At 60.9% G+C, this 57,671-nt stretch carries 46 protein-coding genes and 1 riboswitch; of the genes, 33 read left to right on the plus strand and 13 right to left on the minus strand.

Going from position 1 to position 57,671, the window contains the following annotated elements:
* Positions 1 to 260: 260 nt before the first annotated feature.
* Both ACYVGC_RS06485 and ACYVGC_RS06490 read right to left on the minus strand, forming a co-directional pair.
* The gene (locus ACYVGC_RS06485; protein ID WP_460582996.1) at positions 261 to 1,103 is read right to left on the minus strand and encodes an Fpg/Nei family DNA glycosylase; all 843 of its coding nucleotides are present in this window, start codon (positions 1,101 to 1,103) and stop codon (positions 261 to 263) included.
* A 115-nt stretch (positions 1,104 to 1,218) separates the two neighbouring features.
* Positions 1,219 to 2,223: a M48 family metalloprotease gene (locus tag ACYVGC_RS06490; RefSeq protein ID WP_460582997.1), complete on the minus strand. Its 1,005-nt coding sequence runs from the start codon at positions 2,221 to 2,223 to the stop codon at positions 1,219 to 1,221.
* Between the two features lie 163 nt (positions 2,224 to 2,386).
* Between ACYVGC_RS06490 and ACYVGC_RS06495 the strand changes: the two genes are divergently transcribed.
* Positions 2,387 to 3,211, plus strand: a complete 825-nt coding sequence (locus ACYVGC_RS06495; protein WP_460582998.1) for a polyphosphate kinase 2 family protein — start codon at positions 2,387 to 2,389, stop codon at positions 3,209 to 3,211.
* Positions 3,212 to 3,371: 160 nt separating this feature from the next.
* Here the strand turns inward: ACYVGC_RS06495 and ACYVGC_RS06500 are convergent, their stop codons facing one another.
* Complete coding sequence (locus ACYVGC_RS06500) at positions 3,372 to 3,620, minus strand: hypothetical protein (protein ID WP_460582999.1); 249 nt, start codon at positions 3,618 to 3,620, stop codon at positions 3,372 to 3,374.
* Between the two features lie 467 nt (positions 3,621 to 4,087).
* Between ACYVGC_RS06500 and kaiC the strand changes: the two genes are divergently transcribed.
* Both kaiC and ACYVGC_RS06510 read left to right on the plus strand, forming a co-directional pair.
* A complete protein-coding gene (gene kaiC, locus ACYVGC_RS06505) occupies positions 4,088 to 5,539 on the plus strand; it encodes a KaiC family protein (protein ID WP_460583000.1) in 1,452 nt (483 codons plus the stop codon).
* Positions 5,540 to 5,599: 60 nt separating this feature from the next.
* Entirely contained in the window at positions 5,600 to 5,887 is a 288-nt protein-coding gene (locus tag ACYVGC_RS06510) for a circadian clock KaiB family protein (protein WP_460583001.1), read from the plus strand.
* 6 nt (positions 5,888 to 5,893) lie between these two features.
* On the opposite strand, the gene ACYVGC_RS06515 is transcribed toward ACYVGC_RS06510, so the two are convergent.
* Positions 5,894 to 7,234, minus strand: a complete 1,341-nt coding sequence (locus ACYVGC_RS06515; RefSeq protein WP_460583002.1) for a DUF5103 domain-containing protein — start codon at positions 7,232 to 7,234, stop codon at positions 5,894 to 5,896.
* A gap of 135 nt (positions 7,235 to 7,369) precedes the next feature.
* On the opposite strand from ACYVGC_RS06515, the gene ACYVGC_RS06520 reads away from it, so the two are divergent.
* The 3 genes from ACYVGC_RS06520 to ACYVGC_RS06530 all read left to right on the plus strand — a co-directional run bounded on the left by ACYVGC_RS06520 (position 7,370) and on the right by ACYVGC_RS06530 (position 10,530).
* Positions 7,370 to 8,473: an acyltransferase family protein gene (locus ACYVGC_RS06520; RefSeq protein WP_460583003.1), complete on the plus strand. Its 1,104-nt coding sequence runs from the start codon at positions 7,370 to 7,372 to the stop codon at positions 8,471 to 8,473.
* Between the two features lie 246 nt (positions 8,474 to 8,719).
* Complete coding sequence (locus ACYVGC_RS06525) at positions 8,720 to 9,511, plus strand: M28 family metallopeptidase (protein ID WP_460583004.1); 792 nt, start codon at positions 8,720 to 8,722, stop codon at positions 9,509 to 9,511.
* A 116-nt stretch (positions 9,512 to 9,627) separates the two neighbouring features.
* The gene (locus ACYVGC_RS06530; RefSeq protein WP_460583005.1) at positions 9,628 to 10,530 is read left to right on the plus strand and encodes an alpha/beta hydrolase fold domain-containing protein; all 903 of its coding nucleotides are present in this window, start codon (positions 9,628 to 9,630) and stop codon (positions 10,528 to 10,530) included.
* Between the two features lie 95 nt (positions 10,531 to 10,625).
* On the opposite strand, the gene ACYVGC_RS06535 is transcribed toward ACYVGC_RS06530, so the two are convergent.
* Entirely contained in the window at positions 10,626 to 12,536 is a 1,911-nt protein-coding gene (locus tag ACYVGC_RS06535; RefSeq protein ID WP_460583006.1) for an ABC-F family ATP-binding cassette domain-containing protein, read from the minus strand.
* A gap of 359 nt (positions 12,537 to 12,895) precedes the next feature.
* On the opposite strand from ACYVGC_RS06535, the gene ACYVGC_RS06540 reads away from it, so the two are divergent.
* Positions 12,896 to 14,272 (plus strand): sigma-54-dependent transcriptional regulator, encoded by a 1,377-nt coding sequence (locus ACYVGC_RS06540; RefSeq protein ID WP_460583007.1) that lies wholly within the window; start codon positions 12,896 to 12,898, stop codon positions 14,270 to 14,272.
* Positions 14,273 to 14,329: 57 nt separating this feature from the next.
* Here the strand turns inward: ACYVGC_RS06540 and ACYVGC_RS06545 are convergent, their stop codons facing one another.
* Positions 14,330 to 14,641, minus strand: coding sequence for a hypothetical protein (locus ACYVGC_RS06545; RefSeq protein WP_460583008.1), 312 nt, complete (start codon positions 14,639 to 14,641; stop codon positions 14,330 to 14,332).
* Positions 14,642 to 14,958: 317 nt separating this feature from the next.
* On the opposite strand from ACYVGC_RS06545, the gene ACYVGC_RS06550 reads away from it, so the two are divergent.
* From ACYVGC_RS06550 to ACYVGC_RS06595, 10 genes are all read left to right on the plus strand, one after another.
* Positions 14,959 to 15,309 carry a DUF7674 family protein gene (locus ACYVGC_RS06550; protein ID WP_460583009.1) on the plus strand — a complete coding sequence of 117 codons (351 nt, stop codon included), beginning with the start codon at positions 14,959 to 14,961 and terminating at the stop codon, positions 15,307 to 15,309.
* A gap of 332 nt (positions 15,310 to 15,641) precedes the next feature.
* The gene (gene kdpF, locus ACYVGC_RS06555; RefSeq protein ID WP_460583411.1) at positions 15,642 to 15,719 is read left to right on the plus strand and encodes a K(+)-transporting ATPase subunit F; all 78 of its coding nucleotides are present in this window, start codon (positions 15,642 to 15,644) and stop codon (positions 15,717 to 15,719) included.
* A gap of 109 nt (positions 15,720 to 15,828) precedes the next feature.
* Positions 15,829 to 17,535 (plus strand): potassium-transporting ATPase subunit KdpA, encoded by a 1,707-nt coding sequence (gene kdpA / locus ACYVGC_RS06560; RefSeq protein WP_460583010.1) that lies wholly within the window; start codon positions 15,829 to 15,831, stop codon positions 17,533 to 17,535.
* 104 nt (positions 17,536 to 17,639) lie between these two features.
* Positions 17,640 to 19,688, plus strand: coding sequence for a potassium-transporting ATPase subunit KdpB (kdpB, locus tag ACYVGC_RS06565; RefSeq protein ID WP_460583011.1), 2,049 nt, complete (start codon positions 17,640 to 17,642; stop codon positions 19,686 to 19,688).
* Positions 19,689 to 19,778: 90 nt separating this feature from the next.
* Complete coding sequence (gene kdpC / locus ACYVGC_RS06570) at positions 19,779 to 20,342, plus strand: potassium-transporting ATPase subunit C (RefSeq protein ID WP_460583012.1); 564 nt, start codon at positions 19,779 to 19,781, stop codon at positions 20,340 to 20,342.
* Positions 20,343 to 20,394: 52 nt separating this feature from the next.
* Complete coding sequence (locus ACYVGC_RS06575; protein WP_460583013.1) at positions 20,395 to 21,534, plus strand: porin; 1,140 nt, start codon at positions 20,395 to 20,397, stop codon at positions 21,532 to 21,534.
* A gap of 15 nt (positions 21,535 to 21,549) precedes the next feature.
* Positions 21,550 to 23,526, plus strand: a complete 1,977-nt coding sequence (locus ACYVGC_RS06580) for a KUP/HAK/KT family potassium transporter (RefSeq protein ID WP_460583014.1) — start codon at positions 21,550 to 21,552, stop codon at positions 23,524 to 23,526.
* Between the two features lie 142 nt (positions 23,527 to 23,668).
* The gene (locus ACYVGC_RS06585; protein WP_460583015.1) at positions 23,669 to 24,838 is read left to right on the plus strand and encodes a sensor protein KdpD; all 1,170 of its coding nucleotides are present in this window, start codon (positions 23,669 to 23,671) and stop codon (positions 24,836 to 24,838) included.
* Between the two features lie 173 nt (positions 24,839 to 25,011).
* On the plus strand, positions 25,012 to 26,778 hold the full coding sequence (locus tag ACYVGC_RS06590; RefSeq protein WP_460583016.1) for a HAMP domain-containing sensor histidine kinase: 1,767 nt from the start codon (positions 25,012 to 25,014) through the stop codon (positions 26,776 to 26,778).
* Positions 26,779 to 27,068: 290 nt separating this feature from the next.
* Positions 27,069 to 29,507, plus strand: a complete 2,439-nt coding sequence (locus ACYVGC_RS06595) for a bifunctional YncE family protein/alkaline phosphatase family protein (protein WP_460583017.1) — start codon at positions 27,069 to 27,071, stop codon at positions 29,505 to 29,507.
* A 115-nt stretch (positions 29,508 to 29,622) separates the two neighbouring features.
* Here the strand turns inward: ACYVGC_RS06595 and ACYVGC_RS06600 are convergent, their stop codons facing one another.
* Positions 29,623 to 31,953: a hypothetical protein gene (locus tag ACYVGC_RS06600; RefSeq protein ID WP_460583018.1), complete on the minus strand. Its 2,331-nt coding sequence runs from the start codon at positions 31,951 to 31,953 to the stop codon at positions 29,623 to 29,625.
* Positions 31,954 to 32,088: 135 nt separating this feature from the next.
* Between ACYVGC_RS06600 and ACYVGC_RS06605 the strand changes: the two genes are divergently transcribed.
* Both ACYVGC_RS06605 and ACYVGC_RS06610 read left to right on the plus strand, forming a co-directional pair.
* Complete coding sequence (locus ACYVGC_RS06605) at positions 32,089 to 33,216, plus strand: hypothetical protein (protein ID WP_460583019.1); 1,128 nt, start codon at positions 32,089 to 32,091, stop codon at positions 33,214 to 33,216.
* A gap of 148 nt (positions 33,217 to 33,364) precedes the next feature.
* Positions 33,365 to 33,901, plus strand: a complete 537-nt coding sequence (locus ACYVGC_RS06610; protein ID WP_460583020.1) for a 2'-5' RNA ligase family protein — start codon at positions 33,365 to 33,367, stop codon at positions 33,899 to 33,901.
* 151 nt (positions 33,902 to 34,052) lie between these two features.
* Here ACYVGC_RS06610 and ACYVGC_RS06615 read toward each other — a convergent pair whose 3' ends face one another.
* Complete coding sequence (locus ACYVGC_RS06615) at positions 34,053 to 37,076, minus strand: putative LPS assembly protein LptD (RefSeq protein WP_460583021.1); 3,024 nt, start codon at positions 37,074 to 37,076, stop codon at positions 34,053 to 34,055.
* 110 nt (positions 37,077 to 37,186) lie between these two features.
* On the opposite strand from ACYVGC_RS06615, the gene ACYVGC_RS06620 reads away from it, so the two are divergent.
* The 6 genes from ACYVGC_RS06620 to ACYVGC_RS06645 all read left to right on the plus strand — a co-directional run bounded on the left by ACYVGC_RS06620 (position 37,187) and on the right by ACYVGC_RS06645 (position 44,345).
* Positions 37,187 to 38,062, plus strand: coding sequence for an N-acetylmuramoyl-L-alanine amidase family protein (locus ACYVGC_RS06620; RefSeq protein ID WP_460583022.1), 876 nt, complete (start codon positions 37,187 to 37,189; stop codon positions 38,060 to 38,062).
* A gap of 140 nt (positions 38,063 to 38,202) precedes the next feature.
* Complete coding sequence (locus ACYVGC_RS06625; protein WP_460583023.1) at positions 38,203 to 39,213, plus strand: MlaD family protein; 1,011 nt, start codon at positions 38,203 to 38,205, stop codon at positions 39,211 to 39,213.
* A gap of 164 nt (positions 39,214 to 39,377) precedes the next feature.
* A complete protein-coding gene (locus tag ACYVGC_RS06630) occupies positions 39,378 to 41,006 on the plus strand; it encodes an acyl-CoA carboxylase subunit beta (RefSeq protein ID WP_460583024.1) in 1,629 nt (542 codons plus the stop codon).
* 114 nt (positions 41,007 to 41,120) lie between these two features.
* The gene (locus ACYVGC_RS06635; RefSeq protein ID WP_460583025.1) at positions 41,121 to 42,374 is read left to right on the plus strand and encodes a hypothetical protein; all 1,254 of its coding nucleotides are present in this window, start codon (positions 41,121 to 41,123) and stop codon (positions 42,372 to 42,374) included.
* Positions 42,375 to 42,550: 176 nt separating this feature from the next.
* A complete protein-coding gene (locus ACYVGC_RS06640) occupies positions 42,551 to 43,114 on the plus strand; it encodes a hypothetical protein (protein WP_460583026.1) in 564 nt (187 codons plus the stop codon).
* 79 nt (positions 43,115 to 43,193) lie between these two features.
* On the plus strand, positions 43,194 to 44,345 hold the full coding sequence (locus tag ACYVGC_RS06645) for a hypothetical protein (RefSeq protein WP_460583027.1): 1,152 nt from the start codon (positions 43,194 to 43,196) through the stop codon (positions 44,343 to 44,345).
* A gap of 211 nt (positions 44,346 to 44,556) precedes the next feature.
* Here the strand turns inward: ACYVGC_RS06645 and ACYVGC_RS06650 are convergent, their stop codons facing one another.
* The 5 genes from ACYVGC_RS06650 to ACYVGC_RS06670 form a co-directional block, all read right to left on the minus strand.
* A complete protein-coding gene (locus tag ACYVGC_RS06650) occupies positions 44,557 to 45,621 on the minus strand; it encodes an ABC transporter ATP-binding protein (protein ID WP_460583028.1) in 1,065 nt (354 codons plus the stop codon).
* A complete protein-coding gene (locus tag ACYVGC_RS06655) occupies positions 45,618 to 46,697 on the minus strand; it encodes an iron chelate uptake ABC transporter family permease subunit (protein ID WP_460583029.1) in 1,080 nt (359 codons plus the stop codon). The genes ACYVGC_RS06650 and ACYVGC_RS06655 overlap by 4 nt, the downstream gene beginning before the upstream one ends.
* Positions 46,694 to 47,851 (minus strand): TroA family protein, encoded by a 1,158-nt coding sequence (locus ACYVGC_RS06660; RefSeq protein ID WP_460583030.1) that lies wholly within the window; start codon positions 47,849 to 47,851, stop codon positions 46,694 to 46,696. Before ACYVGC_RS06660 ends, ACYVGC_RS06655 begins: the two co-directional genes overlap by 4 nt.
* Before the next feature lie 116 nt (positions 47,852 to 47,967).
* Positions 47,968 to 48,166, minus strand: a riboswitch (cobalamin riboswitch).
* A 68-nt stretch (positions 48,167 to 48,234) separates the two neighbouring features.
* A complete protein-coding gene (locus tag ACYVGC_RS06665; RefSeq protein WP_460583031.1) occupies positions 48,235 to 48,972 on the minus strand; it encodes an SDR family NAD(P)-dependent oxidoreductase in 738 nt (245 codons plus the stop codon).
* A 112-nt stretch (positions 48,973 to 49,084) separates the two neighbouring features.
* A complete protein-coding gene (locus ACYVGC_RS06670) occupies positions 49,085 to 50,407 on the minus strand; it encodes a glycoside hydrolase family 1 protein (protein ID WP_460583032.1) in 1,323 nt (440 codons plus the stop codon).
* Between the two features lie 288 nt (positions 50,408 to 50,695).
* Here ACYVGC_RS06670 and ACYVGC_RS06675 point away from each other — a divergent pair, with 288 nt between their 5' ends.
* The 8 genes from ACYVGC_RS06675 to poxB all read left to right on the plus strand — a co-directional run bounded on the left by ACYVGC_RS06675 (position 50,696) and on the right by poxB (position 57,477).
* Complete coding sequence (locus tag ACYVGC_RS06675) at positions 50,696 to 51,559, plus strand: ABC transporter ATP-binding protein (RefSeq protein ID WP_460583033.1); 864 nt, start codon at positions 50,696 to 50,698, stop codon at positions 51,557 to 51,559.
* A complete protein-coding gene (locus tag ACYVGC_RS06680; protein WP_460583034.1) occupies positions 51,543 to 52,298 on the plus strand; it encodes a hypothetical protein in 756 nt (251 codons plus the stop codon). The genes ACYVGC_RS06675 and ACYVGC_RS06680 overlap by 17 nt, the downstream gene beginning before the upstream one ends.
* Positions 52,299 to 52,301: 3 nt before the next feature.
* Entirely contained in the window at positions 52,302 to 52,697 is a 396-nt protein-coding gene (locus ACYVGC_RS06685; RefSeq protein ID WP_460583035.1) for a GntR family transcriptional regulator, read from the plus strand.
* The gene (locus tag ACYVGC_RS06690) at positions 52,687 to 53,409 is read left to right on the plus strand and encodes a hypothetical protein (protein ID WP_460583036.1); all 723 of its coding nucleotides are present in this window, start codon (positions 52,687 to 52,689) and stop codon (positions 53,407 to 53,409) included. Before ACYVGC_RS06685 ends, ACYVGC_RS06690 begins: the two co-directional genes overlap by 11 nt.
* A 46-nt stretch (positions 53,410 to 53,455) precedes the next feature.
* Positions 53,456 to 54,124 (plus strand): hypothetical protein, encoded by a 669-nt coding sequence (locus ACYVGC_RS06695; protein ID WP_460583037.1) that lies wholly within the window; start codon positions 53,456 to 53,458, stop codon positions 54,122 to 54,124.
* The gene (locus ACYVGC_RS06700; protein WP_460583038.1) at positions 54,121 to 54,750 is read left to right on the plus strand and encodes a hypothetical protein; all 630 of its coding nucleotides are present in this window, start codon (positions 54,121 to 54,123) and stop codon (positions 54,748 to 54,750) included. Before ACYVGC_RS06695 ends, ACYVGC_RS06700 begins: the two co-directional genes overlap by 4 nt.
* 370 nt (positions 54,751 to 55,120) lie before the next feature.
* Positions 55,121 to 55,609, plus strand: a complete 489-nt coding sequence (locus ACYVGC_RS06705) for a DUF2490 domain-containing protein (protein ID WP_460583412.1) — start codon at positions 55,121 to 55,123, stop codon at positions 55,607 to 55,609.
* Between the two features lie 131 nt (positions 55,610 to 55,740).
* Positions 55,741 to 57,477, plus strand: a complete 1,737-nt coding sequence (poxB, locus tag ACYVGC_RS06710; RefSeq protein ID WP_460583039.1) for a ubiquinone-dependent pyruvate dehydrogenase — start codon at positions 55,741 to 55,743, stop codon at positions 57,475 to 57,477.
* The last annotated feature ends 194 nt before the right edge of the window (positions 57,478 to 57,671 follow it).

Below are 57,671 nucleotides of genomic sequence, written 5' to 3' on the forward strand. Positions count from 1 at the left end.
AAGCCTGGCTGCTCATTGCCAACATGACCATGTGCCTCAACCGCTTAGCGCCTGCTTAATTCCCTAACACCCTCTTAGACCGTCGCAGTCGGCTTATTAGCGGTGAGCAATTAGTTGGCTTGGCTAATGCCAATGAGATATTATCCGATTTAGGTACGCCTAATTTTTTAGCCAGAATGAAGAGGTGGTTTAGGTAGATACCTAATAGAATTAGGTATCCCTAAATCTACCATACTTTCACTCTGAACTTGTGCCCACACTCAAGTTTCGCGTGTTGTTACTGCGGGTGCAGGCTGGCATTTTGGGCAGATGTACGTAGCCCGGCCGCCCACGTAGAATTTTTCGATTTTTACCTTGGGGTGACGTGGGCAAAAGGTGTGCGCATCGCTGCCCGGCGTGGCCGAATCGTCCCACTCGCGGGCGTGGATGAGAAACGACTTGGGAAAGTGTCGGTAGTTGGCCTCGTGCTGAATAGCCGTGGTGAGTACCAACTGAATGGCGGCGTACAGGGCAGTGGTTTCTTTCTCAGAAATGGAATTGCCCAGTCGCTCGGGGTGGATTTTAGCCTGGAATAATACCTCGTCCACAATCCAGTTGCCGAGGCCGGCGGTGAGGCTTTGGTCAAGTAGCAGCGGCTTTACGAATACCCGGCGGCGACTAAGTTTCTGGTGCAGCTCGGCGGCGGTGATGAGCAGCGCGTCGGGGCCCAGCTTCTTGGCTTTTTGGTAGGCTTCGACGCTCTCGGCCAGCCGAATACGACCAAATTTGCGCGGGTCAATAAACGCTAGGTTCAGGCCCGAGTCGCCCAACTGCCAAGCCACGCGGGTGAAGCGCGGGGCGTCGGGCGCATCGCGGAAAGCGCCGATATCGCCGGTCATGCCGAAGTGCAGTACCAGCAGGTGGCCGTCGTCCAGCTTCACAAAACAGTTTTTGCCCAGCCGGCCGGTGCCGGTAATGATGCGACCCAGCAGGGCGGTGCGCAACTCGTCTTCGGGCACGGCCAGCACGTGCTTGTCGCGCACATCGAGGCCGGTAATCTGTTGTCCCACAGCCACTTCCTCAATAAAGCGGCGGTAGGTTTCTACCTCGGGTAATTCGGGCATTTTTTACAGTTATCAATTAGCAGTTAGCAGTCATCATATGGGTTAACGGCTTTCACCGGCTAAGGATACCAGCCTAAAAGGATGATAACTGCTAATTGTTGACTGATAACTGAAATCAGTCGTGCAGCTTGGCTACACGCTGGCCCTCCTGGTTGTACACGTCGCCGCGGGGCGTCACGAACAGGGAGTGCTGCTGACTGTCTTCGAGCACGAAGGGGAAGGCGGCGTTGCCGGTGCGGCGCAGGTGGCCCACCACCTGGGCGTCGCGCACGCGGTCATTTTCGTCCTCGTCGTTGCTGCTTTCGTCGGCCAAGCGCACCACGTTGAGGGTGCTAGTGAGGTAAAACGGCACCTCGGGGTTGTCGCGGAAAGTGAGCTGGCCCACCACGCGCACCGGCGCGTTGCTGTCGGCCCGCGTGAGCGCCACGGTGGTAGCTGAGCTGTTATCGGCGCTAGTTGGCTCTTGGTAAACAGGATAAACTGGCTGTGGCTGCTGCACCGGGCGCGGGGCTATGGCAATGGGCTGGGCCGAGGGCTGCGCGCGGCCGGTTTGGTTGCTGGCCATAATCTGGGCGGTGGCGCGGCTCCAGCCGCGGCCGATGGCAGCCAGACGCGGGGCGCGGCCGGGGTGGGTAGCCGAGCCCTCATTGGGCGACACGGTAGCCATGGCGGCCTGCGCCTGGGCCAGGCTGGCCCCCAGGCGGCGCAGCACGAAGCCCGAAAACTCGTCGGCCTCCAGCTCGTCTTCGGGCTGCGAGCCGCCAGCGCGCAGCGTGTGGCCGTTGAGGTGGTGGCCCATTTCGTGGGCCAGAATGCTAATGCCCGCCCAGTCGGTGTGGCCGGCGCGGTTCACGGCTGCCAGAAAGGCGGGGTTATAAAGCAGGTAGCGCCGGCCGCCATACACCACGGCGGCGGCGTTATCTACTTGGGTAGTAGCGCGCAGCTCGAAGCGCGGCTGCAAGCCTACGGCCTCGGTAATCTCGCGGATGATGCCCGCAGCCTGGCTGGCCGGCAGGTCGGTGGCGGGTGTTTGGGCCGCGGCGGGCTGCGCCAGTGGGCTGAGTAAAAATGCCGGCAGGGCCAGCACAGCGGCTAGCCGACGAAAAGAGCGGGGAAGCATAGGCATGGAAAAGCGGGGCAAGGACAAGTGTACTAGGCAATTTCAGCGCCAGAAAAAAGAGCCGGCGGGCGGCGGGCGGGGGCACACCTACACAACGCTAGCCAGCACCTTTTTCGTTTAACTAATCGGCGGCCGGCGTTGGCCGTTTTTTTACGATTTTCCTATGGCATCAGCCACTCCTCCCGCCACGCCGGCCGTGCGCGTGCGACCCAGCACTCCATTGCGTCTTGCCGACATCGACCCGGCTAGCAACAAGCCATTCGACCACAAAAAGAAGGTGGAAAAACGCCTTGAAGAGCTGCGCGAGCAACTCAGCGAGTACCAAGACCGGCTCTATGCTGAGCACCGCCAAAGCCTGCTGCTGGTGTTTCAGGCCATCGACACGGGTGGTAAGGATGGCACTATTCGCAACTTGCTCACGGGCGTGAACCCGGCCGGTATTGAGGTAACGGCTTTCAAAGTGCCTAGTAGCGAAGAGCTTAACCACGATTTCTTGTGGCGCATTCATCAGCACACGCCGGGGCGGGGCCACATTGGCGTGTTCAACCGCTCGCACTACGAGGATGTGCTCGTGACGCGCGTGCACGGCCTCATCGAGCCCTTCACCTGGCAGCAGCGCTACCAGGACATCAACCACTTCGAGCAGCTGCTCACGCACAGCGGCACGCGGGTGCTCAAGTTTTTTCTGCACATTTCGAAGGATGAGCAGGCCCGCCGGCTGCAAGCCCGCCTCGACAACGCGAAAAAACGTTGGAAATTCGAGCCCGGCGACCTTAAGGAGCGCCAGCACTGGGACGCCTACCAGATAGCCTACCAGGAGGCGCTGGCCGCTACCTCCACGCCCGAGTGCCCGTGGTACGTCATCCCGGCCAACGACAAGCGCGCCCGCGACCAAGCCATTGCCGAAATTGTAGTAGCCGCCCTGGCCGAAATGAACCCGCAGCCGCCCGCCGCAACGTTTGATGTGGCTGCGCAAATTATTGAGTAAGCACTTATTATTAATTTGTCATGCTGAGCTTGCGAAGCATCTTATCACGTTTGAACGGCTTGTTATAGGGTGATAAGATGCTTCGCAAGCTCAGCATGACAAATTAAAAAAGCCCCTTCTGTTAGTGCAGGAGGAGCTTTTTATCAAAAAAAACTGAGCGTTAATTCATCCACAGCGTGGCTACTGACTCGAAGCGGTGGGAGGCAAATGCGCCGTAGGGCCGCTCGGCATAAAAGCCCAGCACGTGTACGTGGGGCTGGCCGGTGCGCACGTGGGGCAGCACCTGCACCGGGTACACGCGGCCGGCCGTGGGCCAGTCGCCGATGTAGCCGGCGGGGCGGGCAGTATCGTCGATGCAGCGGGCAAACTGCTGCACGGGCAGGGGGGTTGGGAGCTGGGTCTTACGCATAGCCAAAGATACAAAAGAAAGCTTGAAAAACTAAAAATATTGGCAACTAAAACTAGGCGTAAAATAGGGCAATAGACGGGCTTTAAGCAACAACGAAGACTTCCCAGGCACTGGCATAAGCACGGCGGGCGGCACTACTAAAAAACAAGGCTAACAAGTGTTTGTTTAGGCCCCTATTTACGTTGCGACTGTACCTGTCGGATTGGGGGTAGCGCCCTGGCCTGGCCGCCCCGGTGGGTGCCATTGCGCGGGGGCAGGAGCTGGTTCTGAGCCACCGCCAGGGCAATGGCTTAGGCGACGCTGCGCGGCAACTAAGCGCTTACCTTGCAGGGAATAGGGCCAGCCGGCAGTTTCAACTAACTGCCCGATAGCTTTATTTTCTCCCCTATCTACACTGGAGCTAATTTTTTGCACCGGAGCCGCCCCGCCAAGTGGTGTGGACCCTGTCGCCCGCACCCTGCTTGCCCATGAGTATTAAAAAACTAGTTACCGGCATCACCGCTTTCGACCACATTTCGGCCGGTGGCCTGCCCTACGGCCGCACTACCCTAATTTCGGGCAGCTCGGGCTGCGGCAAAACGCTGTTTGGCGCGCAGTTTCTGGCCATGGGCATTCAGTTGTTTGGCCAGGCGGGGGTGTTTGTCACGTTTGAGGAGCAGGTGGAGGATATTCGCATCAACCTGCGCACCCTGAACTGGGATATTGATGCCTGGGAGCGCGACGGCAAATGGGTATTCGTAGATGCCTCCCAGAAGGACGACGACACGCTGACCGTGGGCGACTACGACCTCAGCGGCTTTCAGGTGCGGCTGGAGCGGGCCATTACCAAGTGCCAGGCCAAGCGCGTGGTGCTCGACTCGATTGGCAGCGTGTTCAGCCAGTTCCAGGAAATAAACTCCATCCGGCACGAGCTTTTTAAGGTGACGCTGGCGCTGGGCCGCCTCGATACTACCTCCATCATTACCACCGAGCGCACCGAGGAGTACGGCAAGGTGTCGCGGCTGGGCGTGGAGGAATTTCTAACTGACAATGTCATCATTCTGCGCAATGTGCTGAGCGAGGAAAAGCGGCGGCGCACCATCGAAATTCTTAAGTTTCGGGGCAGCGCCCACGAGAAGGGCGAAAATCTGTTCACCATTCACCCCGAACAGGCCATCGTCATCATCCCGCTCTCGGCCATGGACCTCAAATACCGCTCGTCGGGCGTGCGCGTGACCTCGGGCGTGGCCAAGCTGGATGAAATGTGCGGCGGCGGCTTCTACCGCGATTCCATCATCTTGGTCAGCGGCTCCATCGGGGCGGGCAAAACGCTGCTGGTGGCCAATTTTATCGACGGCATTCGCGAAAAAGACGAGCGCTGCCTGCTGCTGGCTTTTGAGGAAAGCCGCGAGCAATTATTTCGCAATGCTACCGGCTGGGGCCAGGACTTTGCCAAGCTCGAAGACGATGGCTACCTCAAGGTGGTTTGCCTCTACCCGGAGGTAGCGTCGCTGGAAGACCATCTACTTAATATCCAAGAGATTGTGCGGGAGTTTAAGCCCGACCGCATTGCCATCGACAGCCTGTCGGCGCTCTCGCGCACGAGCACCGACAAGGCGTTTCGCGAGTTTATTATCGCCCTCACGTCCTTCCTCAAGCACCAGGAAATCACGGGCATGTTCACCGTCACCACCACGCTGCTCTCGGGCGGCACCTCCGACACCGAGGGCAACATCTCGCCGCTCACCGACACTATTATTTTGCTGCGTTACGTCGAAATGTCGGGCGAAATGCACCGTAGCCTATCAGTCCTCAAAATGCGCGGCTCCAAGCACGATTCCTCCATCCGGGGCTTCACTATTGATGATAAAGGTATCAATATCGGCGAGCCGTTTACTGGGGTCAGCGGTATTTTAACTGGTATTCCAATTAGAGGATAATTGCTTGATTTACTGATAGTTAATAAACAAATAAATTAGCCTTAATTCTACTTATCCATCATGAGTAAATACGCGTTGCAGCTTTATATCAACGGCAAAAATCATATTTCGGTGGAGGCCGTCGATATACTGACTACTATTTGCCGGGAAAAATTAAACGGGGAATATTACCTGGAAATAATTGATATCCAAGAGCAGCCCGACCGCGCGGAGGAGGCGGGCATTATGGCCATTCCCACGCTAATCCGCAAATGGCCCCTGCCCGTGACGCGCCTGATTGGGGCGCTCACAGTGCGCTCGCGGGTGCTGGCCGGCCTGGGCTTGTCGAGCTTGGAGCCGGCGGCCTAGCACTTGCTAACGCTTATTCAGGTCGAGGGCCTGGTAGGCGATGAGCAGGTCGGTGCGGGTTCCCGGCGGGCGGTAGTACACCAGCAGGTCGTACTGGTTTTCGGTTTCCTGGTGGGTACCCTCAAAGTACACTTCGTCGGGGGCGGCGCCGGCCCGCTTAGGAGCCACGGCGTAGCTGTAGTTGTAGTAGCCCTGCTTGAGTAGCGCCCGGCCCGTATAGCGCTGTTGCAGGGAGTCATACGTCAGCCGAAACTCCTCCTTGAGCTGCCAGTCGCTGAGCGCACCCAGCACGTACACCGGGCCGGGCGCGGGCTTGTCGGCCTTCAGGTTGAAGGTGACCATGGCGTAGTCGCCGTTGTACGCACCGTTGCCAAACTCGCGGTTTTCGAACACGCGCTGGCCGTTGGCATCCACGTACTGGTTGTAGGCCAGGCCGTTGCGGGTGGTTTCGGGCAGCAGCTCTACCTGCACGGGTGCGGCCTGGCGCAGCAGGCGGGCCACGCCCAGGCCGTTGGCTTGCAGCGAGCGCATATCGAAGTAGCGGTACTCGCTGAGGCCGGCAAAGGCGTTTTCGTAGTTGATGTACTGGTATTCGAGCACGCGCTCGGCATCGCGCACGAAGGTGGGCGCCAGGTTGTAGTGGGCATTGTCCCAGCGGTAGTTTTGGCGCAGCACCACCTTCACCTCCGCGGCCGGATTTACCAGCTGCACGGCGCTGTAGTTGATGTTGAAATTGAGCTGCTGGTAAGCATAGCGGGCATCGATGCCACCGGCCAAAATGCCTTGCTGCAAGTTGGCAACTACCTGACTATCATAGACCAACATGCGGCGCGACACCAGCGGTACACCGGCCGCGTTTTGCACCACCAGCACGTAGTTGCCGCTGAGCTTCACGCGCGGCACTTGCAGCGCGTAGTGGTAATAGGGCGTTTTGGTATTGACCGAGATGCGGTAGTTGGTGAGCGTAAACTCGTTTATCTCGCTCAAAAACTGCATGTCCGTAATCTGCGAGGGCGTCCAGCCCAGGTCGCAGTGCACGAGCTTGGCCGTGAGACGCGGAGCCTGCTCGCCGAGCACGTCAAACTCCAGCGTTACGGACTGCTCCTGGCTCAGGGGCACAATGGGGGGCAGCAGCACGTCGTTGGCCTGCGCGGTGGGCACGTAGCACTGCACGCTGCGCACGCTGGGGTCATAGATGTAGTCCTGGTAGCGCAGGGTGCGGTCGGCGTAGTATTCGGCGGGCCGCTGCTGGCTCACGGGGGCGTTGGGGTTGGTGATGGGCGTGCCCAGCGGCACGCAGCCGGTGGCAAGTAGCAGCAGCGGGTAGGAGAGGAGGCGAAAGCGCATGGGGCGAAAGTTACGGCTTAGCCCGTCGGTGCGTATCCGCTTAGCCAGTACTTTCGCCCGGTGGCAAGCGCCTAGTAAGTGGAGGCTCACTGGTAGTTTACTAAAAGCCCGGCCAATAACCAGAAAATAAAGCTAATGCCCGATAAAAATATAACCCCCGAGTTTCTAAAGACTAAGAAGCATTTTGAAATCCTGGATAGCTTAAGAGGTTTGGCCGCGGTGCTGGTAGTTGTTTATCACTTTGCGGAAATTGCTATTACTGATGTAAGTAAAAATTTCATCTGGCACGGCTTTTTAGCAGTAGATTTCTTCTTTTGTTTGTCTGGTTTTGTAATGGCGTATGCGTATGATAATCGGATAGCTAGTATGGGGATAATGTCTTTCATTAAGCTGCGATTAATTCGCTTGCATCCGCTTATTATTATTGGCTCGGTCTTGGGGCTACTTACTTTTTTGATTGACCCTTACAGTAATCTCTATGCGGTGTATGGCTTTAGGCAAACAGCGTTGCTATTTATAACGTCGTCTTTTTTAATTCCTTACCCCATAATGCCCGAGCGGTTTTTTAATCTGTTCAGTTTAAACGCACCCGTTTGGTCATTGTTTTGGGAGTATGTTGCTAACATACTGTATGCGACCATTTTAATAAAAGCCACCAAAAAAGTGCTGGTGTTATTGATTTCAGTAGCGGTAGGGGGCATTTGGTATGTGGGCGTGCACGCTGGTAATGTGAGCGGCGGCTGGGCTGGAGCGAATTTTCTTGATGGCTTCGCTCGGGTTTCGTTTTCCTTTTTAGCGGGCATGTTGATTTACCGCTCCAACTGGATAATTAGCAATAAGCTGGGTTTGCCGGGCATGAGTGCTTTATTAATAGGGGCGTTCTTAATACCTTATAGCGCACAGTGGAATTGGCTGACGGAACCAATCCTGATAATCGTTTATCTGCCCCTGCTAGTTTCCTTAGGCGCGGGCGCAAGCTTAACGAACAAGTATCAAAAAATAAACAGGTTTTCCGGTAGTATCTCTTATCCGCTCTACATGGTTCATTACCCGTTTGTATGGGTATTTTTGACGTATGTGGCAACGCAAAAGCCCAGCGTAGCGCAGTTGAGCTGGGTAATTCCCGTTTCCATTCTTCTCCTCATAGGTTTTGCCTACCTGGTTTTCAGGTTTTTGGATTTTCCAGTGCGGCGCTATCTAATGAAGAGGTTAAAGACTAACATAATTAAGTTGCATTAAGCTTATTGTTAAGTAAAACGGATAAACTTAAGCGGTGAGAAGCGGAAATATGGCCCTGGCTTAGTCGGGGCCGCGCCGGATGCTACTTTCGCCGGGCCAGCCAACCCGTTCATCGGCGCCGCGAGGCGGCAACCCGGCGGGGCTCTGCGGCTAGCGTCGGGCAGGGGTAGCAACGCAGGGCCCCGCCGTTGCCCAGTCCTACTACTCACCCTATAATGAGCGCCGCAACCCGCCGCTCCGTTACCTATGAGCCTGCTACCCTTTATAAAACAGCTCGACCATCAGCCCAACGCCACGCGCCGAGCGCTGATTACGGAACAGCTCAATGAGCTAAACGTCAATTATATAGAGCAGCCGTATGCCACCGGCACCAACCTGGTGGTAAACCTGGGCCAGGTTGAGCACAAAATTGGGGTGGGCACGCACTTCGACCGGGTAACGGACTCGGGCGGGGCCAACGATAATGGCTCGGCCATCGCCGTGGCCCTCGATATTATTCGCCGGCACCAGGAAAGCGGCAGCGCGGCTGGCGTGCGGGTGTTCTTTTTCGACGAGGAAGAAACGGGCCTGAAGGGCTCGCAGGCCTACGTGGCGCAGTATGGCACCCAGGACCTGGCGGGCTTGCTCAACCTAGAGCTGGTGGGCATGGGCGATAAGCTGGCGCTGTGGCCCGTAGAGGCGGCGCGGCAGGGGCCGCTGCTCAGCGCGTTCGAGGCCACGGCGCGGCGGCAGCACGTGTGCGTCAGCCGGTTTGGCCAGCTCGTGACGAACACTGCCGACCACGTACCTTTTCGTAGCGCCGGGCTAGCCGATGCCTTTACCATCACCTGCATCACCGACCAGGATGTGGCAGTTGCGCAACGCTATTTTGCGGCGATGGCGAAGCAGGCTCCCCTGCCGGCCCTGTACGAAATATTGGTGCAGGCTCCCCTCTTTCAGCACTACCACCAGCCCACCGATACCTACGAAAAGCTGAGCGAAGCCGCCTTAGCCATGACCTCGGCCGCCGTGTGGGATACGATTCAGGCGATGCAATAAATGTCGCGCAGGCCGCGACGCGCCTAAGCAGACCAAGCCGCTGATTTATAAGTACCCATTACCGCTTAGTAGTTATCCTGATTATCACCAATAAACGGAACTCAAGCCTTCGCTGTATGAACCAAAAAACGCTTTTCTTAAGTCTGGTTATTTCGGTAGCCTGTAGCTCCTGCTCCGTTAAAATAGCTTCGCTGGTTGATAAAACTCCCGAGCAAATTCAAGCTGCTTATAAAGTAACGAAGGATGTAGCCTATGGGGCTGATAAGGAGCAGGTGATGGATATTTACCTGGCGGACAATACCAGGAAATTAAAGAATAAAAATTACACCATCGTTTTTCTGCACGGTGGTGGATATTACATCAGTGATAAGGCGCGGGAGGAACGCTACATTCAGCCTTATTTGAAAAAGGGGATGAATGTAATCAACTTGAATTACCGAATTAAACGCGGTATTCCTGTTGCCACGGAAGATTTAACCTACGCCCTGAATTTCCTGAAAGCGCACAACGACACGTACCACCTGAATTTAGACCGGATAATTCTGACGGGCTTTTCGGCCGGCGCGCACATTGCCAGTATGGTAGCAGTTACGGCCAACGACCCGACTTATCCCAACAAGCTGGACGCGGGAATCAAGATTGCCGGGGTTGTCAACTTCTCTGGCCCGGTTGATGGGCTAGACGTGGTAGAGAAGGTGTTTATGAGCAACGAGGTGCCCATTATGAAGGAAATCGGTTTTGCGCTTTTCCCGGCGACCACCGAGTATGCGCCCAAGGAGTTTATTCGAAAATATGAGCCAATAACGTATTTCGATAAAAACGACCCGCCATTTTTTATCTGGCACGGCGGCAAAGACGACCAGGTGCCGCCCGAAACCTTTGAGAAATTTGTGGGGCTGCTCAACGAAGACAAGCAAAAGAACGAAGTGCTTTTTTTGCCTGAAGGTCTTCACAGTCCTAACTCCAATGAGTTGAAAGACGCTTACGTGGAGATATTTAAGTTTCTGGACAAAAAATAGCGCACAATTAGAGGTTGTAGAAAAATTAATTCCACGCAAAAGCCCCGTTAGAAACGCACGGTTTCTAACGGGGCTTTTGCGTGGAATTAATTTTTCTACATCTCGGCTAGCATTTCCCAGCGGTCGTTCAACCGCACCAGCTCCTTTTTGACTTGCTCAAATTTCATGGTCGCGTCTTTGAGCTGCGCGGTATTCTGGTAGATTTTGGGGTCGGCCAGCTGCTTTTCGTACACAGCCAGTTCCTTCTCCGTTTTGTCGATGCTGGCCTCGACCTCGGCTAGCTCGCGCAGGGCCTTCTTCTGGTCGGGCGAAGCGGTTTTAGCGGGCATCGCTTCGGCTTTGGGCTCGGCTTTAGGGGCGGCCTTGGGGGCTTTAATAGCGGGGCCGCCGGCCAGCTTCTCGGCCTTGGCGCGGTCGTCCTGCCAGCGCTCGTACTCGTGGTAGGTGCCGGGGTATTCCTTGAGTTGGAAATCCTCGATAAACCAGATTTTGGTGGCCACGTTCTCCACGAAGTAGCGGTCGTGGCTAATCACGATAAACGTGCCCTCGTACTGCTCCAGGGCCTGAATGAGGATGTTGACCGACTGCATGTCCAAGTGGTTGGTCGGTTCGTCGAGCAGCAGGAAGTTGGCTTCCGAAATCAGGGTTTTGGCCAGGGCCACGCGGCTTTTTTCGCCGCCGCTCAGCACCTTGATTTTCTTGTACACGTCGTCGCCCGTGAACAGGAACGAGCCGAGCACGCCGCGCAGCTCCATCTCGTTGCGCTTGCTGCCGGCGTTGTTCATCTCCTGGATAATCTCGTTGTCCACGCTCAGGCTTTCGAGCTGGTGCTGCGCGTAGAACGCCATGATGACGTTGTGACCCAGCTGGTGGCGGCCGGCGGTAGGCTCCTCGGCTCCGGCCACGAGGCGCATGAGCGTCGATTTGCCCTTGCCGTTGGCCCCAATGAGCGCGATTTTATCGCCCCGCTCGATGTGCACGTTGGTGTCGCGGAAAATGAGCTTGTCGCCGTACTGCTTGCCCACGTGCTCCATGCGCAGGATGTGGCGGCCGGGCTGCTGGGTGAAGGTGAACTTGAAGTTGACCTTGGCGGCGTCGGGCGCTACGGCCTCGATGCGGTCCAGCTTATCGAGGGCCTTCACGCGGCTCTGGGCCTGCTTGGCCTTGCTGGCGCTGGCCTTGAAGCGCTCGATAAAGCGCTCGGCCTGCTTGATGGCCGCCTGCTGGTTGTCGTAGGCGCCCTGCTGAATTTCGGTGCGTAACACCTTCTCTTCCTGGTAGAACGAGTAGTTGCCGGCGTAGGGGTTGAGTTTGCCACCGCTCACTTCCACGGTCGTGTTGGTGGTGCCGTCGAGGAATTCGCGGTCGTGGCTCACGATGATAACCGCGCCTTCGTAGCCGGCCAGGTAGTTCTCAATCCACTTGATACTCGGCAGGTCCAAGTGGTTGGTGGGCTCGTCAAGCAGCAGCAGCGAAGGCTGTTGCAGCAGGATTTTGGCCAGCATCACGCGCATGCGCCAGCCACCCGAAAACGTCTTGAGCGGCTTCTGCAAGTCGTCGGTCGAGAAGCCCAGGCCTTCGAGAATTTCCTCGGCTTTCGACTGCATGGTGTAGCCGCCCAGCGCCTCAAACCGCTCCTGCAAGGTGGCCAGCTTATCGGCCAGCTCGTCGCGGTAGTCGGTTTCAAACTCCAGCAATACCGCGTCGATTTTCTTCTGCAGCTCCAGCGCCTCGGCAAAGGCCTGCATGGCCACTATCAGGATGGACTCGTGCGAATCATAGCTCAGCAAGTCCTGGTTCAAAAAGCCCAGGCTCACCTCTTTGCTCATCGAGATGGAGCCGCCGTCGGGGCGGTACTCGCCCACGAGCAGGCGCAGCAGCGTCGATTTGCCGGTGCCGTTGAGGCCCACCAGGCCAATTTTATCCTTGGGTTTGATGTGCAGGCTGGCCCGGTCGTAGAGGGTGCGGGAGCCAAAATGGAAGTCGAGGTCGGAAATTGAAATCATGGCGGGGCCGGCTGCGGCCACTGAAAGCGAAGGGAGGCGTGCGGAGGCGCGGCGCTAAATGCACCGCGGGCCAGACACTAATGGCCGGGCAAAGATACGGACGGGCCGGGGGTGGCCGAATACCCAATAGCAGGCGGCTGGGCTGATGTTCGATGGGAAAGTCAGCCAGACCTTATGCATAATAGCTTTCCCGCTGAGTTACGCGGAAGTAAAACGCTGAAGTTTGCTGAGCTTTATTGCCGAACTCAGCGAACCTCAGTGCTTTACCTCCGCGTAACTCAGCGGGAAAGCTATCTCGCGCAAGTGCCGGTGTAAGTCCTGTCAGCATGACAAACGTGAGCATCCCCCACCTTTGCCCCATGCAAGCCGCTACCAGCCCCGAAACCATCCTGCTCATCGACGACGAAAACCAGCTGCGCGGCATCACGGCGCGGCTATTAGAGTTGGAAGGCTACACCGTGCTGCAAGCCCCCGACGCCTACCGCGGCCTGGCGCTGCTGGCCGAGCACGCCGCGGATATTATCCTCATTCTCTGCGATGTAAAGCTGCCCGATGCCCACGGCGTAGAGCTGTTGCCGCGCTTCAAGCAAAAGGCTCCGCTGGCCGAAGTAGTGCTGCTGACCGCCTACGGCACAGTGCCCGACAGCGTGCGCGCCATGAAGGCCGGGGCTTTCGACTACCTCACCAAGGGCGACTCCGACGACCAGCTGGTGGTGGTGGTAGACCGCGCCGTGGCCAAGGCGCGCCTCCAGCGCCGGGTGGCCGAGCTGGAAAAGCAGGTGGGCCAACGCGCTACGTTTGAGACGATTATTGGTCACGCGCCGGCCCTGGAAGCGGCCAAGCACCTGGCCCGCCAGGTGGCGCCCACCGAGGCCACCGTGCTGCTCGAAGGCCCTACCGGCTCGGGCAAGGAGCTGTTTGCGCAGGCTATTCACGAGGCTAGCGCGCGGCGCGCCAAGCCCTTCGTGGCCGTCAATTGCAGCGCTTTTTCCAAAGATTTGCTGGAATCGGAGCTGTTTGGCTACAAAAAGGGTGCTTTTACCGGGGCGATGGCTGACAAAAAAGGTCTGATTGAGGAGGCCAGCGGCGGCACCCTTTTCCTGGATGAAATAGGGGAGTTGGAGCTGAGTTTGCAAGCCAAGCTACTGCGAGTGCTTGAAAGTCAAGAATTTATCAAGGTGGGTGATACCAAGCCCACCCGCGCCAACGTACGCGTGGTGGCTGCCACCAACCGCAGCCTGCGGCAGGAGGCCGAGCAGGGCCATTTCCGGCCCGATTTGTACTACCGCCTCTCGGTGTTTGTGGTGCCGGTGCCACCGCTCAGCGCCCGCCGCGCCGACGTGCCCGAACTGACGGCCAGCTTCTTGCGCTACTTTGCCGGCAAGCTGCGTCGTGGCGTGCTGGTGCCCACCGAGGCCGCCTTGCAGCTGCTGCAAGCCTACCCCTGGCCCGGCAATGTGCGCGAGTTGCGCAACGTGCTGGAGCGCGCCGCCATCCTCACGCCGGCCGGCCAGCCGCTCGACGTGGCCGGCCTGCCCTTAGAGGTGCAGCTGGCCGCCGCGCCCGGTGCCAGCGCCAGCCTGGCCCTCGAAGACGAGCGCAGCCTGCGTAACGCCGAGATGCACCACATCCGGCGCATCTTGCTGGAAGTGAGTGGCAACAAGGCCGAGGCGGCGCGGGTGCTGGGCATTGCGCACACCACACTCTACCGCAAAATTCAGGAGTACGGGCTGTAGGCGCGGGCCCTGGCCAGTCTGCCAGCGCAAGCCCGCCCAATGGCACCAGCTGGCCGCTTAGCGCTGCACCGCGTGCACGGGCAGGTCACCGTTGAACTCGCCGTGGGCGGCCCATAGGTCGTAGGCCGCCACCGATAGGCGCTCGGCCATGAAGGGGCGCATGGCATAGCCCCGGCACTCCAGGCAGTAGCGCAGAAAATCGGGTTCGGCCTGGCTGGTGGTGAAACCGCGGGCCAGCACGTCGGCCTGGCGGGCCTGGGGCAGCGCGCCCAGCCAGTCGTAGAAGTCGGTGGCCGTGAGGGGGAAGTCGCTGGTTTGGGCGTAGTACGCCTTGGCGGCGTGGGTGATTTCGGTGAGCAGGTCGGACATAGAGCAAAGGCCCCGGCTTAAGTAGGGGAGGGGCACGCACAACCTGCCCAAATGCGGGGCCAACCGCCCCAAAAGGCCGCTAGCGGGCCCGCCAGGCCGGTTGGCGGCGGGCGCGGGGCCTAGCACTTTGCACAATGCACTAGCGAAATGATAGCCCGCCAGGGGAGGCTATGTGGCTGCTGAAAAGCCAGCGTTTTACATAAGTAGCTAGCTAAAAAATAGTTGTGTAAGGCCGGGTAGGCCCACGGCCCCGCTGGCCCCGGCCTTGCAATGGTAGGGCAGGCCAGTTGCTGGCCACTGCTTAACCCCTTACCCAAATGACTTCCCTAGAAACGGCCGACTTGCTCACGGCCGAATTCCCCGAGCTTTCCGCCGATTTGCACGCGCCCCACATGCTGGGCAGCGTGTACCGCCAGCTCGACTGCTTTGCCGCCTTCACCCGCCGCGCTTTTGCCGCCGGGCGGCTGGAGGTGCTGCGCCACTGCTTTGCCGTGGCCGACAGCCTGCTGCGCCACGCCGACCGCTACCTCACCAACGCCCTCCACAACGTGTACCTGCACGGCCTGCACCTCGACGGCAGCACTGCCGATACGCACCTGGCCCGGCAGCTCATGCCCGCCCACTTGTACGCGGCCTACTGCCACCCTCACACCAATATGCTGCCCTAACTGCGCCTCACGCCGGGCTAGCGTTTTGCAAAGCACCCTAGCAAAACGCTAGCATCGGGCCCGCCCGGCGGCACCTTGCAAACGATGCTGTTGAAAATTATTTACTTGTAAAGCAGTTAGTTAGGTTAGTTGCGTGGTGGTTGCCCCCGCTTCGGGCCGTGGCTTGCCACCGCTGTTACCGCCGCTGCTGCTAGCGGCTTAGCCACTCTTTCCAACCAATGACACCGCTCCTGATGATTCCCCTGCTCACGGCCGCCGGCCTGGCCGGTTTCTGGCTCTTCCGCCGCTCGGTTGACTTTTTCGACCACATCTAACCCCCATTTTCTGCCATGATGCTCGCCCTATTGCTGCTATCGATAGCCACATTTGGCTACTTGTGCTACGTGCTGCTGAAGCCGGAAAAATTCTGAAAAACAGTTGGTAGTTGTGTGTCGGTAATTATCAGATTTTTAAGGTTTTATCTCTGAAAATTCAATTAATAACCCCTGCCTGCCAACGACCACCTGACAACTAGCAACCATGAACAAAGAACTACTCGGCATCCTGGTCATTTTTCTGACTACGGTGCTGCTGGCCGTGCCGCTGGGCCGCTACCTGGCCACCATTTATAGGGGCGATAAAAGCTGGTCCGATTTCCTGCTGCCCTTCGAGCGCCTGCTCTACCGCTTGGGCGGCGTGCGCCCCGAGCGCGAAATGAATTGGCAGCAGCACCTGCTGGCGCTGCTGGCCATCAACCTGGTGTGGTTTGGCTGGGCCATGTTCGTGCTCTGCACCCAGGGCAGCCTGCCCCTCAACCCCGACCACAACCCCAGCATGACGCCTGACCAGGCGTTTAACACGGCCATTTCCTTCCTGGTGAACTGCAACTTGCAGCACTACTCGGGCGAGTCGGGGGCCACGTACTTCTCGCAGGTATTCTGCCTGATGTTCCTGCAATTCGTGACGGCCGCTACCGGCATGGCTGCTTGCGTGGTGGTATTCAATGCGTTGCGCGAAGGCGCCGGCGACAAGCTCGGCAACTTCTATGTGTATTTTGTGCGCAGCATCACCCGCGTGTTGCTGCCGCTGTCGCTCATTGTAGCGCTAGTGGTAGCTTTTCAGGGCACGCCCATGACGTGGCAGGCCAAGGCCCCGGTAATTACCATGCAGGGCGACAGCACCTTCGTGAGCCGCGGCCCGGCCGCCGCCATGATTGGCATCAAGCAAATCGGCACCAACGGCGGCGGCTACTTCGGCGTGAACTCGGCCCACCCGCTCGAAAACCCGACTTACCTCACCAATGCCGTTGAAAACATTGCTATCATCCTCATTCCCATCGCGATGGCCCTGGCCTTCGGCTACTACCTGCGCCGGCCCAAGCTGGGCTGGATGGTGTTTGGGGTGATGACGGCCGGCTACTTGCTGCTGCAATTGCCCACTGTGTACCTCGAAATGCACGGCAACCCGGCTATCACCCACATGGGCGTCGACCAAAGCCTGGGCTCGCTCGAAGGCAAGGAAATGCGCCTCGGTGCGCCGGCCTCGGCGCTCTGGGCCATCACTACCACCGTCACCAGCAACGGCTCGGTCAACGCCATGCACGACTCGCTCACGCCCCTTTCGGGCATGAACGCGCTGCTCGGCATGATGACCAACGCCTTCTACGGCGGGGTAGGGGTGGGCTTCCTCAACTTCTTCATCTTCATCATTGTCGCCGTGTTTATCTCGGGGCTGATGGTGGGGCGCACGCCCGAGTTTTTGGGCAAGAAGATTGAGGCCCGCGAGATGAAAATTGCCATCCTCATTGCGCTCTTGCACCCGCTGCTCATTCTGGCGGGCACGGCCCTGGCGGCCCACCTCTACACCGGCAACCCCACCGAGTACGCCGGCTGGCTGGCCAACCCCGGCTACCACGGCTTCTCCGAAATGCTCTACGAGTACACCTCCTCGGCCGCCAACAACGGCTCGGGCTTTGAGGGCCTCGGCGACAACACGCCCTGGTGGAACATCAGTACCGGCGTGGTGCTGCTGCTCTCGCGCTACCTGCCTATCATCGGCCCGGTGGCCATTGCCGGCCTGCTGGCCCGCAAAAAATTCATTCCCGAAAGCGCCGGCACCCTGCGCACCGACACCGGCACCTTCGGCGTGATGGTCTTCTTCGTGATTTGGATTATCGCCGCGCTCGCCTTTTTCCCGGCCCTGGCCCTGGGCCCGCTGGCCGAGCACTTCACGCTGTACGCCAGGTAAGCTGTTAGCTAGCAGCTGTTAGCTGTTAGCGCTCTCGTCTGGCTTTCAATTTATTCTCTGTTAAGAGCTGGCAGCTAATAGCTGCTAGCTAACAGCTCAAGAAAATGGCAACCCAATCCCAATCCCTCTTTCAACCCGCGCTCGTGGCCGAGGCCACCAAGCAAGCCTTCGTGAAGCTTGACCCGCGCATCATGTTCCGCAACCCGGTGATGTTCACCGTGGAAATCGGCACCGTGGTGATGTTCCTGGTCACAGTCGGCTTGCTGCTCAAGCCCGATGCGGCGCAGGGCAGCTTCGGTTACAACTTCACGGTGTTTATCGTGCTGTTTCTCACCCTTTTATTTGCCAATTTTGCCGAGGCTATTGCCGAGGCGCGCGGCAAGGCCCAGGCCGATTCGCTGCGCAAAACCCGCCAGGATACGCCCGCCAAGGTGCGCCAGCCCGACGGCAGCATCACGAGCGTGAGCTCGGCGCAGCTGCAAAAAGGTCAGGTATTCATTGTGGAAGCCGGTGAAATCATCCCCACCGATGGCGAGATTATCGAGGGCCTGGCCACCATCGACGAGTCGGCCATCACCGGCGAGTCGGCCCCGGTTATCCGCGAGTCGGGCGGCGATAAGTCGTCGGTCACGGGCGGTACCAAGGTGCTCTCCGACCGCATCGTGGTGCTGGTGACCACCGCGCCCGGCGAGTCGTTTCTCGATAAGATGATTGCGCTGGTCGAAGGCGCGTCGCGCCAGAAAACGCCCAACGAAATCGCCCTTACGATTCTACTGGCCGGGTTTACGCTGGTGTTTGTTATTGTGTGCGTAACGTTGCAGCCGTTCGCGGCCTACTCGAACACGCCCATTGCGGTGGCCTCGTTCATTGCCCTGTTTGTGTGTTTGATTCCGACTACCATTGGCGGGCTGCTCTCGGCCATCGGCATTGCGGGCATGGACCGCGCCCTGCGGGCTAACGTTATCACCAAGAGCGGCAAAGCCGTGGAAACGGCCGGCGACATCGACGTGCTGCTGCTCGATAAAACGGGCACTATCACCATCGGCAACCGCCGGGCCACGCACTTCTGGCCCGCCCCCGGCGTGAGCGAGCGTGAGCTGGTAGAAGCCGCCACGCTCAGCTCCCTGCACGACGAAACCCCCGAGGGCAAGAGCATTGTGGAGTTGGCCCAGCAAGTACGCCGCACCGATGCCGCCGACCTAAAGCTGCGCGCTGAAGGCAGCGAGGCCATTAAGTTCACGGCCGAAACGCGCAGTTCGGGCGTGACCCTGGCCAACGGCCTACGCATCCGCAAGGGGGCGTCCGATGCCATCCGCATTCTGGCCAACGCCGCCAGCCAGGAGTTTCCCAACGAAACCACCCAGCAGGTGGCGGCCGTGGCCAACAACGGCGGTACCCCGCTGGTAGTGAGCGAGAACGACCGCATCCTGGGCGTGGTAGAACTCCAGGACATCATCAAGCCCGGCATTCAGGAGCGCTTCGAGCGGTTGCGCAAAATGGGCATCAAAACCGTGATGGTGACCGGCGATAACCCCCTCACCGCCAAGTTTATCGCCGAAAAAGCCGGCGTGGACGACTTCATCGCCGAGGCTAAGCCCGAGGACAAGATGCAGTACATCCGGGCCGAGCAGCAGGCTGGTAAGCTGGTGGCCATGATGGGCGACGGCACCAACGACGCCCCCGCCCTGGCCCAGGCCGACGTGGGAGTAGCCATGAACTCGGGCACCCAGGCCGCCAAGGAAGCCGGCAACATGGTAGACCTCGACAACGACCCCACCAAACTCATTGAGGTAGTGGAGATTGGCAAGCAGTTGCTCATGACGCGCGGCACGCTCACCACCTTCTCCATCGCCAACGACGTGGCCAAGTACTTCGCCATTGTGCCCGCCTTGTTCATGGTGGCCATCCCGGCCCTGGGCGCGCTCAACATCATGGGCCTGAAGTCGCCGCAGTCGGCCATTCTCTCGGCCGTTATTTTCAACGCCCTCATCATCCCGGCGCTGGTGCCGCTGGCCCTCAAGGGCGTGGCCTACACGCCGGTGGGTGCGTCGGCGCTGCTGCGCCGCAACCTGCTCATTTACGGGCTCGGTGGGGTAGTGGTGCCATTTATCGGCATCAAAGTCATTGACCTGATAGTGGGCGTGTTTATGTAAAACGGAGTGGCACTCCGTTTCCGTTCGCGCCGGTAGCGCCTTGTTAAACAACGACAAACGGAGTACCACTCCGCTTCACCTTTTGAAACCATGAAATCCCAATTCTTAACCGCCCTGCGCCTCACGCTCACCATGATGGTGCTGTGCTGCGGCATTTACCCCGCCATTGTGTGGGCCGCCGCCCAGCTGGCTCCTGGCCATGGCGAAGGCGTGCAAGTCACCCAAAACGGCCGCCTCGTGGGCTTCGCCAACGTGGGCCAGCGCTTTGATAAGCCCGAGTATTTCAACTCGCGGCCCTCGGCGGCCAGCTACCACGCCGACGGCTCCAGCGGCTCCAACAAGGGGCCGTCTAACCCCGATTATTTGAAGGAAGTGCAGGCCCGCCTCGATACTTTTTTGGTGAAAAACCCCGGCGTGCCGCGCGCCAACGTGCCGGCCGAGCTGCTCACGGCCAGCGGCTCGGGCCTCGACCCCGACCTCTCGCCCCAGGGCGCGCTGGTGCAGGTGGCGCGGGTGGCCAAAGCCCGCAACCTAGCCCCCGCCCAGGTGCAGGCGCTGGTGCAGCAGCACGTGGTGCCCAGCCTGCTTGGGCCCAGCAAAGTGAATGTGCTGGCCCTCAACCTGGCCCTCGACGGGCTGGGCAGTGCCCGCTAGGTTTCTTTAGTTTTTATTCGTTGGTAGCTTAGTTTAAGCTGCGTTTTTAGTCATGCAAAAATTGTTATTGGCCGGCTTGCTGGCTTTCCCCGCCGGGGCCGTACTGGCTCAGGTTACCCCTACCACCACCGACCCCGCGCTGGCCGTGCCCGCCCCGGCGGCCCCAGTAGCCCCCGCTCCGGCGTCCCCCGGTCCGCTCACCTACTACGCCTTCGTGGATGGTTACTACGGGTTTGATTTCAACCACGCCAGCACCAACGTGCGGCCGGGCTTTCTGTACTCGCACAACCGCCAAAACGAGTTTACCGTGAACCAGGGCCTGGTGGGTGTGCGCTACGACGATGGCCGCGTGCGCGGGGCCGTGGGCCTGCACGCCGGCTCCTACGTGAGTGCCAACTACGCGGCCGAGGACCAGGTGTTCAAGCACATCTACGAGGCCTACGCGGGCTTCCGACCCTTCAAAAAGGCCTGGCTCGACCTCGGTATTTTTGGCTCGCACATCGGGTTTGAGTCGGCCATCTCGAAGGACAACTGGACGCTGACCCGCTCGCTGATGGCCGAAAACTCGCCCTACTACGAGTCGGGCGCACGCTTCACCTACGAGGTAGACCCCAAGCTGACGCTAATGGCGCTGGTGCTCAACGGCTGGCAGAACATTCGGGAGAACAACCAGGCCAAGTCCCTGGGCACCCAGATTCAGTGGAAGCCCTCGGCTAAGCTCCTGATTAACAGCAGCACGTTCTACGGTAACGAGCAGCCCACCGACTCGGTCATTCGCCGCCGCTACTTCCATGATTTTTATATCACCTACGCCGCCACCGAGCGCCTGAGTCTGGCCGCCGTGTTTGACGTGGGCAAGCAGCAGAGCGCCCAGCGCCGCGGCTACGACACCTGGCACACGGGCTCAGCCTTCGTAAAATACAAGCTTAGCGACCTGTTTTCGACCACCCTGCGCGGCGAGTACTACAATGCCGACCGGGGCGTGATTATCAGCAGCATTATGCCCGCGGCTACCGATGCCCGCTTCTTGGCCGGCGGCACCTCGCTCAACCTCGACTACCTGCCCACCCCCAACGTGGCCTTTCGCGTAGAAGGGCGTTACCTGCGGGCCCAGGACGCTATTTTTCAGCACGACACCGGCAACTCGCGTAATTACGGCAACCTGACCACAAGCGTCGCGCTGTCGTTTTAAGCCCTCGCTTTTGCCATGACAGTACCCGGCGCTACCCCCGATTTGGCTTTGGCCGCCCCCGTTTCGTCGGCCCACAGCCGCATAACGGCGGCGGGGCTACTGGTAGCGCTGGGCATTGTGTATGGCGATATTGGCACCTCGCCGCTCTACACCGTGCGCGGCGTGTTTGTGACGCAGCCCGTGACCGAGCCGGTGGTGCTGGGTACCATCTCGTGCATCATCTGGACGCTCACGCTGCTCACCACCGTGAAGTACGTGCTCATCGCGCTGCGCGCCGACAACCACGGCGAGGGCGGCATACTGGCGCTGTATGCCCGGCTGCGGCGGCTGCCACTGCGCCGGCTCTACCTGCCGGCCCTGGTGGGGGCGGCGGCGCTGCTGGCCGATGGCCTCATTACGCCGCCCATCTCGGTGGCCTCGGCGGTGGAGGGGCTGCGCATTCTCAAGCCCGACCTCGACACGGTGCCCATTGTGGTAACGATTCTGGTCGGGCTGTTTGCGTTTCAACAGTTTGGCACTCAAGTTATTGGCAAGCTATTTGGGCCGGTGATGATGCTGTTTTTTTCGATGCTGGCCGTGCTCGGCATCACGCACCTGGTGCAGGAGCCCAGCATTCTGCGTGCCTTCAGCCCGCACTACGCCATCATGATGGTGACGCAGGTGCCGGGCGCGTTCTGGCTGCTGGGCTCCATTTTTTTGTGCAGCACCGGGGCCGAGGCCCTGTACGCCGACATGGGCCACGTGGGCCGGCAGAACATCTACGGCTCGTGGACTTTTGTGAAAACCTGCCTCATCCTCAACTACCTGGGGCAGGGGGCTTGGCTGTTGCGCCACCTGGGGCCGCCGCTGGGCGAGCAAAATTTGTTCTTTTTGCTGATGCCCAAGTGGGCGCTGCTGCCGGCCATCGGGCTGAGCACGCTGGCTACCATTATTGCCTCGCAGGCGCTCATTTCGGGCTCATTTACGCTCGTTATTGAAGCGTTGCGGCTGCGCTTCTGGCCTAAGGTAAAAGTGCAGTACCCCACCGAATTGCGCGGGCAGGCCTACGTGCCCAGCCTCAATTGGCTGCTGTGCGCGGGCTGCGTGGGCGTGGTGCTGTATTTCCGCGAGTCGGGCCGCATGGAGGCGGCCTTTGGGCTGGCCGTGACCGTAACCATGCTCATGACCACGCTGCTGCTGGGCTACTACCTGCGTATGCGCCGCGTGGCGGGCTATTGGATTGCGCTGCTGGTGGGCACCTACGTGCTCATCGAGGGCTCGTTTTTGGTGGCCAACCTGGCCAAATTCACCCACGGCGGCTGGCTGAGCGTGCTGCTGGCGGGCCTGCTGCTGCTGGTGATGCTGAGCTGGGTGGCTGGCCAGCGCATCCGCAACGAGCTCACCGAGTTTGTGCCGCTGGCCGAGTGGCTGCCGCTGCTGCAACAGCTGAGCCAAGATGGGTCGGTGCCTAAATACGCCACCCATCTGGTGTACCTCACCAAGGCCGAAAACGCCAAGGAGGTCGAGAACGCCATCATTCACAGCATCTTCCGCAAACGCCCCAAGCGGGCCGACGTGTACTACCTGGTGCACGTGACAACCACCGACGAGCCCTACACGCGGCGCTACCACGTGACGCACGTGCTCCCCAACGAGCTGGTGCGCATCGACTTCTACCTGGGCTTTCGCGTCGACCACGCCCTCAACTACATGTACCGCCAGGTGGTGGCCGACCTGGTGAAGAACCACGAAGTGGACATCACGTCGCGCTACGCCTCGCTGCGGGAGCAGGAGGTAGTGGGTGATTTCCAGTTTGTTATCATCAATAAAACGCTGCCCTACCAGTACCTGCTACGGGGCTGGCAGCGCCTGGCCCTGCGCCTGCACGCCGGCCTGAAGTGGCTGGGCTCTTCCGAAACCGAGAGCTTCGGCCTCGACAACAGCACCTACGTGGTCGAAAACGTGCCCCTGCAAATGCCCCCGCGCCCCGAGCTGCTGCTCACCCGCGACTAGCCGGAGCCGTAGCCCGGTCCGCCGGCATAAGCCGGCCGACCGGTTGACTCTGTTAAATCCGCGCCGCTAGTGTGCAACGATAACCGGTCGGTCGGCTCGCGCCGGCGGACCGGACCAACGTCCTAAAATTCCTCCCTACCCCATGCCTCCCGCCGAAAACGACCTGCGCGACCAATCGGCCGAGCGCTTCCTGCGCCTGGTGCGCGAGAAGCGGCGCGGCACGCTCAAAATATACCTGGGCCTGGCCGCCGGCGTGGGCAAAACCTACCGCATGTTGCAAGAAGCCAATGACTTGCACGCGTACGGCGTGGATGTGCTGGTGGGCTACATCGAAACCCACGGCCGCGCCGGCACCGTGGCCCAGCTCAGCAACGTGCCGCTGCTGGCCCGCAAGCAGGTGTTTTACAAAGGCCACGCGGTGGAAGAAATGGACCTCGACGCCATTGAAAAGCGCCGCCCCCAGGTGGTGATTGTCGACGAGCTGGCCCACTCCAACGTGCCGGGCTCGCGCCACCAAAAGCGCTGGCAGGACGTGGAGGAGCTGGTGAAAAGCGGCATCTCGGTGATAACCGCCGTGAACGTGCAGCACCTGGAAAGCCTGCACGACCAGGTACTCAAAATAACGGGCACCGACGTGACCGAGCGCATTCCGGACCAGCTGCTGCGCGAGGCCGACGAAGTGGTGAACGTGGACCTGACCGTGGGCGAGCTGCGCGGCCGCCTGGAGCAAGGTAAAATCTACGATGTAGCTAAGGTGCCCACCGCGCTGGCCAACTTTTTTCAGCCCGAAAACCTGCTGCAGCTGCGCCGGCTGGCTGTGCGCGAGGTGGCCCAGCTGCTGGGCCGCCAGGTAGAGAACGAAAGCGGCGGCGCATCGGCCGTGCCCGCGCAACGCCGCAACGACGACCGCCTGCTGGCCTGCATCAACTCCAACGCCGAGGCCGCCAAGGAGATTATCCGCAAAACCTCGCGCCTGGCCGACCGCTTTGGGGCCGCCGCCTGGTACGTACTCTACGTGCAGACCGGTCGCGAAAGCGCCGACCGCATTGGGCTGGCCACGCAGCGGCATCTGCTTAATAACCTGCAACTTGCTACCGAGCTGGGCGCGCAGATTCTGCGTGTGAAGGACGACGACGTGGTGGCCGCCATCCGGCGGGTGGCGCAGGAAAAAAGCGCTACGCTGCTCGTCTGCGGCATCACCCGCGAAAAGGGCCTGTGGCAGCAGCTCAGCCGCAGCGGCGTCACGCACGACCTGCTTACGGCCGTGGCCGGCGACGGCAGCGACTTGGATGTGTATTTAGTAACGTATTGATTAATAGAATATAAGCCGCCTGTCATTGCGAGCGCAACGCAGTGGAGCGCGGCAATCGCCCCAGAACTATACCCACGCCGGCCGTTCTACTAATCGTTCTGGTGCGATTGCTGCGCTCCACTGCGTTGCGCTCGCAATGACAGGCGGTTTGCAAGAGCTTTCTCCCCCTCCCCATGACCCTCAAGACCAAAGTAACGCTCGGCTTCCTGGCCATGCTGGCGCTGCTGCTCAGCATCGGCGGCTACGCCTTTTACACGGTGCGGCAGCTCGATTTGAAATCGCGCGATATCCTGAAGGCCAACCTCTACTCGGTATCGCTGGGGCAGCAGATGCTGCGCGGCCTCGATGCCCTGAGCCAGGAGCCAGGCAATGCCGCCGGGCTGCGCCGATTTCGGGAGAACCTGACCAGCGAGGCCGGTAACATCACCGAGACTGGGGAGCGCGAGCTGGTAGATTCGCTAACCCAGCAACTAGCTGTGTATGAGCAGGCAATGAACCGTGATGCCCGCACCTTACCCGCTGCGTGGCAGCCCCTGCGCGCCCAAACCCTGCGCATGATGGATATGAACACGGCCGCCCTCACCCGCAAAAACACGCTGGCCAACCGCTACGCCGAGCAGGCCAACCGCAACCTCATCCTCTTCATCACGCTGGCAGCGCTGCTGGGCTTGGGCTTCGTGGCCAGCGTGCCCGAGGCGGCGGTGCAGCCCTTGCGCAAGCTGAGTGCGGCCCTGGCCCACGCCACGGCCCGCGACTTTGCGGCCACCATTCCGCAGGAAAGTAACGACGAGTTTGGGCAGGTAGCCGGGGCTTTTAACAAGATGCTGAGCGAGTTGCGCGAGTTTCGTAGCTCCACCGCCGCCGAGCTGCTCACGGCCCGCAACCGCGCCTCCAGCATCATCAACACCCTGGACGAGGGCCTGCTGGTACTCGACGAAAGCCGCCGCATTTTGCTGGCCAACCCCGTAATGTGCGAGCTGCTGGGTTTGCCCGCCGACAAGCTGGTGGGCCGCCCGGCCAGCATCGTACGCCTCGAAAACGACCTGTTTCAAACCCTTCTCAAGCCGCTCGACTCGCCCAACCGCGAGCAGGCCGTGGCCGAAGCGCCGGTGCTCACCATTACGCAGCGCGGCGAGGAGGCCTTTTACCGGCTGGCCGTGCAGGATTTGGTTTCCTTCAACGAGGCCAGCGACAAAACCGAGTTTGTGGGCCAACTGCTAACCCTGCGCAACGTGTCGGATTTCAAGAAGCTCGACCAGGTGAAGTCAAATTTCCTGGCCACCGTGTCACACGAGTTCAAAACGCCGCTTTCCAGCATTAACCTCAGCCTGAAGGTGTTGCAAAAAGACAACCTGCCCGAAGAAGAGCGCCAGCACATCACCGACGGCATTCGGCACGAAACTCAGCGCCTCCAGCGCCTGGTAAGCGAGCTGCTCGACGTGTCGCGCCTCGACTCAGGCGAGGGCATCCAGCTCAATTTCGTCCCCACGCAACTAGCTGACGTAGTGCGCTTTGCCGAGGCCACCGTGCAGGCCCAGCTGGCCAACAAGCAGCTCACCCTGCGCCTCGACCTGCCCGCCGACCTGCCGCCCGCCCGCGCCGATGTGGAGAAAACCACCTGGGTGCTTATCAACCTGCTGGCCAACGCTATCCGCTACTCGCCGGCCGGCGAAAGCATTGCCGTGCGGGCCGTGCGGGCCGGTAAGTTTGTGCAGGTAACCGTTCAGGATGCCGGCCCCGGCATCGCGGCCGAGCACCATGACAAAATATTCCAGCGTTTTGCCCAACTGCCTGATAAAGCGGGCTATACCGGCGGCTCGGGCCTGGGCCTGAGCATCGCCCGCGAGTTCATCACCACCCAGGGCGGCCGGCTGTGGGTCGAAAGCGAGCTGGGCAGCGGCAGCGCGTTTCACTTCACGCTGCCGGTGGCCGGGGTGTAGCGTGGACTCTGTGAGTCCGCGCGTGGGAACATTAGCTTGTGTCAGGGTACGGGCACCGGTCCGCCGGCGAAGCCGGCCGACCGGTTGACGGGCGCGCCGCTTGGCCAGTCGTTCACCCATCGTTCCCGCGACAACCGGTCGGCCAGCTCCGCCGGCGGACCGGTGCCCGTACCCTAACGCCCCCATGCGCGGACTCACAAAGTCCACGCTACCTCGCAACGTAACCTTCGCGTAATCAGAAAATCATGCGCCGCGCAGACCTTTGCGCGTTACTGATTTTACCCGATGTTATGAAGCGCTTACTCGCCCTTGCGGCCCTCACCCTGGTGGCCGGCGTGGCCCAGGCCCAGCGGCCCACCAACGACCCGGCCGCCGCCAAAATCCTGCTGCCCAACGGCTGGAGCCTCACGCCGGCCGGTACCGCGCTGCCCCTCGGCGACCTGCCGCTCAACATGCAGCTCGCGCCGGGCGGCAAACTGCTGGCCGTCACCAACAATGGCCAGGGCAAGCAGCAGATTCAGCTCATCGACCCCGTTACCGAAAAGCTGCTCGATGAACAGCCCATCGGCAAATCGTGGTACGGGCTGGCGTTTAATGCGAAGGGCGATAAGCTCTACGCCTCGGGCGGCAACGATAACATCATTCTGGCTTACCCCGTGGTGGCGCGCAAGCTGGGCGCCCCCGACACGCTGCGCCTCGGCCCCGGCTGGCCCAAGGCCAAAATCAGCCCCACGGGCCTGGCCGTGGCCGCCACCGGGCAGCGCCTCTACACCGTCACGAAGGAAGACAGCGCCCTCTACGTGCTCGACACCCAGACCAAGCGTACCCTCAGCAAGGTAAAGCTGGGGGCCGAAGCTTACGCCTGCCTGCTTTCGGCCGACCAAAAGACGCTCTACATTACGCTGTGGGGCGGCGATAAGCTGCTGGCCTACGACCGCGCCACGGGCCGTATCCGGGCCGGGCTGGCCACCGGCAGCCACCCCAACGAGCTGATACAGAGCCGCGACGGCCGCTACCTGTTCGTGGCCAATGCCAACGATAACTCCGTGTCGGTGGTGGATGCTAAGGGCTGGAAAGTGCTCGAAACCATCGCCACCAGCCTGTACCCCACGCGCCTCACCGGCTCCACCACCAACGGCCTGGCCCTGGCCCCCAACGGCAAAACCCTCTACATCGCCAACGCCGACAATAACTGCCTGGCCGTGTTCGACGTGGCCACGCCCGGCCACAGCGCCGCGCGGGGCTTCATCCCCACCGGCTGGTACCCCACCTGCGTGCGCACGTTGGGTAATAAAGTATTGGTAGCCAATGGGAAAGGCTTTTCGAGCCTGGCCAACCCCAACGGCCCGCAGCCGATGAAGAAAACCGACAACAGCGGCTACCAAACCGGTAGCACCGAGCAGCGCGAGGTGCAGTACATCGGCGGGCTGTTCAAAGGTACGCTCTCGTTCATTGCGGCCCCCGATGCGGCGCGCCTCAAAGCGTATTCGGCGCAGGTGTACGCCAACTCGCCCTTCACCAAAGCCAGCGAGACGCTGGCGCTGGGGGCGGCCGGCAATCCGGTGCCGCGCCGGGCCGGCGAAAAGTCGCCCATCAAGCACATCTTCTATATCATCAAGGAAAACCGGACCTACGACCAGGTGCTGGGTGATGTGCGAGAAGGGGAGGGCGACTCGTCACTTTGCATTTTTCCGCGGAAGGTGACGCCCAACCACCACGCGCTGGCCCGCGAGTTTGTGCTGCTCGACAACTTTTATGTGAATGCCGAGGTGAGCGCCGACGGCCACAACTGGAGCACCGCCGCCTACGCCACCGACTACGTGGAGAAGTCGTGGCCCATCAGCTACGGCGGGCGCGGCGGCACCTACGACTTCGAGGGCACCCGCAAAATCGCCTACCCCCGCGACGGCTTCATTTGGGACTATTGCCAGCGCGCCGGCCTCAGCTACCGCACCTACGGCGAGTTTGCGGAGGATGGCAAAACGTCTCTCAAGTCGCTGCGCGGGCACGTGTGCCCTAAAGCGCCGGGCTTCGACATGGACGTGACCGACGTGGTGCGCACCCGCATCTGGGCCCAGGACTTCGACTCGCTGCTGGCCCGCGGGGCGGTGCCGCAGTTCAGCACCATCCGGCTCAGCAATGACCACACCAGCGGCCAGCGCCTGGGCAAGGTGAGCCCCACCGCGGCCGTGGCCGACAACGACCTGGCCTTGGGCCAACTCGTGGAGCACATTGCCGCCAGTAGCATCTGGGGCGAGTCGGCCATTTTTGTACTGGAAGATGATGCCCAGAACGGCCCCGACCACATCGACGCCCACCGCTCGCCGGCCTTCGTCATCAGCCCCTACGTGCGCCACGGCGCCGTAGACCACACCCTCTACACCACCGCCGGCGTGATGCGCACCATCGAGTTGCTGCTCGGCCTGCCGCCCATGAGCCAGTACGACGCGGCCGCCCGGCCGCTGTTCGGCGTGTTTCAGGCCGCCCCCAACCTAGCCCCGTACCGGGCCAAAGCCGCTAACGTGCCCCTCGATACCCGCAACACCGCCTGGAACCGCAGCGCCGAGCGCTCGGCCAAGTTCGACTTTGCCCACGAAGACGAAGTGCCTGATTTAGACCTCAATGAGGTGGTTTGGAAATCGGTGCGCGGCGAGGAATCCACCATGCCCGCGCCCCGGCGCGGCGCGTTCTTGCAGCTTATGCCCAAGCGCAAGGACGACGATGACTAGCCAGCTTTGCCCGGGAGTGCTGGCGGGCCGTGAGGGAGCGCCAATGCCTGCTCAAATTCCTTCGTATTTGAGCAAGCGTTGGCGCTGGCTTCCCCGATTCTTACTCGAATAGCCGCTAAGGCGCAACCGCCCGCCCCACCCGCTTACCCAGCTTTTTCACGCGGCGAATAATCTTTTTAGCCCACCGCATAGGCTTGTGCAGCAGCCCTTTGCTAGCGGGCTCACTAGGCTGGGCGCTGGCCGGTATTGGCGCGTGGGGCCCCGGTGGCAGGGCCGTGCCACCGTCTGAGTGGCCCAGGCTGGTGGCTAGTTTCTTAGGCACGCCCACGTTGTGCAAAAAGCCGCTGATGAGCCCCTGCCGCCAGGCCGTGAACGCGGAAAACTCCAGCTCGCGGCGCGAGTCGATTTCGCCCACTACCAGGCGGCCGCCGGGCCGAGGGTTCTGGTCGCGCACCACCAGGTTCACTGCCCCACTCTTGAGGCGGCCAAACAGCGTTTTCTTGACTTCGCCCTCATCGTAGCCTAAGAAATTGATGCGCAGGTCGGTATAATAGGCCCGCACCTTGCCACTGATGCGTTGGCGGTCAATTCGCTCATCAAAATCAATGTGCTGCACCTGCCCGCTCTTAAAGCTGATGAGCTTGGTGGGCTTCATCGTGGGATTGAGAATGCTGAACGGGGCCGGCCCAAAACTGCCCCACAAGTGCTGGCGGCCGCGCGGGTCGAGCAGGGAAGTGGTAAGTTGAATTTCGGCCCGGCAGGTATTCTGCAAATACCCGGTGGCCGTGCCGGTGAGGGGGTGGGCCAGGCTCATGCGGGCGGGGTCGTTGCTGACGTTGCGCAGCGTGGCATTCAGGCGATTAATGCTAAAAGTGCCCAGCAGCGGCGTGCGGGCACTGCGAAACTGCGCCACAATGGTGCCATTGCGCAGCTCCAACTGCTGCACCTCTATATGCGCCCGCAGGCGGCGCATCGCCTCGGGGGTAAGGAAAGAGGGCTTGTGATTGATGGGCCCGCGGCCGTCGCTGTTGGTCAGTAAGTAGGGCTGCTCGGCCGTGACGCGCGCAATGCGCAGGTGGCTATTGGCCGAAAGCTGCTGAAAATCAAAGCCCTGTGCCCGCAGCTCGGCCATGCGCACGGTGAGCTGGGTGGCTTGGTAGCCGCTGCGCCGGTTGAGCTGCGCCGGCGTGAGGGTAGTGTGCATGGCCAGCGCGGTGAGGCGCAGCACCTGGGCATCGGTATTGAGGAAGGCCCGCTCGATGCTAACCGGGTACACCGGAGCCACAAACGTGCCCGTGATGCGTCCCGCCCGCCCGGCCCAGGCGCGGGCGTACAGCACCCGCCGGGCCGTGGGCTGCTCGGCCACCGAATCTACGCGTAGGCTGCGGCCCACCAAAAACATGTGCCGCACGGCAGGTGCTTCGCTCACGCCCGCCACGGCAATGTAGCCATCCTCGATAACCACCTGCCGCATGTCGGCCCGCCGAAACAAAGGCCGCAGCAGCTGCCACAGCGGCGGCGGGGCCTTGGCCGGCGGCTTAAATGTGAGGCGGGGCCCAATGAGCTGGACCGAATCGGTGCGCAGGCGGTGCTGGTGCTGCCAGGTGGCCGCTTCCAGGCCCTGCATTCGCGCGCGCGGCATCGTAAACGCCACTTGCAATGCCCCCGGCTTGGCTTGCCCCGGCGCGGGCGGCGCAATACGCAGGGAGTCAATGCCTAGCAGCTGTTTATCGCAGGCAAAGTACAGCTTCTGCGTGGTGATGGTGTGCCCGCCCAGCTTCGCTTGGGCTTTGTGCAGCGTGGCCTGCCAGTCGGCGGCAAACGCCAGCCGTTGAGTATCGGCTTGGCCGGCGGGGCTCAGCAGCAAGTCACGCGCCCGGATGGTAGCCTTCGCTAGCTGGGCCACCGGGGCCTGGGCGGGCCCCAGGCGGCCGCTCGCCCGGCGCAGGGCCAGGTAGCCCAGCCGTAGCGGGTGCTGCTGGTAAAAGGGGACGCCAGCGCGGGCCGGGGCCGGCCGCTTGGCCAGGGCCGCCACGTCGAGTTGCAGCGAGTCGAGGGTGAGGCTGTCGATGGGGGCGGTGGTGCCGCGCCACAGCGCCAGCAACCCCACGCCGTGCAGGTCGAGGCGGGCCAGGCGGGCCGTGAGGCGGGGCAGGGTATCGGCTAGGGTGGGGGTGGTGGGGCGCAGGGCCACGCCCCGCAGGTGCAGGCTGCGCGCCAATAGCTCGGTGCGCAAGTTGCTCACCACCAAGGCGTACTGGCCGTGGGTTTGGCTGGCTACCTGCTGCGTAAGCTGGCGGCGCAGCCAGGGGTCGAGGCCCCATTTCAGCCAGCCCAAGCCGGCCAGTAGCACTAGGGCTAGTCCGGCCAATAGCCAGCGACCCCAGGGGCGGCCAGGGGCAGACGAGGTGCGAACAGGAGAAACGGAGGCAGTGGAAGTAGACACGGCGTTAATACTGAAGCGCTGCTAACGAAAAACAGCCGGCTCAGGGTTGCACCAATTCAGCCCTAAGCTGGTTTTTTGCCGTAGAGCAGGCGACCTTTACGGGGTATTTGATTCTTCTAGATTATCCGCTGGCTTATGCAGTTTTCTTCCCGCCCGCTCGCGGCGCGCTTGGGTGTCCTCAGCGGCCTGCTGCTGCTGGCCGCCTGCGAAAAGGACAGTGATACCCGAATTCCTCCGGTGACGCCTACTGCCGTTACATTCTCCCAGGCCGGCCTCTACCCCGAGGGCACGCAGTACGACGACCAGCAGGGGCGCTTCTTGGTAAGCTCCGAAACGGCCGGCCGCATTGGCCAGGTGCGCGATAATGGCCGGAACGACAGGGGCAAGGATGGGAAGGATACGACTTATGCCACGGGTGCCTACTCCGTTTTTACCAATGATGATTTGCTGATTTCGAGCATCGGCCTCAAGCTCGATGTGCCGCGGGGCCGGCTGCTCGTGGCCGTGTCAGACCCCGGCTACAACCCCGACCGCACCAGTGCCACTACCCTGAACAAGCTGGCTCGCCTGGTCGTATTCGACCGCAGCAACGGCACCAGAATCAGTTCCGTGGAGCTCAGCGCCCAGGCAATGAGCTACCCCAGCCACTTCGCCAACGACATTGCCATTGACAACCAGGGCAGTGCGTACGTAACCGACAGCTTCGCCCCGGTTATCTATAAGGTTACGTTCGATAGCAAAGGCGTGGGCGCGGGGACCATTTTCTCCACTGCAACCGATACGGCCACCGTGGCCGCCCTGACGGCCCCCGCTGGTAAGTTTGGCCTCAACGGCATTGTGTATCACCCCAATGGCTACTTGCTGGTGGCCAACTCCGCGAAGGGTACGCTCCTGAAGGTGACCGTGCCGACCCTGCCCACCCCCAGCCAGCCCAACCCGCTTCCCATCCGGGTTACCAAAGTGACCCTGCCCGCCGGCCTCAGCCTGCTCAACGCCGATGGCTTGCAGCTCATCGCCAACACCACCCTGCTGGCCGTGTGCAACACCCAGGGCAAGGTGTACCAACTCACCTCAACCGACGATTTTGTGACCGTGGCTAGCCCCAAGAGCTACGACACGGGTGGCGGCTACCCCACCACCCTGGCCCGCCGCGCCGACAACACCAGCTACGTGCTACAAGCGCACCTCGACGCCTTACAGGCCACCCCCCGGCAAACGCCCCCGGTATCGGATTACGCCCTCAAAAAAGTAGTTTTTCCATAACGGCCCGGCTTGGGGGGCGTCGTTGGCTTGCGTTAGTAGCCAGTGGACCCGCCGCCCGGCCCCCGAACAATTGCTGCGCCCCGTAGCTTTAGGGCCGGTAGCGTCCTGCTAGTCTGCCATCCTTTTCCCCCGACCCGCTTTCCGCGTTATGCTCGCCATTACCTCGCTGCTGCCTTCGCCGTCTTCCGACCATATCAACGCTCTCATCAAAAGCCTGGAAAAGGAATTCGGCCTGACTGATGTGCAGGCCACCCCTGAGCCGCACCTCACCTACCAGATTGTGGAGCCCGCTGACCTGGAAACACTGAAGGAAGCGCTGCACGAAATAGCCCATACCACCGCCTCGTTCATTGCCCACACCACTGGGTTGGGTATGTTTCCGGGCGATAACCCGGTCATTCATATCCCGGTGCTGCGCTCCGACGCGCTCAACCTACTGCACCACCGCATTCTCGAAGTAGCGGCCCCGCTCTGCTCGCGCACCGACAAGTTCAGCGCCCCCGACCTCTGGCTGCCCCACATTTCGCTGGCCCTGCACGATACCACGCCCGAGCTCCTTGGCCCGGTAATGCAATTTCTTAATAATCAAACGTTTAACCTGGAGCTGGAAATTAGCAACCTCGCCATTCTTCAGCCGCAGGGCGACATGTTTGTGCGCGAAGTAGTGTTTGAGTTTGGTAAATAAGCTGCTCCGAATAAAGTAAAAGTCGGTTGTCATTGCGAGCGTAACGAAGTGAAGCGCGGCAATCTTTCCTGCACGTTAGGGTCACTAACCCAACGAAAAAGGAAGGATTGCCGCGCTTCACTTCGTTGCGCTCGCAATGACAAACGGTAGTCTAGCGGTTCAGAATCGTCTTATTCCGGTTCAGCTTCAAGTCTTGCAGCAGGCTGCTTTTGGCGGCAATGGTGAAGTTGTAGCCCCGGTAGGGCCCCACGGGTATCCAGAGGCCCGAAATCTGCCAGCAGTGCAGGTCGCGGTAGAAGTTGACGGTGGGGTACACGAAGGTGTTTTCCCGGAAATCGTAGTTGAGGCTGGTGCTCAGGCGCAGGTTGGGCGTGAGCTTCACCGAGCCGCTGGCCGTGATGGCGTTGCCCGAGAGCAGGGGCGTCACGCCATATAGCGAGGGCCGGATGGGGGCCGCCGACGTGTTGTAGGAGGCTGTGTACTGCACCGTGGCCTCCCACGGAATGTCGAAGTCGATGTAGTCGGCGTAAATCTGCTGTTGCAGCGGCGAGCCCAGCACCGGGTCGTTGGCTGGGGCCACGGCCCGCGGAATGTTCGCTTTGCTCTTGGGCCGGGCGGCGGGGTTAAACTGGTAGCCCAAACTCAGGTTGGCATTGAGCAGGCGCGCCAGGCGGAAGCTGTTGTTGCCCTCCCACAGGTAGTGGGCCTTGAGAACCCGGCCTTCTGGCCCGCGCTCCCGGAAAGAAGTGTTACCAGTCGAGTCACGCTGGTAGAATGAGAACGCGCTGCTAATTACAATGTTAAGCTTCTTGGCTACCTGCACCCGGTAGCCCAGGTTGAGGTTAGACAGCTGTTGCGGGGCCAGCGAATCGGGCGAGAAGTTGTAGGACAAACTCAGGTCAATACCATCGGCCAGGCTCACCTTTTTGTAGGGGTTGGTGCCGGTGGTGTCCTGGTTATTGCGCACCTTCATCTCAATCTGGTTTTGCAGGCTGAACGAAATCTGGCTCACGCGGGCGCTAGTGGGCGTGCCGTACACCGAGCCCTGGTAGCGCGAAAACTGGCGCGGGTCGAGGATACGCCCACTGTAAGCCTGGCGCAAATCATCGTACGTAGAGCCCTGCGCAGCAGAGAAGGACTGGAATTGCGAAGAATTCGACAAGTCAGGCGAGTACGAGTAGCTCACGCTCGGCGACACCTTGTGCCGGATGGCTTTCACGTAGTGGTTGCCCTTGAAATTGGCCGTGCCGTAGAAGTTGGTCGAAGCCGACACGCTACCCGAGTAGGAGTAGGCCCGGTTGAAGCTCGGCGAAATAGTATCGATGCGCACCGCCCGCGGCACCGGCTCGAAGCTGTATTGCAGGCGCTGCAAGTACCAGGTTTCGCCGTAGCTGACGGAAGGCTGAATCTGGATGTGGCGCGCCAGCAGCGTGGCCGAGGGCAGCGTAATCTGAAACTGGTGCTGCAAGCCGTTCTGGGCGTTGCGAAGCAAGTTGTTGAGATTCTTGAGGTTAACCGGAATGTTGTAGGGCGTGCTGCTGCCGCCTAGCAGCGGCACGTCGCCGGCCAGCGTGCGGGCCGGCACCAGGCTGCTGATGCGGTTTTGAGCTACCAGGTTGTAGCTGATGGCAAACTGCTCGTAGAACTTGCCGCTCGGCTGAATGCCCAGCCACTGGTAGGGGTACTGCCGCGCCACGCCCAGGTTGAAGTTGGGCAGCGTGAAGTCCATCACACCAGTTTGCGTGTTCTGGCTCTGGGCCAGCTGCACCGAGTAGTTGATGGGCAGCGTGCGCAGCTGCTTGCTATAGCTCACCGTCGAGCTGAACGTAGCTGACAGCAACTGGCGGGCGTTCAGCGTATTAATGCGGTTATACGACGAGCTGCCCGCCTGCACGCTGGCCGAGAACACGCCGCCACCCGGCAGCGGGGTAGGCGAGTGGGCCCAGCTTATCCAGAACGTATTCTGCGAGTTGGAATATAAATAATCGGTGTTGGCCACCGTGGTGGTGGTGAGAATGGGCGATATCGGCTGGTTGGAATACGTGAACCGGAAGCTGCCCTGGTACTTGTAGCGCTTGCGGTATGTGAGCTCCGTGGCAATGCCGTAGCCACCCAGCCGGTCGGCGTTGCCGGCGTAGAGGTCGCCGGTCACGCGCAGGCCGATGTAGTCGTTGGGGGCCCAGTAGTAGCCGCCATTGGTGAGCGAGTAGCCCCGCTGCGCGCCCTGCCCAAACGTCGGAATGATGATGCCCGACCCCCGCCCCGCCTTTGGCGTGGGGAAGTAGCCAAATGGCAGCCCCACCGGCAGCGGCACATCGGCAATCACCATATGGAAGGGCCCGGTGATGACCTTGGAGCCCGGTATCACCTTCATCTTGCCCGCCTCAATGTAGAAGTGGGGGTGCTCGAGGTTGCAGGTAGTGTAGCGGCCGTGCAAGCCAAAGAACTCATTATCAGGCAGTTTCTTCACCACCTCGGCATGAATGTAGCCCTCGCCCTGCTGGGTCACTACCTCGCTGATTTTGCCCTTCCTGGTTTTGAAGTTGTAGTTAATCTTGCCCGCCGCGTAGGTGCCCGCATCATCTTTGAGCAAGGGCTGGTCGGCCATGCGGTGCTTGATGGTGTCGCGGCGGCCGGCGGCCTGCACCGTATTATCACCATAGTTCACGGTGATGAGCGCCGCCTTGAGGCTCATCTTGCCGTAGTCAACCGTCGACTTATTGTAAAGCCGGGCCACTTTCTGCGTCACGTCGAACTGGATAGAGTCCTTGGCAGCGTATTTCACCGTGGTTTCGACCTGGCTGCGGCGGCGCAGCACCACCAGGTTGAGCGAGTCGCGCACGCGGCGGCTGGTGTCGGCCAGCAGGCCGGTGCTGTCGGGCGTGAGGCGCGGGGCCGCCTTGCGCGACACGGCCGGCACGGCGGGCTGGCCCACGTTTTTTTCGCCGGGCGGCGGCGGGCTCTGGGGCGCGTTGCGGTCGTAGTTGAGGTTGCGCACCGGCTGTGTGGGCACCGAGCCGGCCCGACGCCGGTTGCCGCTGGTCGAGTCGGTGGTGGTCTGGGCCTGGGCCACGGTAGCGCCGCCCAGCAGCCAGAGCCACAAACCCAGTACGCCCGCCAGCGCCCAGCGGCGGCGGTGAAAAAGACCCGAAAAGAGAGCGTTGAAGAAAAGCAAGTTACCTAAAGCCACCGGGTGAATTACTTTTGAGGCTTACTACAAAGATAAGAGGCCGCTACCCCTGCCAAAGGTTGCTAGTTGCCTGGTTTTTTCACCCAACGACCATCGTGCGGATTATTGCGCTGACCTGTATCCTGCTGAGTGCCCTCTGCCCGGTGCTCAATGCCCAGGACTCACTCACCAGCCCCCGGCCCCCGCTGCCCGCGCGGCAGCCGGTAGTAGCTACCCCCACTGCCCCCGACTCGGCTGTCGATGCCGATATGGACCCCACCCGCTACCGCCTGCGCACGGTGGTGCTCGATGCCGGCCACGGCGGCAAAGACATTGGCTGCAACGGCGCCAGCGCCCACGAGGCCGACGTAGCCCTGGCCATCATCCGCGACCTGGGCCGCCAGATTGAGGCCAGCTCGCCCGGCGTGCGGGTCATTTACACCCGCAAAACGGACGTGTTTATCGAGCTTGATGAGCGCGCCGCCATTGCCAACCGTAATCACGCTGACCTCTTCATTTCGGTGCACTGCAACGCCGGGCCCAAGGGCGCGCGCGGCACCGAAGTCTGGACCATGGGCCTGCACAAAACCGACGCCAACCTGGGCGTGGCCCAGCGTGAAAACTCGGTTATTCTGCAAGAGAAGGACTACAAGCGCCGCTACGACGGCTTCGACCCACGCTCGCCGCAGTCGCACATTTTATTTTCGCTGTTCCAAAGCGCCTACCTCACCAATTCGCTGCGGCTGGCCCAGCGCATCGACCGCCAGTTTCGCACCAGCGTGGGGCGCAGCTCGCGCGGCATCAAGCAAGCCGGCTTTATTGTGCTTTGGAAGTCCACAATGCCCTCTGTATTAGTGGAAGCGGGCTTTCTCACCGACCGTGGTGAAGAAAATTACCTCGACGATAAAGTGGGCCAGCAGGCCATTGCCAACGGCATTTACCGGGCATTTCGCGAGTATAAGCACGACCTGGAGGGCACCCGCGGCGAGTGAGCTAATACTGGGGCTATTCACTAGCCTAACATCTGGCCCGCATTTGCCGTTAAGGGCGCTAGTACGGCCGGCCGACGCAACCATTGGCGGCCTGGCATCCATCTTCTAGTTGGCCCATCTTAGCTTAAATCTACCTTCCTGTGTCTAAAGAAATAAAAGTTGGCCTGTTGGCCGTAGTGGCGCTCATTGCCTTGGCCGTGGGGTTTAACTTTCTGCGGGGCAGCAACTTGCTCTCCAGCGACCGTACCTACTATGCTATCTATCCCAAAGTAGACGGCCTCAACGTGGGCGCCCCCGTTATCCTCAACGGTATCAAAGTGGGCCAGGTGAAAAACCTGGAGCTGCAGCCCGATAAAAATAACTCGATTAAAGCTTCGCTGGAGTTGGCTAAGGGCATTGAGCTCGGCGACTCTACCAAGGCTGGCCTCAGTGGCTCCCTGCTGGGCTCCAAAACCATTACCCTGCTTTTGGGTGCTGACTCTAAAAAGTTTAGCGGCGGCGAAACGCTGAAAACAACCACCGCCGTGAGCATCACCGACATTGTGCAGGCCCGCGCCACGGTGCTGCTTGATACCGTGAACTCAACGCTCTCGCACATCAATGGCTTCCTCAACAAGGATGCCCAAACCAACATCCAGGGCACCCTAGTAGGGGCCCGCGAAAGCACCGTGGCTCTTCAACGCCTCATTGCTTCCAACCAGGCCAACATCAACCAGATTACCCGCAACTTTGCTCAAATGAGCGCCGCCCTCAACAAGAGCACGGTAAAACTCGACCGCATCGCCAGCAACTTCAGCCAACTGTCTGACTCGTTGAAGAGCGCGCCTGTAGGCCCGGCCCTGCGCAACCTCAACGCCACGCTCACCGAAGCCCAGACGTCGCTGAAAGGCGTGAGCACTGCCCTGAACGACAAAACCGGCTCGCTCGGCAAGCTCATCAATGATACGTTGCTGTATAATAACCTGAATGCCACGGCTGCTAGCTCCAACGCGCTGATTTCCGACATGAAGGCCAACCCCAAACGCTACGTGCACTTCTCAGTATTTGGCGGCGGCAAGGACAAAACCAAGAAGGAAACCACCAAAAGCCCCGACGGCACCGTGACCACCGAAACCAAAAAAGTGACCACGGCCCCGGCCATTACCAATTAAGCAGACCTGTTGCCGCACCTAGTATCTTTGAAGCCCGCCCCGCAAGGGGCGGGTTTTTTTGTAGCGTGGACTCTGCTGAGTCCGCGCGCAGGAACGTTGTTCAATGCTACCACGCGCGGACTCACAGAGTCCACGCTACACCCTATCCCACCCAGTACCAGGTTATGAATATCGAGTTTAATCGCAACGAAGACCAGCTCAAGCAACTTACCTTTCAACTGCGCCAGAAGCTGGCCAAAGTGGCCCTCGGCGGCGGCGAAAAGCGCATTGCTGCCCACAAAGCAAAAGGTAAGCTCACCGCCCGCGAACGCGTTGATTACCTACTTGATAAAGGCGCGGCCCAGGTTGAGATTGGTGCCTTCGCTGGCGAAGGCATGTACCAGGAGGAGGGCGGCTGCCCCGGCGGCGGCGTAGTCGTGGTAATGGGCTACGTGCAGGGCCGCCAGTGCGTGGTAGTGGCCAACGATGCCACCGTAAAGGCCGGCGCGTGGTTTCCCATCACGGCCAAAAAGAACCTGCGGGCTCAGGAAATCAGCATCGAAAACAAGCTGCCCATCATCTACCTCGTCGATTCGGCGGGCGTGTACCTGCCCATGCAGGACGAGATTTTCCCAGACAAGGAGCACTTCGGCCGCATTTTTCGCAACAACGCGGTGATGAGCAGCCTGGGCATCGTTCAGATTTCGGCCATTATGGGCCCGTGCGTGGCGGGCGGGGCCTACCTGCCCATTATGAGCGACGAGGCCATGATAGTGAATGGCACCGGCTCGGTATTCCTGGCCGGTTCGTACCTGGTGAAGTCGGCCATCGGCGAAACCATTGATAATGAGGCACTCGGTGGCGCGGCCATGCACTCCGAAGTATCGGGCGTGACGGACTACAAGTTCGACACCGACCAGGAGGCGCTCGACCACATCCGCAACATCTTCGACAAGTTGGGCGCGCAGTCCTCAGCCGGCTTCAGCCGCGCCACGCCCGCCGCACCCCGGCTCGACGAAAAGGAATTGTACGGCCAGCTGCCCAGCGACCGCGCCAAGCCCTACGACATGATGGAAATCATCAATCGCCTGGTCGATAACTCCGAGTTTGAGCCTTACAAGGACCTCTACGGCCAGACGCTTATCTGCGGCCTCGCCCGCATCGACGGTTGGGCGGTGGGCATCGTGGCCAACCAGCGCAAAATTGTGAAGAGCAAGAAAACTGGCATGCAGATGGGCGGCGTCATCTACTCCGACTCGGCCGACAAGGCCGCCCGCTTTATCATGAACTGCAACCAGAAGCGCATCCCGCTGGTGTTTCTGCACGACGTGTCGGGCTTCATGGTGGGCTCGGCCAGCGAGCAGGGCGGTATCATCAAGGACGGCGCCAAGATGGTTAATGCCATGGCCAACAGCGTAGTACCGAAGTTTACCGTAGTGGTGGGCAACAGCTACGGCGCGGGCAACTACGCCATGTGCGGCAAGGCCTACGACCCGCGCCTCATCGTGGCCTGGCCCACCGCCCAGCTCGCCGTAATGAGCGGCGCCGCCGCCGCCAACACCCTGCTGCAAATCCAGGTCGCCTCGCTAAAAGCCAAAGGCGAAGTGATTACGCCCGAAGCTGAAAAGGAACTGCTCGACCGCATCAAAGCCCGCTACGAGGAGCAATTATCGCCCTACTACGCGGCCGCCCGCCTCTGGGTCGATGCCGTTATCGACCCGCTCGAAACGCGTAAGGTCATTTCGGAGGGGATTTCGGCCGCCAATCATGCGCCGATTGAGAAAGCGTATAACGTGGGCGTTATTCAAGTGTGAGAATTGCCCTGAGAAGAGCATTAGTACATTTACCCTGAAAATTTAGTGTAGGACTTACGTAATGTGCCCTCTGCGCGCAGTGCGTAAGTCCTATTAGTATAAGCTGCTGATTTCATGGAAGCTACCTTATTTAAAGAAATAGTTTCCCAATACATCTGTCCTATTCTGACGGGAGCTGAGGTGGGAAGCATACTAGGAATTACCGACGGTGATAATCAGTGGTCGGATTTAGTTGCGATACAACCCAATGCGCAGCTTATTCATATTAGGCCTGAAAAGGAGGCTACTTATAAGCTGGAAATTAAAAGAAGCCAGATTTTTGCAGGTATAGATAAGGAGATAATTCAAGCAATCATAAAGGAGCTCTTCGAGAATTACGCTAAGCTTGATAGCCCGTACCGTGAGCGGGTCATAACGCATTCGGTTGAAGTTGGGATTTGTAAATACATCTCCTCTACTGATTACAAGGTTTTGTTCGATATCCTGGACGGTTTTGACAGATGGGCCGCCCGAACGTACGAAGGTCGTAGGGTAACCTTTAGCTTTATTGTTGATTTTACAAAGGCGCAAGTATGCACCAGTAAATTTCCTGGTATCGATAAAATACTGGAAGAGGATTTTTGCGCGCTGCTTTCCGGTAGTATAGAAAGTTGCTTGCTGCTTTCTTCGAAAGGGGCCTTGCTGGGCCACGTGAACTTATCTGATAATGTCGTAAAGAATTCGTATTCTCCTCTGAAGTTCAACGCGTTCGCGGATTACGCTGACAAGGAGAAAATTTGCCTGGCCCTTACAAACAATGGGGAAATTTTGATTTTCAAAAATCAAAAAATTCTTTTCTCCAAAAGACGGGGTATCTGGAATTATTATAACCATCTGCCAGTAATTAGCCGAATATCCGGTCATTCTGGAAATACGGATAAGATAGCCAAGAATGCTATCTACGAAACAATTCTCGACGTGTCATTCGCAAAAACGGGTGGGTGCATTGCGTTTGTGCGTAGCACCGACGTGAGAGGAATGATAGCCGATGAAACGATAAAAGAAAGCGATTTAATAGCTGCTGCCACTTCCGTGAAAAGCCAGTCTGTCAAGCGATTGATTGACGGAAAGAAGTTTCAAGACCTTGACAGAGTGCTCCGAAAAGAGCTGCTTGGGATAGATGGGGCAGTCATCATAAACCATCAGGGAGATGTAATAGCCGCCGGAGCTATCATAAAAATAGCCGCTGGCAGTACCGGGGGAGGCCGCCTAGCAGCAACCAAAACGTTAGCCAGATACGGGAGTGCAATCAAAATATCAGCAGACGGTATGGTGGCCGCCTATGTTATGGATAACGAGGAAATTACGGAGCTTTTTTCTTTTGGTTAATGGTCTGTGTCTTATGCCCCTATGGTACTTCCCCGCCAGTGTGATTCTAGCGAAGAGTAACTCGTGCCAGTGCAGGAAAATAGCCTGCTGGAAATAAATAAGGTAATTTCGAGAAGGATAAGTGGGGCTAATCATTCGCCCATCGAGCGAGTGGATAATGTGGGAGCTACTTAGATATGAACTACAATTTTTTGGCAAATGCAGTGGATAAAATGCAAGTTTTTGAATTCATTTTCGAGAATACGGACTTGCAGGTTTTTGATTTGGGTTCCGAACCTAGTCAGGAAATTTATCGATATAAAAGTACCGCTGAGATAGCATCAAAATTCGATTTGGAAAACGGTGGGCAATTTGCCGTAACGCTCCAATTATGGAGTCCGCGTTTTGGGGGAGAAGTAGTTTTTAGAAAAATTAATCTGAATCCGGACTATTGTAATGGCCATACTTTTCGCTATGCAACGGTCGGATGGGGGCTAATTCACCTATACTTGGGCGGGCATCAAAAAAACTGTTTTCATCATTCTAATATCGGGCATTTTAACGAGAGAGGGGCCTTAGTAAGAGCGGATGATGACAAAGAATTATCTGAGGTAAAACGATGGAACTGGAAAGAAATAGTATCGATTTCGGGTCGCTTGAGGCGACAAATTCATAAAGTAGCTGTTGGGAATTTTAATGGTATGGACGTAATGCCTGGAGCTGATGTATTAAGTAAGACGGGAGTAGAGCTACGATACTAATCCCTGACTCGCGTTAGTATCAGGCCAACAAAACCGCTGAGCCGGCGTTATTTTGCGCACCTCGTACTGCGCACTTCTTATGGCTAAAAAATCAGTTGCTCCCAAAGTGCAAATAGTTCATATTCAAGCGGCTGGCACTGATACTAGCGCGCTTGGTAAGGCGCAGAAGGAGTTTAACCGCCTCACCAAGCGCATTGCCAAGCTCGAAAAAGAGGCGCACGATTTCCGCGAAGCCGCCACTCGGCTGCGTCAGCGCGTGCAAAACGAGTATCGCCCCTTGCAGCACCAGCACAACGAGGTCCGCGTCCGCCTAGTGCGCGTGCTCGACTTGGCCCACGATACCTATAAGCTCACTAAGGGCGAGCGCGGCAAGGTGGCCGACCTCATCGCCAACGGTTGCCACGACTTGCCCCCCAAAGGCTTTCCCGACTTGCAGGCCGTCATCGATAAGTACGCCGCTCCGCCGCCCACCGCCGCCGAAGAAGCTGTTGTGGACGAGGTGGCGGCCGACATGATGAAGCAGCTTTTTACCCTGCAATACGGCATTGAGTTTGACCCTGCCGTGGATGTAAGTACGCCCGAAAAATTTCATGCCTACGTCGACCAGGTGATGGCCGAGCGCGAAGCTGCCTACGAAGCCGAGGAGCAGGCCCGCGAAGCCCAACGCGCTAAGCGCAAGAAAAGCCCCAAGCAGCAGGCCGCCGAAGACAAGAAACAGGCCGAGGAAAAAAACATCACCAAAGCCGTGCGCACCCTCTACATGGACCTGGTGAAGCACCTGCACCCCGACCTAGAGCCCGACGAAGCCGAAAAAGACCGCAAAACCGAGCTGCTGAAGCAAGTAACCACCGCCTACGAGGCCAACGAGCTGCTTACCCTGTTGCGCCTGCAGCTGGAGCTCCAGCGCATCGACCAAAGCCACCTCGAAAGCCTGGCCGAAGACCAGCTGCGCTACTACAATAAGCTCCTCAAAGAGCAGGTGCAGGAGCTGGACCAAACGCTCTTCAACGAGCAGCAGGACCTGGCGGCCTTCACGGGCCGCTCGTTTTTTTACACCCGCACGGCAACCGGTATCGACTACGACTACCAGCAGCAAAAGCAGCAGCTCGAAGCCAAAACCAAGCAGTTGGCCGCCGAAGTGCTGGCCTTCGAGCATGACCCCGCCGCGCTGAAAGCCTGGCTCAAGCTATACCGGATTTCCAAGAACGTGCCGATAAGGCTGAGTTTTTAAGGGGAATTAGGACTACGCTGGCAGGGAATGGCTTGGGCAACGCGCATTTTTCCTGAGCGTAGGCTGTTAGGCAGATAAAAAACTGACTAAGAGCACGTTGTAATATTTATCGGATTGATGCAGAAAAGCGCATACCCTCTCCGGCCGGCTAGCGCCGGCCGGCTCCGCTAGCTGAAACTTGCCAGTGCGGCGCGGTGGTCTGCAACTTGGGTTATTCAGGTGATGCCGTGCGCGCGTGGGCAGCCCCGAGCGCTTGCAGCAAGCTGGCAATGGAGCTGTGGGGCAGCGCTGGCTGCCCGGGCACCTGGCTCAGCCAAGTGCCCAAGGGTGATTCGGAAGAAGCGGGCGCGGTGACGCGCCAAGTGGCGGGGCTATCGGTGGGCACGAAGCCGGCGCGCAGCAGGGCCCGGCGCGTCCAGAACGCGGCGGGGCCATCGCCGAGCAGCTGTACGGCCGGGCCCGTGGGCGCGTGCAGCTCAAAGGTGCCGGTAGCGGGGTCAAAAGCCAGCCCCTCGCGCTGAAACGCGGCCGCAAACGCTCCGTTGAGCACCAAGTCTTCGGGTGGGCCAGCCAGCAGCTCGCCGGTGGCGGGCAGCAGCCACACCCGGTCGGCGGCCTGCAGGGCCAGGTCCAGCTCGTGGGTGGAGAGCAGGATGGCCTTGCCCAGGGTGCGGGCCAGCAGGTGCAGCAGGCGCAGCAGCGCCACGCGGTTGGGGAGGTCGAGGTGGGCGGTGGGCTCGTCGAGCAGAATCAGGGGCGTGTCCTGGGCCAGCGCGCGGGCCAGCATCACTTTTTGGCGCTCGCCGTCGCTCAGCTCACCCACCGGGCGGTGGGCAAACTGCGTGGTGCCAGTGGCCGCCAGCGCGGCGCGCACCTGCGCATGGTCGTGCGCCGAGAGGCCGCCCAGCCAGCCGGTGTGGGGGTGGCGGCCTAGGTTCACCAGTTCCTGCCCGGTAAGATACCCAGCGTCAATGCGTTCGGTAAGGACGATGCTGAGCTGGCGGGCGCGGGCCTCGGGGCTGAGGCTGGCCAGGGGCCGGCCGCCCACGGTGAGGCGGCCGCCCAGCGGGGCCTGCACCCCGGCCAGCGTGCGAAGCAGCGTCGATTTGCCGGCTCCGTTGGGCCCCAGCAGGCACACCAGCTCGCCGGGCCACAGGGTGAGATGCAAGGGGCCCGCCACCAGCCGGGGTGCACCTTTGCGCCCGGCGTAGCCTATTGTCAGGGCGTCGGCAGTTACTACCGGGGTAGGGGCGGCGGGGAGTGGGGTGGCGCTCATGCGGCAGACCGAATGGGGCGGCGCAGCACCACCCACAGTACCACGGGCGCGCCCAGCAGCGAGGTTACTACGTTGATGGGCAGCGTTATCTGGCTGCCGGGCAGCTGGGCTAGGCAGTCGCAGGCCAGCACCAGGGCCGCGCCCAGCAGGCAGGCCCCGGGCAGCAGCAAGCGATGGTCGGCGGTACCCAGCAGGGCGCGGGTGAGGTGGGGCACAGCGATACCCACAAACCCAATGGGCCCGCAAAAAGCCGTGATGCTACCCGCTAATAAGCTTGTGCTCAGAATAATAAGCGTGCGCGAGCGGCGCACGCGCAAGCCCAGGCTGCGGGCGTAGTTTTCGCCCAGCAGCAAGGCATTCAGCGGCTTGGCCGAGGCCATGGCTAGTACCAAGCCGGCCCCAACCACCGTGGCTAGCACCGTCAGGTGCGGCCCCGTGACGCCGCCCAGCGCCCCAAACGTCCAGAGTAAATACTCCTGAATTTGCTCGGGGGCGCTGAAATACTGCCATAGGCTGACGATGGCCCCGGTCACGCTGGCCACCATCAGGCCCACAATGAGCAGCACCACATTGTCGCACACCCGCGCCGCCAGGGTTAGCACCAGGGACATTACCAGGGCCGCGCCGGCCGTGGCCGCCAGCACCAGCGCCCAGCTGCCGGCCAGCCCCAGCTGCCGCACGGCCAGGGCACTCGTCACGCCGCCGCCCGTGAGCATTACCAGGGCCACGCCCAGCCCCGCGCCCGCCGTGAGGCCCAGCGCCGACGGCCCGGCCAGCGGGTTGCGGAAGAGCGTCTGCATCTGCAAGCCGCTCACGGCCAGACCACTACCTACGGCTAGCGCCGTAAGTGCTTTGGGCAGCCTGATTTGATGCACAATGAAAGCCGTGGCCGTGTCGGCCGCCGGACCGTAGCCCAGCAGGTGGCGCGCCACCGTGCCCACCGGAATGCGCACCGGCCCCAGCGCCACATCGAGCACGAAGGCCACCACAACCAGCACAACCAGCAGCAGGAGCCCCTGCACCAGCCGGGGGCCGGGCCGCGCAGCGGGGCCCGGTGCAAGCGAGGGCTGGCTCATCGCAGTGGTTGGTAATAGCGGAGCGTCCAGGTGGGCAGCAGCTCGGGGTGTAGAATGTGGAGCAGGTCGGCCAGTAGCAGGTCGGGGTGCATGGCCCCCGATTCCCAGTAGTCGTTGGAGCCCTGGGCGTTGGTACGCAGGGTGTTATTGAAAATCCGGTTGTTCCGGACGGGGGCGAAAGCGGCGTAGCGGGCATCCTGCGCCAGCAGGCCGGCTTTGGAGGTAAGCGTGCCAATGTGCAGCCAGTAGTCGGCCGCCAGCGCCACCGGGGCTACTGCCTCAAACGACAAGGCTACGCTGCCACCGGGGGCCTTGGTGCGGTCCCAGTGGTAGGTGGCACCCGCGTCGCGCAGAAACTGGGCCATGTAGCTATCCGCATCGGGCACGTACCACACGTCTTTAAAGGGCAGGCCGACCACTACGCTGGGTTGCCGGGTGGCCTGCTTGCCCAGCGCGGCCAGGCGCTGGTACTCGCGGGCCACGGCGTCGAACTTTTGGTTGACCACGACTTCCTTGTTGAGCAGGGCGGCCAGCACTTTCACCCACTCGGCGCGGGCCAGGGGCGTGGTCTCGACCCACTCCGAATTGATAATGACCGGGATACCCGCCGCGTGCAGGGTTTGAAATTGGTCGGCGCGCTCGCCGGGCCAGCCGGTGGTCATTACCAGGTCGGGGTGGTGGGCCACCAGCAGCTCGTTGTTCAGCTCCTTGCCCTGGCCTACCTCGTAGAGCTGGCCGGTGGCAATGCGCTGCCGCACCCGCGCCGCCGACACGTACTGCAAGCTGCCCACGCCCACCAGCACATCGGCGGCCCCCAGAAAATCGGCCAGCGCCACGTGCATCGACGACAAGCCTACGAGGCTGCGAATCGGCGTTTCGATAACCTGCGCATCGGGGTAGCCGGCCGGGCGCGCGGCCCCGCGCGGCACCAGCAGGTAGCGCCTGGCCGTGGCCGCCGGCTCGGTGGGGATTTGAATGGTGATTACCTTGTAGTTACCCGCGTACGCCAGGCGAAAGCCCTTGGCGTATTGCACCGAGGTGCGCCCGGGCGCCGGGGCCGGGCGGGCGGGCACGGCGGGGCGAGCTACTGGCACCGCCGTGCCCGCCCGGGCGGGCCGCACTTGCCCCAGCCCAACCAGGTGGCTCGTTAGCAAAGTAGCTAGTAAACAACTAGTTCGCCAGGTAAAAAAAGGGGAAGCTAGGCCCCCGGCGCGGCCGGGGGTAGGCGAGGAGTGGGGCATGGTACGGCGCGCTTTTCTACCGAAAGCGGTGGGTGAAGGAGGCAACGGCAGGTCTTCTGACTTCCCCCCGGCCGATGGCCTTCCCATTCCCGCAAGAACAGTGGCGCCACGTATCGGCCGGTTGGCAACTGGGGTCACAGCAGCGGCGACTGTCTCGGTTTCGCACCGAATTCCCTTTTAAAGCCGCCCCGCACCGCGGAAGCGACTACCCTTGCTCGGTTGCAAAGGTAGCACTGCCCGCCAGTGGCTGGCCCCTTGGCCCCAGGGCTGCCCGCGCCACCGTTCGGCCCCGCGGCCTACAAGTGGTCGAGGCGCCCGCCATCCACGCGCATCTCGGCGCCCTGCACAAAGGCGGCATCGTCGGAGGCGAGGTAGGCCACGGCGGCGGCCACGTCTTCGGGCTTGCCCACGTCGCTGGGGTTGATTTTTTCGACGCCCGACTTCACGTTGGGGTTGTTCCAGAGCATGGGCGTGTCGATGGCCCCCGGCAGCACTACGTTGGTACGCAGGCCTTTGGGCTTGCCCTCAATCACCGATGAGCGGGTGAGCGACAGTACGGCGGCCTTGGCGGCGGCGTAGGGGGCCACCAGCGCCTCGGTGGCCACGGCGTGGATGCTGGCTACGTTCACGATGTTGCCGCCCGGCTTCATGTGCAAAAACGCCTGCTTGGTGAAGTAAAACGCGCCCAGCAAGTCCACGCCCAGCACACGCAGCCAGTCGTCGCCGGTGAGTTCTTCGAGGGGCTTAAAATGCATGAGGCCCGCGTTATTCACCACCACGTCGAGGCGGCCAAACTTGGTGAGCGTGGCGGCCACGGTAGCAATTACCTGGTCTTCCTGGGCTACGTTGCAGAGGCTGGTGAGCACGTCGGGCGCGCCGGCATCTTTCAGCACGGGGGCGGCCTGGTCGAGGTTGGCCTGGTTGATATCGGCCAGCACGAGGCGGGCGCCTTCCGAAGCCAGGCGCTTGGCAATGGCCAGGCCGATGCCGCTGGCCCCACCCGTAATTATGACTACTTTATCCTGGAAACGCATGATGTAGAGCGGTGTAGCGTGGACTCTGCGAGTCCGCGCGTGGGAACGTTAGGGTAAGAGATTGGCAAGTGGCGCAACGCGCGGACTCGCAGAGTCCACGCTACCTCCTTACTTAATGGTTGGCTTGCAGCGGCGCGTTGGCGGTGGTGGTAGAGGGCTGGGCCTGGGCCTGCTGGCTGGCCTCTTTTTGCTGCCGGGCCCAGGCGGCGTTGCTTTCCTGGGGCATGATGAGGGGCACTTGCAGGCAGGCCGTTTGGGTGGGCAGCACCTGCTTCCACTGGCTGATGAGCTTTTTATAGGCCTCGCCCACGGGACGGATATTACGATTTAAGTCGTAGAGGCCCAAGGGGTTGAGGTTGCCGTTGTTTTCGCGTAGGGCGGTGTCCCAATCCACTTGGTCGGTGAGCGAATACCAGGTAAAGCCCAGGATAGGCACGCCGTCGTTGCGCACGCGCAGCACGTTGGCCCACTCTTTCCAGAGCCAGTTCACGGCTTCGTCGCCGTTGGGGCCCTGCCAGAGGTTGGTTTCGGTGTGCATCACGGGCAGCTGGTAGCGGTCGTGGTACTGGGTGGTAATAACGTGGTAGCCAAATACTTCGCCCGAAGCCGTGGTGCTGCCGTCGGGTCGCACGCGGTGCTCGTTGGTGCGGTAGTAGTCGTTGCCCATGATGCACTGGTGGCGCAGGTCATTGTCCAAGAAGTAATGGTACTCGGCCCGCGTCATGCCGTTATCGAGTAGGTACTCATACATATCGGAGTCCACGCGGCGGCCGTAGTTCAGGTCCAGCGACAGAAACCGCTTGGCATTCAGCAACTCGGCGGGCTTGATGGCCTGGGGGTTGGAGGCGTGGAAGTACTCGCTCGACTCGCTCTGGATGAACAGAGCATCGGGCCGCACCGCCAAAATAGCGTGCATGGCCAGCACGTTGGCCTTCACAATGTACTTAAGAGCCGTTACAAAAGCCTGGTCGCTAGCTAGTTGCTCGTTCCACCAGCCGTAGAGGGCCGAAAACTCGGCGCAGATGTACATCTCATTCACGGGCGTGTAGAGCTGCACCCACGGAAAGCGGCGGGCAAAATCGCCCGCATACTGCGCAAAAAGCTGCGGAAAATCGGGGTTCTGGAAGTTGCCTAGCCAGTCGGGCACCCCAAAGTGACACAGGTCCACGATGGGGATGATGTTGCGCCGCAGCAAGTCGTTGAACGTAGCATCGGCAAAGTCCCAGTTGTACTGGCCCGGCCCCGTCCAGGTGGTGTGGATGGGCGGCCCGTAGCGCAGCACCTCAATGCCCAGCTCCTGCACCAGGTCAAAGTCCTTCTGCCAGAACTTGTAGTGGCCGCATTTTTCCATCTCATCCTGGCGCACGCGGCCGTTTTGGATGGTGGGATAACTGTTTTCGATGCCCGTGGCGAAGAGAAATTGCGGCGCTGCCATACGTGGAAATGCGTGGGAAATAAGCCGAGCCGAGCCCCAAAAGCTGGCCGCGGCAGGAGGAAGAATGGGGTAGCCAGTCATACGAAAATCGGGGCCTACCTGGCGAAATAACTATCGCTTTTCTTTGTTTATGAAGGGTTTATGAACAAACAGTGGGCAGCTTCCGCTTCGCCTGGCAATGCCTGCCCCTAAAAAATGAGCGGTTTTTTGTAGCCCCAGCACCGCGGAAGTAAAAGTCACCTACATTTGTGGTGTACTAGTTAAGTAATACACTAAAGCACTTCACTCATGGTTCGCATCCGTAACCTGCATTTTGGGTACTCGCGCCGAGTACTTCAACTGGAAAACCTGAACCTGGACTTGCGCCGGGGCCACATCTACGGCCTGCTGGGCAAGAATGGCGCGGGCAAATCCACGCTGCTCAAAAACCTGGTGGGGCTGGCCTTTCCGCTCAGCGGCACCTGTGAGGTAGACGGCCACGCCGCCGCCCGCCGCCGCCCCGCCACGCTGGAGAACTTGTTCTTCTTGCCCGAAGATGTGCAGGCGCCACCCGTATCGGCTACCCAGCTGGCGGCCAGTACCGGCGTTTTTTACCCGCGCTTTGATGCGGTAGCCTTCCACGAGTACTTGCGTGAGCTGGACGTGCCCGCGCTGGCCCGGCTCACGGCGCTCTCCTACGGCCAGCAAAAAAAGGCGCTCATCGCCTTTGCCCTGGCCACCAATACCGGCCTGCTGGTGCTCGACGAGCCCACCAACGGCCTCGATATTCCCAGCAAGGCGCAGTTTCGCAAGCTGGTGGCCGGCGCGCTGGGGGAGGAGCGCTGCGTCATCATTTCGACCCACCAGGTGCGCGACCTCGATAGCCTGATTGATACCGTGCTGGTGCTGCACCAGCGCCGCATTGTGCTCAATGCCAGCCTCGACGACCTGGCCGAGCAGCTCAGCTTTGGCACCGCGCCGGTGGGCGCGGCCGTGCCCGAGGCGCTCTACGCCGCGCCCTCGGTGCGCGGGCAGCAGGTCATTCGGCCCAACCACGGCGGGGCCTTCGGCAAGGTCGATTTGGAGCTGCTTTTCAATGCCCTCACCGGCCCCGAGTCGGGCGTGGCCACCTACCTCACTAAACGCAATAGCCAATATGAATCAGTACGTTAACTTACAGCGGTTTGGGCGGCTGGTGCGCAAGCACAGCGCCGAATATGGCAAAACCTACGCGCTGGGCGCGGCCGTGCTGCTGGGCGGGCAATTGCTGCTGCTGGCCCTCGTCACCTACGCGCAGCGCCAGCCGCTGAGCGAGTCAGGGCAGGCGGCACTGTTTGCGCTGCTGCTGCTGGGCGCGGGCAGTTTTTTTGCCAGCCTGGCCTTTGGGCAGTTTGGCGAGGGGCGGCAGGCGGCGCTGGCGCTCACGCTGCCCGCCTCGCAGCTCGAAAAGTACCTGCTGGCCTGGCTGGTGTCGCTGCCGGTATTTCTGGCGGTTTTTGTGACCAGCTTTTACCTGGCCGACTGGCTGGTGATGCGCTTTGTGAGCCCGCAGCCCGGCCCGCTGCTGAGCCTGCTCACCAAGAACGGTGTGCCGGGCCTGGGGCTGCTGCTGGTGCTGCACGGGCTGGCGCTGTGGGGCAGTATTTTCTTCCCCCGGCTGTCGTTTGTGAAAACGGCCAGCCTAGCCTTTGCGGGCACGCTGGTGGTGGGCGTGGCCAATTTTCAGCTCCTCAACTACTGGGTCGATGGCAGCCTGGGCATGGCCGTGCCCTTCACCACGGCGGCCATTAAGGGCGTGGGGCCGCTGAACCTGCCCGATACCCAGCTGCCGTGGCTGGCCGCGGTGCCCCTGGCCCTGGCGGCGCTGCTGTGGGCGGCGGCCTACGCCCGCCTCACCGAAAAACAGCTTTAACGCATGGAATTCTCCGATAATGAAGCCATTTACCTCCAGATAGCCAGCTACGTGGGCGAGCAGGTGCTGCGCCAGCAGTGGCCGCCCGACCAGAAAATCCCGTCGGTGCGCGAGTTGGCCGCCGAGCTGCAAGTCAACCCCAACACCGTGATGCGCACCTACGAATTATTGCAAACCCAGGGCGTGGTCTACAACCGGCGCGGGCTGGGCCTGTTTGTGGCCCCGGCGGGTGCCGAGCAGGTGCGCGCCGGCCGCCGCGAGCGCTTTTTGCAACACGAGCTGCCCGCCTTTTTCAACACCATTTCGCTGCTCGACATCGGCCTCCCCGAGCTGAGCCAGCGCTACGAAGCCTTCAAGGCGGCGCAGGCCGCCCTCACGCCCACTACCCATGAAAACTAGTACCACCTTCCTGCTGGCCGCCCTGCTGGTGCTGCTGGCCTCCCTCACGGCCTACAACATGGCCTTGCGCACCGAGTACCGCTCGGGGGCCTACAAAGACCCGCTGCGCAACTTTGAATTGTTTGCTTTTAAGAATTTTACTGACGTCGACATTCCGGCCGGCAGCGCGCTGAGCGTGAAGGTGGTGGCCGGGCCGTTTGGGGTGCGGGTAAACCCGGCGGCGACCAAATTTGTGCGCGTGAGCCAGCAGGGCGGGCGGCTGCGCCTTGCGCTGGCTTTTCCCCACGAGCCCGAGAGCCTGGGCTGGGGCGAAACGGTGGTGGTGAGCTGCCCCCGCCTAGCCACCCTCACCACGGGGGCTGCGTATGAAGCCGCCGGCCAGCCGCACCACGACCTGACCCTGACGAGCCGCCGCACCCTGGTGCAGGGCTTTGTGCAAGACAGCCTCACGCTGCGCGCCGACCAGGGCAGCCAGATTGAGCTGATTAACAACACTGTGCGCTACTTGCGCGCCGTGGCTGGGCCCACGCCCGGCAGCCGCACCAAGCTTCAGCTAGACCCCACCAACCGCATTGCCGCCGGCCACCTGCGCATGCAAGGCCAGAGCCAGCTAGTGCTGGGCGCCCGCGCCACGCCGCAGCTGCGCTACGAGCTGGCCGATAGCGCCCAGCTAACGGTGAGCGGTGCGGTGCTGGCCAGTATAAAGCGTTAGCTGCTTGAGGATTGGATGTCTTATAATTGCACTTTTAGAAAGGCTTATGACTATGCAAGCGCTTCGGGAGTGGGCGTGGCTGCGGCTTGCCATCGTGTACACGCGCTACTTGCTGGGCGGCGCGTTTGTGTTTGCCAGCATCGTCAAAATCAAGGGGCTGCGGTTTACGCGCCTTAGTGGGGCGGCCGAGGCTATTCACAGCCCTATGCATTTTTTTGAGACCATGTACCAGTCAGGGTTCTACTGGCAGTTTATTGGGGTGGCGCAGTGCGTGGTGGGGCTGCTGCTGCTCACGCAGCGCTTTGCCACGCTGGGGGCGGTGCTATTGCTGCCCATTATGGCCAGCATTTTCGTCATCACTGTCTCCTACGACTTTGCCGGCACGCCCGTCATCACGGGCCTCATGCTGCTGGCCAACTTCATGCTGCTGGCCTGGGACTGGCCCACCTTGCGGGTGCTGGTGGGCCTGCCGGTGCAGGCCGTGCCTGCCCTGCCGCGCGCCACCACCCGGCTGTGGGAGGGCGTGGGCGCGGTGCTGTTCGCCTACACCGCAGGCTACCGGGCCTACACCGAAGCCTATAATTTTCTGCTGTGGGCGGGCATTTGTGGGCTGGTGGGTGGGCTGGGACTGCTGGTAGCCTGGCGGCTGCACCGCAAGGCAGCCGGCCCCGGCGCGAGCACCGACGCAGCAACTACTCTGGGCTCCGTCGCATGAGCCCGCTGCCCACGACCACCCGCGAGCGGCTGCCGGATTATGTTGTGCTAGCGGCGCGGCTGTTGCTGGCGTTCACGTTCATCAGCTACGGCTACGCCAAACTGAACGGCGGGCAGTTTGGTCTTTCGACCACGGAATTGGCGCGGCCCGCGGGCCAGCTGGGGCTGTTTAAGCTGGCGTGGTATCTATTTGGTCAGGAGCCCTTTAAGTCCTTTGTGGGCTATTCGCAGATACTGGCGGGCGGGCTGCTGCTGTGGCACCGCACGGCGCTGCTGGGGGCACTGTTGCTGCTGCCCATTGCGGCCAACGTGCTGGTAGTTGATGTCACCTACCTGCCGCACCTGCCGGCCTTTCAGTGGCGGCTGGCCTATTACCTGGGGCTTATTGGGCTGATAGGCTGGCACTATCGCAGCCGCATGGTGCTGGTGTGGCGCGCCCTCACCCACGGGCTGCGCCCGCGGTTTCGCTACCCGTGGTGGGCGTATGTGCTGCTGCCGCTGGCCGCCGTGGCCCTCGACCTAGTGTGGGTGCTGCCCCGGCTGGCTTATGCGGCCCTCACGCAGCCCACCCAAACCTGGCGCGGCCTCACCGCGCTACTGCCAAGCCTGGCGCGGCTTTTTCACTGAGAAAAGCCCGGCTGCCCCGGCGGGTCCGGTACCTTTGTGAGCGGAGCGTGAACACCAGTTCCGGCCCCGTTTTACCCATGAGCACGCACTATTGGGGTGCCGCGCTGCTGGCCCTGCTGGCGGGCCGCGCCGCCGCCCAAGCCCCGGTTTCTCTCAACCCCGTGCAGCCCTGGGGCAGCTGGGTAATTGCCACGGTGCAGCTGCCGGGCACTACTGAGCACCGCTGGGGCGGCTACGCCGAGCTGCAAGGCCGCTCCAATGCCCTGGCCCGGCAGTTTTTTTACTACGAGCTGAAGGCCGGCGCGAGCTTCGATATCGACCCCAACTTTACGGTGCTGGTGGGCGCTACTCTACCTCCGACTACAAAGACCTGGGGGCCGGCGCGCTCAACATTGAGAAGCGCCTCTGGCAGCAGTTTACGCTCACGCAGTACTCGCACCGCCTCAAGCTGGAGCACCGCTACCGCATTGAGCAGCGCTGGTTTCGGTTTCGCGATGATAGTACGGCGTTTCGCCAGCGGTTTCGCTACCGGCTCAACGCCTTTTTTCCGCTCAACAAAAAGACCATCACCGCCGGCACGCTCTTCTTTTCGGCCTACGACGAGATTTTTCTGAACCCCCGCGGCCCGGTGTTTGAGCGCAATCGCGTGTACGGTGGCATTGGGTATCAGGTTGATAAACACCTGATTGTGCAGCTGGGTTACGTCAACCAAGCCAACTATAACTACGCCAACGACCAGGGGCAGTTTGTGCTGCAAAACACGGCCGCCAAAAACAACGTGGTGCTGGCCCTCACCTACAAGCTGGCGCACCGCGCCGTGCCGCCGGGCCAGGAAAGCTTGCCTTCGCAGCAGGACTAGCGGCACAGGGTTAATCAATTGGTTGACAAAGGGTTGTTTAGGGTGCCTATGAATAGGCGCGGCACTTTTGGGCTCCCAAACCCACCGTCTTGGGCTAGCTGTCGTAAACCAGTAGAAAGCGTTACGAGCCCATGTCCAAGAAATCAGTCTCCGAAATCATTATCGATACCCTGCAAGCCGCCGGCGTCAAGCGCGTGTTTGGCTTGGTAGGCGACTCGCTCAACGGCATCACCGATGCCATTCGCACCAGTGAGGGCATCGAGTTTGTGCAGGTACGCCACGAAGAAGCCGGCGCGTTTGCGGCCGGGGCTGAGGCCTTTCTCACCGGCGACCTGGCCGTGTGCGCCGGTTCGTGCGGACCGGGTAACACGCACTTAGTCAATGGGCTATTCGATTGCCACCGTTCGCGGGTGCCGGTGCTAGCCATCGCGGCCCACATTCCGAGCGTCGAAATCGGCACTGGCTACTTCCAGGAAACGCATCCCGAGCGGCTCTTCCAGGAGTGCAGCCATTATTGCGAGGTGATTTCGACACCCGACCAGGCCGTGCGCATGGTGGAAAGCGCCATTCAGGCCGCGCTGGGCATGGGTGGGGTAGGGGTAGTCGTTATTCCCGGCGACATTGCTCACCTCGAAACGGAAGCACCCACGCCGCGCCTGGCTTCGCTGGGCCACGCCAGCGCCGTGGTGCCGGCCCCCGGCAAGCTAGCCGCCGCCGCCGCCCTGCTCAACGACTGCCAGAAAGTAACCATCCTGGCCGGCGTTGGCTGCGCCGGGGCCCACCCCGAACTGCTGCAAGTGGCCGCCGCCCTGCAAGCGCCCGTGGTGCACGCCCTGCGCGGCAAAGAGTGCATTGAGCCCAATAACCCCTACGACGTGGGCCTGACTGGCCTGCTGGGCATGCCCGCCGGCTACCACGCCCTCATGGACGCCGACGCCATCCTGATGTTGGGCACCGACTTCCCGTACCGCCAGTTTTTCCCCGAAGATGCCCGCGTAGTGCAGGTCGATACCCGCCCCCTGCACCTGGGCCGCCGCACCCGCGTAGAAGTGGGCCTGCACGGCACCGTGGCCGAAACCGTGCAGCAATTGCTGCCCCTGCTAAAAACCCGCACCGACGACGCCCACCTCAAAGAAGCCCAGGAGCGCCACCGTGCCGATGACAAGGGCCTGGCCGAGCTAGCCACCGGCGACGCCGGAGCCGCCACACTACACCCCCAGCACGTGGCGCGCCTGCTCGATGAGCTGGCCGACGACGACACCATTTTCACCTGCGACGTGGGCACGCCCACCATCTGGGCGGCCCGCTACCTGCATATGAACGGCTGCCGGCGCCTGCTGGGCTCCTTCGTGCACGGCAGTATGGCCGGCGCGCTGTCGCAGGCCATTGGCGCGGCGCTGGCTTATCCCGGCCGGCAAGTGGTGGCGCTGTGCGGCGACGGCGGCTTTGCCATGCTGATGAGCGAGCTGCTGACACTGCGCCAGTTGAAGGTGCCCGTGAAGGTTATCATCTTCAACAACAGCGCCTACGGCTTTGTGGAGCTGGAAATGAAGGCCGCCGGTACCCTCGAATATGGTACCGAGCTCGACAACCCCGACTTTGGCCAGCTGGCCCAGGCGGCCGGCGTGCAAGGCTTCCACGTGAGCGACCCCGCTCACCTCGAAAGCATCCTGCGCCAGGCCCTCACCCACGACGGCCCCGTGGTAGTCGATGCCGTGGTGAACCGCCAGGAGCTGAGCATGCCGCCCCACATCGAAGCCGCTCAGGCCAAAGGCTTTAGCCTCTACGCGCTAAAAGCCCTGATGAATGGCCGCGGCAGCGAGCTGGTAGATTTGGCCAAAACGAACCTCCGCCAACTCGTAGACTAAGGAGCCTGCGCTGCTTTCGCAGATTCAAACCGCATATTCGCAACGGGCTAACTGACTGTCTATTGAATAATAATACGGCAATCTTGCCACGATAATGAGCCTGTAAGCAAGTGGTGTTTCGACCTTTGGTGGCCGGAGCACCACTTGCTGTTTTATGCCAATAACGGGAACGATTTGGACCCTGTTTGTTTAAT

The sequence above is a fragment of the Hymenobacter arcticus genome, assembly GCF_054779975.1.

What these genes read in the sequence shown, in the direction of transcription:
- ACYVGC_RS06590 (WP_460583016.1), top strand. Translation starts at nt 25,012, where the DNA reads ATGACCCTCAAGACCAAAGTAACGCTCGGCTTCCTGGCCATGCTGGCG.
- ACYVGC_RS06515 (WP_460583002.1), bottom strand. Translation starts at nt 7,234, where the DNA reads ATGCGCTTTCGCCTCCTCTCCTACCCGCTGCTGCTACTTGCCACCGGC.
- ACYVGC_RS06585 (WP_460583015.1), top strand. Translation starts at nt 23,669, where the DNA reads ATGCCTCCCGCCGAAAACGACCTGCGCGACCAATCGGCCGAGCGCTTC.
- ACYVGC_RS06650 (WP_460583028.1), bottom strand. Translation starts at nt 45,621, where the DNA reads ATGAGCGCCACCCCACTCCCCGCCGCCCCTACCCCGGTAGTAACTGCC.
- kdpA (WP_460583010.1), top strand. Translation starts at nt 15,829, where the DNA reads ATGAACAAAGAACTACTCGGCATCCTGGTCATTTTTCTGACTACGGTG.
- ACYVGC_RS06535 (WP_460583006.1), bottom strand. Translation starts at nt 12,536, where the DNA reads ATGATTTCAATTTCCGACCTCGACTTCCATTTTGGCTCCCGCACCCTC.
- ACYVGC_RS06545 (WP_460583008.1), bottom strand. Translation starts at nt 14,641, where the DNA reads ATGTCCGACCTGCTCACCGAAATCACCCACGCCGCCAAGGCGTACTAC.
- ACYVGC_RS06540 (WP_460583007.1), top strand. Translation starts at nt 12,896, where the DNA reads ATGCAAGCCGCTACCAGCCCCGAAACCATCCTGCTCATCGACGACGAA.
- ACYVGC_RS06495 (WP_460582998.1), top strand. Translation starts at nt 2,387, where the DNA reads ATGGCATCAGCCACTCCTCCCGCCACGCCGGCCGTGCGCGTGCGACCC.
- ACYVGC_RS06690 (WP_460583036.1), top strand. Translation starts at nt 52,687, where the DNA reads ATGAAAACTAGTACCACCTTCCTGCTGGCCGCCCTGCTGGTGCTGCTG.
- ACYVGC_RS06500 (WP_460582999.1), bottom strand. Translation starts at nt 3,620, where the DNA reads ATGCGTAAGACCCAGCTCCCAACCCCCCTGCCCGTGCAGCAGTTTGCC.
- ACYVGC_RS06525 (WP_460583004.1), top strand. Translation starts at nt 8,720, where the DNA reads ATGAGCCTGCTACCCTTTATAAAACAGCTCGACCATCAGCCCAACGCC.
- kdpF (WP_460583411.1), top strand. Translation starts at nt 15,642, where the DNA reads ATGCTCGCCCTATTGCTGCTATCGATAGCCACATTTGGCTACTTGTGC.
- ACYVGC_RS06635 (WP_460583025.1), top strand. Translation starts at nt 41,121, where the DNA reads ATGGAAGCTACCTTATTTAAAGAAATAGTTTCCCAATACATCTGTCCT.
- ACYVGC_RS06695 (WP_460583037.1), top strand. Translation starts at nt 53,456, where the DNA reads ATGACTATGCAAGCGCTTCGGGAGTGGGCGTGGCTGCGGCTTGCCATC.
- ACYVGC_RS06665 (WP_460583031.1), bottom strand. Translation starts at nt 48,972, where the DNA reads ATGCGTTTCCAGGATAAAGTAGTCATAATTACGGGTGGGGCCAGCGGC.
- ACYVGC_RS06520 (WP_460583003.1), top strand. Translation starts at nt 7,370, where the DNA reads ATGCCCGATAAAAATATAACCCCCGAGTTTCTAAAGACTAAGAAGCAT.
- ACYVGC_RS06675 (WP_460583033.1), top strand. Translation starts at nt 50,696, where the DNA reads ATGGTTCGCATCCGTAACCTGCATTTTGGGTACTCGCGCCGAGTACTT.
- ACYVGC_RS06655 (WP_460583029.1), bottom strand. Translation starts at nt 46,697, where the DNA reads ATGAGCCAGCCCTCGCTTGCACCGGGCCCCGCTGCGCGGCCCGGCCCC.
- ACYVGC_RS06485 (WP_460582996.1), bottom strand. Translation starts at nt 1,103, where the DNA reads ATGCCCGAATTACCCGAGGTAGAAACCTACCGCCGCTTTATTGAGGAA.
- ACYVGC_RS06550 (WP_460583009.1), top strand. Translation starts at nt 14,959, where the DNA reads ATGACTTCCCTAGAAACGGCCGACTTGCTCACGGCCGAATTCCCCGAG.
- ACYVGC_RS06670 (WP_460583032.1), bottom strand. Translation starts at nt 50,407, where the DNA reads ATGGCAGCGCCGCAATTTCTCTTCGCCACGGGCATCGAAAACAGTTAT.
- ACYVGC_RS06580 (WP_460583014.1), top strand. Translation starts at nt 21,550, where the DNA reads ATGACAGTACCCGGCGCTACCCCCGATTTGGCTTTGGCCGCCCCCGTT.
- kdpB (WP_460583011.1), top strand. Translation starts at nt 17,640, where the DNA reads ATGGCAACCCAATCCCAATCCCTCTTTCAACCCGCGCTCGTGGCCGAG.
- ACYVGC_RS06645 (WP_460583027.1), top strand. Translation starts at nt 43,194, where the DNA reads ATGGCTAAAAAATCAGTTGCTCCCAAAGTGCAAATAGTTCATATTCAA.
- ACYVGC_RS06490 (WP_460582997.1), bottom strand. Translation starts at nt 2,223, where the DNA reads ATGCTTCCCCGCTCTTTTCGTCGGCTAGCCGCTGTGCTGGCCCTGCCG.
- poxB (WP_460583039.1), top strand. Translation starts at nt 55,741, where the DNA reads ATGTCCAAGAAATCAGTCTCCGAAATCATTATCGATACCCTGCAAGCC.
- kaiC (WP_460583000.1), top strand. Translation starts at nt 4,088, where the DNA reads ATGAGTATTAAAAAACTAGTTACCGGCATCACCGCTTTCGACCACATT.
- ACYVGC_RS06680 (WP_460583034.1), top strand. Translation starts at nt 51,543, where the DNA reads ATGAATCAGTACGTTAACTTACAGCGGTTTGGGCGGCTGGTGCGCAAG.
- kdpC (WP_460583012.1), top strand. Translation starts at nt 19,779, where the DNA reads ATGAAATCCCAATTCTTAACCGCCCTGCGCCTCACGCTCACCATGATG.
- ACYVGC_RS06530 (WP_460583005.1), top strand. Translation starts at nt 9,628, where the DNA reads ATGAACCAAAAAACGCTTTTCTTAAGTCTGGTTATTTCGGTAGCCTGT.
- ACYVGC_RS06575 (WP_460583013.1), top strand. Translation starts at nt 20,395, where the DNA reads ATGCAAAAATTGTTATTGGCCGGCTTGCTGGCTTTCCCCGCCGGGGCC.
- ACYVGC_RS06610 (WP_460583020.1), top strand. Translation starts at nt 33,365, where the DNA reads ATGCTCGCCATTACCTCGCTGCTGCCTTCGCCGTCTTCCGACCATATC.
- ACYVGC_RS06510 (WP_460583001.1), top strand. Translation starts at nt 5,600, where the DNA reads ATGAGTAAATACGCGTTGCAGCTTTATATCAACGGCAAAAATCATATT.
- ACYVGC_RS06640 (WP_460583026.1), top strand. Translation starts at nt 42,551, where the DNA reads ATGAACTACAATTTTTTGGCAAATGCAGTGGATAAAATGCAAGTTTTT.
- ACYVGC_RS06685 (WP_460583035.1), top strand. Translation starts at nt 52,302, where the DNA reads ATGGAATTCTCCGATAATGAAGCCATTTACCTCCAGATAGCCAGCTAC.
- ACYVGC_RS06595 (WP_460583017.1), top strand. Translation starts at nt 27,069, where the DNA reads ATGAAGCGCTTACTCGCCCTTGCGGCCCTCACCCTGGTGGCCGGCGTG.
- ACYVGC_RS06700 (WP_460583038.1), top strand. Translation starts at nt 54,121, where the DNA reads ATGAGCCCGCTGCCCACGACCACCCGCGAGCGGCTGCCGGATTATGTT.
- ACYVGC_RS06630 (WP_460583024.1), top strand. Translation starts at nt 39,378, where the DNA reads ATGAATATCGAGTTTAATCGCAACGAAGACCAGCTCAAGCAACTTACC.
- ACYVGC_RS06605 (WP_460583019.1), top strand. Translation starts at nt 32,089, where the DNA reads ATGCAGTTTTCTTCCCGCCCGCTCGCGGCGCGCTTGGGTGTCCTCAGC.